The sequence below is a fragment of the Enterobacter sp. K510 genome (assembly GCF_055804875.1).
Genome location: NZ_JBNRLQ010000007.1, coordinates 241590 through 297127, shown reverse-complemented (window position 1 = coordinate 297127; position 55538 = coordinate 241590). Strand labels below are relative to the sequence as shown.

General features: G+C 54.8%; 59 protein-coding genes, 1 tRNA gene and 1 pseudogene. 37 read left to right on the top strand and 24 right to left on the bottom strand.

Annotation, left to right across the window (positions count from 1 at the left end; genetic code table 11):
• Positions 1–259 precede the first annotated feature (259 nt).
• Positions 260–439 carry a con-10 family general stress protein gene (locus ACQUTD_RS14640; RefSeq protein WP_072568392.1) on the bottom strand — a complete coding sequence of 60 codons (180 nt, stop codon included), beginning with the start codon at positions 437–439 and terminating at the stop codon, positions 260–262.
• A gap of 257 nt (positions 440–696) precedes the next feature.
• Between ACQUTD_RS14640 and ACQUTD_RS14635 the strand changes: the two genes are divergently transcribed.
• From ACQUTD_RS14635 to ACQUTD_RS14620, 4 genes are all read left to right on the top strand, one after another.
• A complete protein-coding gene (locus ACQUTD_RS14635) occupies positions 697–855 on the top strand; it encodes a hypothetical protein (RefSeq protein WP_158684894.1) in 159 nt (52 codons plus the stop codon).
• A gap of 136 nt (positions 856–991) precedes the next feature.
• Positions 992–1840 (top strand): MBL fold metallo-hydrolase, encoded by an 849-nt coding sequence (locus ACQUTD_RS14630; protein ID WP_473275582.1) that lies wholly within the window; start codon positions 992–994, stop codon positions 1838–1840.
• A 142-nt stretch (positions 1841–1982) separates the two neighbouring features.
• Complete coding sequence (locus ACQUTD_RS14625; protein WP_321987423.1) at positions 1983–2309, top strand: four-helix bundle copper-binding protein; 327 nt, start codon at positions 1983–1985, stop codon at positions 2307–2309.
• A gap of 12 nt (positions 2310–2321) precedes the next feature.
• Positions 2322–2398 (top strand) — tRNA-Arg (locus ACQUTD_RS14620).
• 39 nt (positions 2399–2437) lie between these two features.
• On the opposite strand, the gene ACQUTD_RS14615 is transcribed toward ACQUTD_RS14620, so the two are convergent.
• Entirely contained in the window at positions 2438–3307 is an 870-nt protein-coding gene (locus ACQUTD_RS14615) for a LysR substrate-binding domain-containing protein (protein ID WP_473275585.1), read from the bottom strand.
• Between the two features lie 101 nt (positions 3308–3408).
• Here ACQUTD_RS14615 and ACQUTD_RS14610 point away from each other — a divergent pair, with 101 nt between their 5' ends.
• The 5 genes from ACQUTD_RS14610 to ACQUTD_RS14590 all read left to right on the top strand — a co-directional run bounded on the left by ACQUTD_RS14610 (position 3409) and on the right by ACQUTD_RS14590 (position 8437).
• Positions 3409–4365: a nitronate monooxygenase gene (locus ACQUTD_RS14610; RefSeq protein ID WP_473275587.1), complete on the top strand. Its 957-nt coding sequence runs from the start codon at positions 3409–3411 to the stop codon at positions 4363–4365.
• Between the two features lie 15 nt (positions 4366–4380).
• Entirely contained in the window at positions 4381–5058 is a 678-nt protein-coding gene (locus tag ACQUTD_RS14605; protein ID WP_473275590.1) for a nitroreductase family protein, read from the top strand.
• Between the two features lie 155 nt (positions 5059–5213).
• Entirely contained in the window at positions 5214–5909 is a 696-nt protein-coding gene (locus ACQUTD_RS14600) for a hypothetical protein (protein ID WP_473275594.1), read from the top strand.
• 137 nt (positions 5910–6046) lie between these two features.
• On the top strand, positions 6047–7357 hold the full coding sequence (locus tag ACQUTD_RS14595; protein WP_473275597.1) for a methyl-accepting chemotaxis protein: 1311 nt from the start codon (positions 6047–6049) through the stop codon (positions 7355–7357).
• A gap of 177 nt (positions 7358–7534) precedes the next feature.
• Positions 7535–8437, top strand: a complete 903-nt coding sequence (locus tag ACQUTD_RS14590; RefSeq protein WP_473275601.1) for a pyridoxal-phosphate dependent enzyme — start codon at positions 7535–7537, stop codon at positions 8435–8437.
• A gap of 149 nt (positions 8438–8586) precedes the next feature.
• Here ACQUTD_RS14590 and ACQUTD_RS14585 read toward each other — a convergent pair whose 3' ends face one another.
• The gene (locus ACQUTD_RS14585; RefSeq protein WP_473275604.1) at positions 8587–9672 is read right to left on the bottom strand and encodes a mechanosensitive ion channel domain-containing protein; all 1086 of its coding nucleotides are present in this window, start codon (positions 9670–9672) and stop codon (positions 8587–8589) included.
• An 84-nt stretch (positions 9673–9756) separates the two neighbouring features.
• Positions 9757–10137: a winged helix-turn-helix transcriptional regulator gene (locus tag ACQUTD_RS14580; RefSeq protein WP_318363021.1), complete on the bottom strand. Its 381-nt coding sequence runs from the start codon at positions 10135–10137 to the stop codon at positions 9757–9759.
• Between the two features lie 99 nt (positions 10138–10236).
• Between ACQUTD_RS14580 and ACQUTD_RS14575 the strand changes: the two genes are divergently transcribed.
• Positions 10237–10968, top strand: a complete 732-nt coding sequence (locus ACQUTD_RS14575) for an SDR family NAD(P)-dependent oxidoreductase (protein ID WP_318372862.1) — start codon at positions 10237–10239, stop codon at positions 10966–10968.
• A gap of 120 nt (positions 10969–11088) precedes the next feature.
• Here the strand turns inward: ACQUTD_RS14575 and ACQUTD_RS14570 are convergent, their stop codons facing one another.
• On the bottom strand, positions 11089–11988 hold the full coding sequence (locus ACQUTD_RS14570) for a LysR substrate-binding domain-containing protein (RefSeq protein ID WP_473275609.1): 900 nt from the start codon (positions 11986–11988) through the stop codon (positions 11089–11091).
• 165 nt (positions 11989–12153) lie between these two features.
• On the opposite strand from ACQUTD_RS14570, the gene ACQUTD_RS14565 reads away from it, so the two are divergent.
• From ACQUTD_RS14565 to ACQUTD_RS14555, 3 genes are read left to right on the top strand one after another with little or no spacing between them, the layout of a single operon-like run.
• Positions 12154–12675: a sugar ABC transporter gene (locus ACQUTD_RS14565; protein ID WP_473275611.1), complete on the top strand. Its 522-nt coding sequence runs from the start codon at positions 12154–12156 to the stop codon at positions 12673–12675.
• A 16-nt stretch (positions 12676–12691) separates the two neighbouring features.
• Entirely contained in the window at positions 12692–13018 is a 327-nt protein-coding gene (locus tag ACQUTD_RS14560; protein ID WP_473275613.1) for a hypothetical protein, read from the top strand.
• 13 nt (positions 13019–13031) lie between these two features.
• A complete protein-coding gene (locus tag ACQUTD_RS14555) occupies positions 13032–13865 on the top strand; it encodes an MBL fold metallo-hydrolase (RefSeq protein ID WP_473275615.1) in 834 nt (277 codons plus the stop codon).
• A gap of 123 nt (positions 13866–13988) precedes the next feature.
• On the opposite strand, the gene ACQUTD_RS14550 is transcribed toward ACQUTD_RS14555, so the two are convergent.
• On the bottom strand, positions 13989–14759 hold the full coding sequence (locus tag ACQUTD_RS14550) for an SDR family NAD(P)-dependent oxidoreductase (protein WP_473275619.1): 771 nt from the start codon (positions 14757–14759) through the stop codon (positions 13989–13991).
• A 94-nt stretch (positions 14760–14853) separates the two neighbouring features.
• On the opposite strand from ACQUTD_RS14550, the gene ACQUTD_RS14545 reads away from it, so the two are divergent.
• Positions 14854–15762, top strand: a complete 909-nt coding sequence (locus ACQUTD_RS14545; protein WP_473275621.1) for a cupin domain-containing protein — start codon at positions 14854–14856, stop codon at positions 15760–15762.
• A 29-nt stretch (positions 15763–15791) separates the two neighbouring features.
• On the opposite strand, the gene ACQUTD_RS14540 is transcribed toward ACQUTD_RS14545, so the two are convergent.
• The 3 genes from ACQUTD_RS14540 to ACQUTD_RS14530 all read right to left on the bottom strand — a co-directional run bounded on the left by ACQUTD_RS14540 (position 15792) and on the right by ACQUTD_RS14530 (position 17737).
• On the bottom strand, positions 15792–16274 hold the full coding sequence (locus ACQUTD_RS14540) for a glutathione peroxidase (protein WP_473275624.1): 483 nt from the start codon (positions 16272–16274) through the stop codon (positions 15792–15794).
• 133 nt (positions 16275–16407) lie between these two features.
• Positions 16408–17064: a hypothetical protein gene (locus tag ACQUTD_RS14535; RefSeq protein WP_473275625.1), complete on the bottom strand. Its 657-nt coding sequence runs from the start codon at positions 17062–17064 to the stop codon at positions 16408–16410.
• 211 nt (positions 17065–17275) lie between these two features.
• Complete coding sequence (locus ACQUTD_RS14530; protein WP_473275627.1) at positions 17276–17737, bottom strand: hypothetical protein; 462 nt, start codon at positions 17735–17737, stop codon at positions 17276–17278.
• Between the two features lie 423 nt (positions 17738–18160).
• Between ACQUTD_RS14530 and ACQUTD_RS14525 the strand changes: the two genes are divergently transcribed.
• Entirely contained in the window at positions 18161–18775 is a 615-nt protein-coding gene (locus tag ACQUTD_RS14525) for a TetR family transcriptional regulator (RefSeq protein WP_473275629.1), read from the top strand.
• A gap of 39 nt (positions 18776–18814) precedes the next feature.
• On the opposite strand, the gene ydfG is transcribed toward ACQUTD_RS14525, so the two are convergent.
• Positions 18815–19561, bottom strand: coding sequence for a bifunctional NADP-dependent 3-hydroxy acid dehydrogenase/3-hydroxypropionate dehydrogenase YdfG (ydfG, locus tag ACQUTD_RS14520; RefSeq protein ID WP_473275631.1), 747 nt, complete (start codon positions 19559–19561; stop codon positions 18815–18817).
• Between the two features lie 159 nt (positions 19562–19720).
• Between ydfG and dcp the strand changes: the two genes are divergently transcribed.
• Entirely contained in the window at positions 19721–21766 is a 2046-nt protein-coding gene (gene dcp / locus ACQUTD_RS14515) for a peptidyl-dipeptidase Dcp (protein WP_473275634.1), read from the top strand.
• A gap of 56 nt (positions 21767–21822) precedes the next feature.
• On the opposite strand, the gene ymcF is transcribed toward dcp, so the two are convergent.
• Together ymcF and ftrA are read right to left on the bottom strand one after the other, a co-directional pair.
• Positions 21823–21996, bottom strand: coding sequence for a cold shock small protein YmcF (gene ymcF / locus ACQUTD_RS14510; protein ID WP_473385686.1), 174 nt, complete (start codon positions 21994–21996; stop codon positions 21823–21825).
• 264 nt (positions 21997–22260) lie between these two features.
• Positions 22261–23268 (bottom strand): transcriptional regulator FtrA, encoded by a 1008-nt coding sequence (gene ftrA / locus ACQUTD_RS14505; RefSeq protein WP_473276116.1) that lies wholly within the window; start codon positions 23266–23268, stop codon positions 22261–22263.
• Positions 23269–23335: 67 nt separating this feature from the next.
• Here ftrA and ACQUTD_RS14500 point away from each other — a divergent pair, with 67 nt between their 5' ends.
• The gene (locus ACQUTD_RS14500; protein WP_072568422.1) at positions 23336–23737 is read left to right on the top strand and encodes a rhodanese-like domain-containing protein; all 402 of its coding nucleotides are present in this window, start codon (positions 23336–23338) and stop codon (positions 23735–23737) included.
• Positions 23738–23754: 17 nt separating this feature from the next.
• On the opposite strand, the gene ACQUTD_RS14495 is transcribed toward ACQUTD_RS14500, so the two are convergent.
• On the bottom strand, positions 23755–24504 hold the full coding sequence (locus ACQUTD_RS14495) for an SDR family oxidoreductase (RefSeq protein ID WP_473275638.1): 750 nt from the start codon (positions 24502–24504) through the stop codon (positions 23755–23757).
• Positions 24505–24584: 80 nt separating this feature from the next.
• Between ACQUTD_RS14495 and ACQUTD_RS14490 the strand changes: the two genes are divergently transcribed.
• Both ACQUTD_RS14490 and ACQUTD_RS14485 read left to right on the top strand, forming a co-directional pair.
• Complete coding sequence (locus ACQUTD_RS14490; protein WP_473275640.1) at positions 24585–24944, top strand: winged helix-turn-helix transcriptional regulator; 360 nt, start codon at positions 24585–24587, stop codon at positions 24942–24944.
• A 152-nt stretch (positions 24945–25096) separates the two neighbouring features.
• Positions 25097–26197 carry a 5-methyltetrahydropteroyltriglutamate--homocysteine S-methyltransferase gene (locus ACQUTD_RS14485; RefSeq protein WP_473275642.1) on the top strand — a complete coding sequence of 367 codons (1101 nt, stop codon included), beginning with the start codon at positions 25097–25099 and terminating at the stop codon, positions 26195–26197.
• Between the two features lie 191 nt (positions 26198–26388).
• Here ACQUTD_RS14485 and ydeE read toward each other — a convergent pair whose 3' ends face one another.
• On the bottom strand, positions 26389–27585 hold the full coding sequence (ydeE, locus tag ACQUTD_RS14480; RefSeq protein WP_473275646.1) for an efflux MFS transporter YdeE: 1197 nt from the start codon (positions 27583–27585) through the stop codon (positions 26389–26391).
• A gap of 194 nt (positions 27586–27779) precedes the next feature.
• Between ydeE and eamA the strand changes: the two genes are divergently transcribed.
• The gene (gene eamA, locus ACQUTD_RS14475) at positions 27780–28676 is read left to right on the top strand and encodes an O-acetylserine/cysteine exporter (RefSeq protein ID WP_473276118.1); all 897 of its coding nucleotides are present in this window, start codon (positions 27780–27782) and stop codon (positions 28674–28676) included.
• 33 nt (positions 28677–28709) lie between these two features.
• Here the strand turns inward: eamA and marB are convergent, their stop codons facing one another.
• From marB to marR, 3 genes are read right to left on the bottom strand one after another with little or no spacing between them, the layout of a single operon-like run.
• A complete protein-coding gene (marB, locus tag ACQUTD_RS14470; RefSeq protein ID WP_473275649.1) occupies positions 28710–28925 on the bottom strand; it encodes a multiple antibiotic resistance protein MarB in 216 nt (71 codons plus the stop codon).
• Between the two features lie 32 nt (positions 28926–28957).
• A complete protein-coding gene (marA, locus tag ACQUTD_RS14465) occupies positions 28958–29338 on the bottom strand; it encodes an MDR efflux pump AcrAB transcriptional activator MarA (protein WP_140419632.1) in 381 nt (126 codons plus the stop codon).
• Positions 29339–29355: 17 nt separating this feature from the next.
• Positions 29356–29790, bottom strand: a complete 435-nt coding sequence (gene marR / locus ACQUTD_RS14460) for a multiple antibiotic resistance transcriptional regulator MarR (RefSeq protein WP_072568429.1) — start codon at positions 29788–29790, stop codon at positions 29356–29358.
• Between the two features lie 187 nt (positions 29791–29977).
• On the opposite strand from marR, the gene ACQUTD_RS14455 reads away from it, so the two are divergent.
• On the top strand, positions 29978–30643 hold the full coding sequence (locus tag ACQUTD_RS14455; RefSeq protein WP_072568430.1) for a MarC family NAAT transporter: 666 nt from the start codon (positions 29978–29980) through the stop codon (positions 30641–30643).
• Between the two features lie 37 nt (positions 30644–30680).
• Here the strand turns inward: ACQUTD_RS14455 and ACQUTD_RS14450 are convergent, their stop codons facing one another.
• Positions 30681–31877: a sugar transporter gene (locus ACQUTD_RS14450; protein ID WP_473275653.1), complete on the bottom strand. Its 1197-nt coding sequence runs from the start codon at positions 31875–31877 to the stop codon at positions 30681–30683.
• Between the two features lie 180 nt (positions 31878–32057).
• Here ACQUTD_RS14450 and ACQUTD_RS14445 point away from each other — a divergent pair, with 180 nt between their 5' ends.
• Positions 32058–32855, top strand: a complete 798-nt coding sequence (locus tag ACQUTD_RS14445; protein ID WP_072568432.1) for a PhzF family phenazine biosynthesis protein — start codon at positions 32058–32060, stop codon at positions 32853–32855.
• A gap of 2 nt (positions 32856–32857) precedes the next feature.
• Here the strand turns inward: ACQUTD_RS14445 and ACQUTD_RS14440 are convergent, their stop codons facing one another.
• Complete coding sequence (locus ACQUTD_RS14440; protein ID WP_473275655.1) at positions 32858–33802, bottom strand: L-lactate dehydrogenase; 945 nt, start codon at positions 33800–33802, stop codon at positions 32858–32860.
• 87 nt (positions 33803–33889) lie between these two features.
• The gene (gene ptrR, locus ACQUTD_RS14435; RefSeq protein WP_072568434.1) at positions 33890–34759 is read right to left on the bottom strand and encodes a putrescine utilization regulator PtrR; all 870 of its coding nucleotides are present in this window, start codon (positions 34757–34759) and stop codon (positions 33890–33892) included.
• Between the two features lie 104 nt (positions 34760–34863).
• On the opposite strand from ptrR, the gene sad reads away from it, so the two are divergent.
• From sad to ACQUTD_RS14395, 8 genes are all read left to right on the top strand, one after another.
• A complete protein-coding gene (gene sad / locus ACQUTD_RS14430) occupies positions 34864–36255 on the top strand; it encodes a succinate-semialdehyde dehydrogenase (protein WP_473275657.1) in 1392 nt (463 codons plus the stop codon).
• A gap of 155 nt (positions 36256–36410) precedes the next feature.
• Positions 36411–38000 carry a methyl-accepting chemotaxis protein gene (locus ACQUTD_RS14425; protein WP_473275659.1) on the top strand — a complete coding sequence of 530 codons (1590 nt, stop codon included), beginning with the start codon at positions 36411–36413 and terminating at the stop codon, positions 37998–38000.
• A gap of 60 nt (positions 38001–38060) precedes the next feature.
• Positions 38061–38978 (top strand): glutaminase B, encoded by a 918-nt coding sequence (glsB, locus tag ACQUTD_RS14420; protein WP_318372883.1) that lies wholly within the window; start codon positions 38061–38063, stop codon positions 38976–38978.
• Positions 38979–39105: 127 nt separating this feature from the next.
• Positions 39106–40533 carry a diguanylate cyclase gene (locus ACQUTD_RS14415; protein ID WP_473275662.1) on the top strand — a complete coding sequence of 476 codons (1428 nt, stop codon included), beginning with the start codon at positions 39106–39108 and terminating at the stop codon, positions 40531–40533.
• 133 nt (positions 40534–40666) lie between these two features.
• Positions 40667–41659, top strand: a complete 993-nt coding sequence (locus ACQUTD_RS14410) for a diguanylate cyclase (RefSeq protein ID WP_473276120.1) — start codon at positions 40667–40669, stop codon at positions 41657–41659.
• 53 nt (positions 41660–41712) lie between these two features.
• Positions 41713–42672 (top strand): diguanylate cyclase, encoded by a 960-nt coding sequence (locus tag ACQUTD_RS14405; protein ID WP_473275664.1) that lies wholly within the window; start codon positions 41713–41715, stop codon positions 42670–42672.
• A gap of 95 nt (positions 42673–42767) precedes the next feature.
• Positions 42768–43310, top strand: coding sequence for a GNAT family N-acetyltransferase (locus ACQUTD_RS14400; RefSeq protein ID WP_072568442.1), 543 nt, complete (start codon positions 42768–42770; stop codon positions 43308–43310).
• A 100-nt stretch (positions 43311–43410) separates the two neighbouring features.
• Positions 43411–44862, top strand: coding sequence for a tagaturonate reductase (locus ACQUTD_RS14395; RefSeq protein WP_473275666.1), 1452 nt, complete (start codon positions 43411–43413; stop codon positions 44860–44862).
• Positions 44863–45189: 327 nt separating this feature from the next.
• On the opposite strand, the gene ACQUTD_RS14390 is transcribed toward ACQUTD_RS14395, so the two are convergent.
• Entirely contained in the window at positions 45190–46758 is a 1569-nt protein-coding gene (locus ACQUTD_RS14390) for a methyl-accepting chemotaxis protein (protein WP_473275668.1), read from the bottom strand.
• Positions 46759–46851: 93 nt separating this feature from the next.
• Positions 46852–47010: a hypothetical protein gene (locus ACQUTD_RS14385; RefSeq protein WP_473275670.1), complete on the bottom strand. Its 159-nt coding sequence runs from the start codon at positions 47008–47010 to the stop codon at positions 46852–46854.
• 76 nt (positions 47011–47086) lie between these two features.
• On the opposite strand from ACQUTD_RS14385, the gene ACQUTD_RS14380 reads away from it, so the two are divergent.
• The 4 genes from ACQUTD_RS14380 (at position 47087) to cspE (ending at position 51151) form a co-directional block, all read left to right on the top strand.
• Positions 47087–48646 (top strand): diguanylate cyclase, encoded by a 1560-nt coding sequence (locus tag ACQUTD_RS14380; RefSeq protein ID WP_473275673.1) that lies wholly within the window; start codon positions 47087–47089, stop codon positions 48644–48646.
• 287 nt (positions 48647–48933) lie between these two features.
• Positions 48934–50220 carry a PTS ascorbate transporter subunit IIC gene (locus tag ACQUTD_RS14375; RefSeq protein ID WP_318362989.1) on the top strand — a complete coding sequence of 429 codons (1287 nt, stop codon included), beginning with the start codon at positions 48934–48936 and terminating at the stop codon, positions 50218–50220.
• Between the two features lie 141 nt (positions 50221–50361).
• A complete protein-coding gene (locus ACQUTD_RS14370; protein ID WP_473275675.1) occupies positions 50362–50628 on the top strand; it encodes a VF530 family DNA-binding protein in 267 nt (88 codons plus the stop codon).
• 310 nt (positions 50629–50938) lie between these two features.
• A complete protein-coding gene (gene cspE, locus ACQUTD_RS14365) occupies positions 50939–51151 on the top strand; it encodes a transcription antiterminator/RNA stability regulator CspE (RefSeq protein ID WP_072568448.1) in 213 nt (70 codons plus the stop codon).
• 125 nt (positions 51152–51276) lie between these two features.
• Here the strand turns inward: cspE and ACQUTD_RS14360 are convergent, their stop codons facing one another.
• Positions 51277–53373 carry an outer membrane protein assembly factor BamB family protein gene (locus tag ACQUTD_RS14360; protein ID WP_473275679.1) on the bottom strand — a complete coding sequence of 699 codons (2097 nt, stop codon included), beginning with the start codon at positions 53371–53373 and terminating at the stop codon, positions 51277–51279.
• A gap of 10 nt (positions 53374–53383) precedes the next feature.
• On the bottom strand, positions 53384–53749 hold the full coding sequence (locus ACQUTD_RS14355) for a hypothetical protein (RefSeq protein WP_318362986.1): 366 nt from the start codon (positions 53747–53749) through the stop codon (positions 53384–53386).
• A gap of 247 nt (positions 53750–53996) precedes the next feature.
• Between ACQUTD_RS14355 and ACQUTD_RS14350 the strand changes: the two genes are divergently transcribed.
• The 3 genes and pseudogenes from ACQUTD_RS14350 to ACQUTD_RS14340 all read left to right on the top strand — a co-directional run.
• Entirely contained in the window at positions 53997–54320 is a 324-nt protein-coding gene (locus ACQUTD_RS14350; RefSeq protein ID WP_318375942.1) for a hypothetical protein, read from the top strand.
• A 238-nt stretch (positions 54321–54558) separates the two neighbouring features.
• Positions 54559–54852, top strand: coding sequence for a helix-turn-helix domain-containing protein (locus ACQUTD_RS14345; RefSeq protein ID WP_473275683.1), 294 nt, complete (start codon positions 54559–54561; stop codon positions 54850–54852).
• Positions 54853–54856: 4 nt separating this feature from the next.
• A pseudogene (locus ACQUTD_RS14340) lies at positions 54857–55267 on the top strand (HipA N-terminal domain-containing protein); the annotation flags it as partial.
• Positions 55268–55538 lie beyond the last annotated feature (271 nt).

Genomic DNA, 55538 nt, shown 5'->3' with positions numbered 1-55538 from the left:
GCCATGTACAACGATGCAGTGACCAGGAAAAATCCCTTTAAATATAAAAGCCTTATATTTACTTTGTGTGAGGATATTTCATATAAAATTCAAGGGATCAGGCGAGGTGAGTAGGGAGGAGTAAATAATACATACGCCAAAACGGCAACCCTAATGATTAAATCAGGGTCGCCGCTACTGGCTGTTTCAGGATAATATGTAACTCATTAAAAATGCATTTTCACATTTTTAATTTTTACATTATATCATGTCTGAAACGCTATTCGGATTTTCTTCCGCCGCCATGGCTGTTTTGTCCGCCTTTTTTACCTGCTTCGGAAGCTTTTTGCTGATCGTTTTTGAAATTCCCGCCGCTATGCTGGCCGCCTTTGCGACCTGCTTCTGATGCCTTTTCTTTATCTTCCGCGAAATTACCAGAACCGCCACGATGTTCAGTCATATATATTTCCTCTTTAGATAAAATAATTTGCAGTGGGAAAAAGCACACTGCGCCATGACAACGCTATTAAATGTAGCTCAGCCTCATAAAATAACAAGCGAGAAGTCCGCCAGAAATATCACACTAAGACAATTCCTATAAAGATATATTCTTCCTGGACGATAATTGCAGATGCGGTTTATAGTTACATAAAGAGCTGTAAAACAGGGTGTTATCGTCTGGCTAAAATTACATTACAGTGAATTTACAGGTGACGCATGAATATCTGGTTTATACACGCTGGTGGTAAGGTAAAAGAGCCATTTTGCCCGTTGAGGTTTGGCGGTCGTATTTTTTTATTATTACGAAGCGGCGGTTCGCTATCAAAACCATTGATGTGGCTGGAAAAAGAGAAGAAATTCTTGCGCCGCGTATAAATTATATATTCTATATTTGTTCACAGAATTGTGAGGCTTCCCGTTTCGTTTAGTAGGGTACTGACAGGCATATTTTCACTGCAATTGTACTCCGCTACATCGGAACTAAGCGAAAAGGGATTAAACAGGAAAAAATATGAAAGTTCATCATCTTAACTGTGGGTGCATGTGTCCGGCAGGCGGCGCGTTATTTGACGGTTTTAGTAAAGGTATCTTCGCCCATCTGGTCTGCCACTGTCTGCTTATCGAAACGGAGCGGGACGGGCTGGTACTGGTCGATACCGGGTTCGGGCAAAATGACATTCGCCAGCCAGGTAAAACTTTACCAGGCTTTTTTCGGGTGATGAATAATATTCAGCGACGGGAAACCCTGACGGCGCGTTCGCGCATTGAAGCGCTGGGATTCAGCGCTGCGGATGTCCGGCACATCATTCTTACGCATCTTGATTTCGATCATGCGGGTGGGCTTACCGACTTCCCGGGTGCGCAGATCCATCTGCTGCAAACGGAAATCAATACGGCGCAGCAGCGGCACAGCTGGCTGGCCCGTGAGCGCTATCGTCCCGGGCAATGGGGCGGTATCTCTGGCTGGAACGGGTATCAACCTCAGGGCGAAAAATGGTATGGCTTCGAGGCGGTGATGGCGCTGAAAGGGCTGCCGCCGGAAATTTTACTGGTTCCGCTGCCGGGCCACACGCAGGGGCATGCGGGCATTGCCGTCAGCCAGCCGCAGGGATGGTTGTTGCATGGCGGCGATGCCTGGTTCTATCGCGGCGAAATGGATCTGCAAAGCCCGCACTGTACGCCCGGCCTGCGTTTTTATCAGTGGATGATGGCGATGGATAACCAGACCCGGCATCGTACCCAACAGCAACTGCGGGAAGTATTCAGACGCCATAATCAGGAAATTACTTTCTTCTGCAGCCATGACGCTAAGGAACTACATGCTTTCAGTGAGCATGACGGGATGAATAACCGAGTGTAATATTACACTATAATTCATCAGGGGGCGCCTCGCCCATGTCAGTAATTTTCAGGGTGAAGGATACAGGCGCTAATAAATAATGCATGTACAGGTAATATGTGCAGACTTAATGTTTAAGTATAAAGAAATAAGGAGACGGGATATGAATACTACTCTGCAGGAATGTATAGCTGCATGCTACAAATGTGCCGCTGCCTGTGATTACTGTGCATCTTCGTGCCTTAATGAACCTGATATCGACATGATGAGAAACTGCATTAAAACAGATATTGAGTGTTCCGCGGTTTGTCGGCTTGCGGCCCAACTTATGGGCATGAACAGCGAATATCACAAGCAACAATGCAGGCTCTGTGTGGATATTTGCCGGGCCTGTGCAGAGGAGTGCGCAAGACATGAGCATGAACACTGCAAACATTGCGCAGAAGCCTGCCGCCAGTGCGCAGATGCTTGTCTTAGAATGCTTGCCTGAGCCTGAATTATACCGCCGATAGCTCAGCAGGAAAGAGCAACTGCTTTCTAAGCAGTGAGTCCGGGGTTCAAATCCTCGTCGGCGGACCATTCTCTCTGGATTATATTTTAATAGCTTTAATGTGCCTGCTATTTCATCCTGCTTATCCATTCCACACAAAAATCCAGATAGGCCCGCACAATAGCGGAGGGATGTTTATGGCGGGCATAGACAAGGTGTAACGGCAAAAGGTATTCAGGCAGATCAGGCAGAAGCTGTATCAGATCGCCTTTTTCCAGCCAGGGACGGGCAGAAAAATCCAGCAGCTGTGCGACACCCATACCGCTCAGGGCATAATGAAGTAATCCCTGGGAATTATTTGTGGAAAAGAACGGATCGTATTTCACTTTTTCCGTTCCCGATCCCCATTCAAAAACACCATGGTTGAGGCTCTCCCAGGCCATTACCGGCAGCAGTGCCATTTCCGCCAGCGTCTGTGGCGTGCCATGACGCGCCAGGAATGTCGGGCTTGCCACAAATACGGCTTCCACGCTCATAACAGGTTTAGCGATCACATCCTCTGTATTTATTTCGCCCATGCGCAGCGCCACATCCACGCCATCCTCAAATAAATCCACGACCCGTTCGCTGGAATGACAAAACAGGGTTATATCGGGATAACGCTGTTGGAAGGCGATTAATAAATCCCACCAGAGTGAAAAATTTGGCGGCACAGATAAACGTAATTTGCCCTGTAGGGTATGGGCAGAAGTAACGGCTTTTTGCGCATCCGCCAGCAGTTCGACGCCGGGTCGCGCCTGCTCATAGAATTGCTGTCCTTTATACGTCGGTTTAACGCCATGCCGTGAACGTTCGAGGAGTTGCACATTCAGCGCCTCCTCCAGCTCATTGATTTTTCGGCTAAGGGTGGAGATGGGTACACCCATTTTGTCGCTGGCCGCTGAAAAACTACCGGCATTTACCACCGCGATGAATAATTTCGCTGCGTTGTAATCCACGTTTCTTTCCATATTTGGGTATCAGCTGTCTATTTTTGGTGATTCCATTCCATTTTGCAAGGGGTAAAATTTTAGCTATCTGAATTACTCCGGACCATAAAATGAATAATCGTGTCACTAAAATCTTAAATATTCGTTATCCCCTTATACAGGCCCCGTTATATTTCCTGACCAATGCCGAACTGGTCGCTGCGGTGTCAAATGCGGGCGGCCTGGGTACGCTGGGGCCGCACGCCGGTCAGGAAAGCCTGCCAGGCTCACGCTGGGTGGCGCTGGATCGGATGCGCGAAGAGATCCGTAAAGTCAAAAAACTCACCACAAAACCCTTTGCGGCAACCCTGATCAACGGCCCGGATATGGGCTTCTGGCGGCCTACTGCCGAGATGCTGGCTGAAGAAGGCGTCGAAGTGGTGCTTATCAATGAAGTGCTGGACGCAGAGATCTACGACTTTTTTAAAAGCCGCGGCATCAAAATTCTCTACCGCGCCCTGACGCCGACGATCGCCAATTCGAAAAAAGCCGAAAAACTGGGCGCGGACATCATCATTGCTACCGGCTTTGACGAAGGCGGCACCGTGCCGTCACGGGTGATTGGCACCTTCAGTATCGTGCCGATGATCGTCGACAGCGTGAAAGTGCCGGTTATCGCTGCCGGTGGCATCGGTGACGTGCGCGGTGTGCGTGCCGCCCTGGCGCTGGGGGCGGAAGGGGTATTTGCGGGCAGCCTGTTCTTAACGGCGGTGGAAAACCCCGCGGCGGACAAAGTAAAACGCCTGATTGTCGATTCCACGGCGGAAGATTTGCTGCTGTTCCGCACGCTACCTGCGTATTACCGCACCTTACCTACCGATCTGAGTCCGACGCTGGCAGAACTGGACGCGCAGGGTGCCGATCGTGAAACCCTGTTTAAGGCTATGAACGGCTACCACTCCCTGTGGCAAGCCATGCGCCTCGGTAATTTTGATCAGGGCGTAGTATCCACCGGTACGGGTATTTCGGTCATCAAATCCATTCGTCCGGCCGCAGACATTGTTGCCGATCTCATGCAGGACTTTTAATTAAAGAGGTAAACCATGTCTGATGTAATGCCGTTTCGGGATGTTGTACGCGAGCGCCATTCGGTGCGCCATTTCCGTCCGCAGCCCGTGCCGGAGGCCATCCTGCGGGCAGTGCTGGAGGATGCGCAGCGCGCGCCTTCCAACTGCAACACGCAGCCCTGGCAGACGCATATCGTCTCGGGCGCAAAGCGCGACGCGCTGAGCAAGGCCATCCTCGCGGCGGATGACGCCGGGCAACTGACGCCGGATTTCAGTTTTGATACCGGTGATTTCACCGGTATCTACCGCGAGCGATCAAGAGAGCAGGGCGCGGCCTACTATCAGGCCATCGGTGTGAAGCGCGAGGACTACGATCAACGCCGCCATGCCTCCCGTCGTAATCTGGAATTCTTTGGGGCGCCCCATGTCGCGCTGCTGTTTATGCCGCAGGTGGGCGATAACGTGCGTGTCGCTGGCGATATCGGGATGTATGCCCAGACGCTCTTGCTGTCGCTCACCGCCCACGGTTTAGGCGGTATTCCCCAGACCATGCTGGGCTTTTATGCCGACACTATCCGTGAAACACTCGGCATCGACCCGGCGCTGAAATTACTGTTTGGCTTCTCACTGGGTTACCCGGACCTGGAGCATCCTGCCAACCAGTACCGCATCGAAAAAGCGCCGCTGGGCGAAAGCGTTACGTTTCATCAATAAGTAACAGACTCAGCAGCTCCAGCAGTTGCTGCTGCTGAGTTTCATTAAGCGTGCCCTGCTGCTGGGTCTGGGATTGGCGCGCTGTTTCCGCTGTCGCTGATCGTCACGCTCGATCACGCCACCGCGCCGCCTCGCTGGACAGCGCCTGGGCCATCATGAGCGTCGGCATCGTGCTGGCACGGCTGGCGTTGTTGTATTACGGTTACAATATCACAACCTTAGCCGCGACAGCGGAAGCCAGGAGTACGCCAGTGCGCGTTTTGTTCGCCCTTTTATTGTCATCGTTACTTGCCGGATGCATCACCTCATCACCGCAAAGAGCGCTGTATAAAGCGGAATACCCGCACCGCCAGGATATTCGTCAGCAAAATGTTTACCAGTTTAAAACGACGCCGATTAAGGCCAGCGGCGAGCGTTACTGGGGCGCGGGTGAGTTAACGCAACTTTTCAGGGTCAATGATAAAGACGCTTCCACCGTTCAGCTTCGCTTCAACTATCCGGCAAAATCACTGGAAGCCGTGTCGCTGGATGCAGCAAACAGAACGCTAAGCAAAGAAACCTTTATCTTACTCGATGAGTCTGCACCCAAACCTTCCAGCCCTGAAACGAACTATTTTTATCTGACAAAAGACGGCCAGCTGGTGCATAAAAGCCGCAACTGCACCCCTGATATGAGTGTGGGTTGTCAGTGGTGGAACCACAGGCTTTTTATCACGCGCAACGGAGACATGGCGGTGCATTATGAAAATGGTAGTGCTGTGTTGCTGTTTCTGGTTTTCCCCGGTTACGGCTCACATGACTACCTGGAAATATTCTCAAAGGTTTCGCCCGTCGCCAACGTCACGTCATAGTCAGAAAATAATGCCCCCTCGGCCTGAAGGAGGCTGAGGCGGACATGACTCATAATCTGCAACTATCGCAGCAATACATAACGCTTCCGTCGGGGCTGCCGATAACCGATTACTCCTTACATTACCTGGTAAATCTGATGCGTATCCCTGCTCTTAAACGTTTATTTTCCCTGAACCGTCTGCGTTCAGCCGTTTCTTATCACGCACTTTGCCAGAATAAACCTGTCATTGAATTCAGTCCGCAAGGGGTGATCCATAAAGCGAGTCCGCTTTTTCTCTCCGCGATGGGATACCGGGCCGACGAAATTATTGGTCAACATCATCGGTTATTCTGCCCGCCCTCGCTGGTCAATTCGCCGGAGTACGACCAGTTCTGGCAGCGCCTTGCCAGGGGGGAAAGCTTCAGCGGCAAATATCTGCGTCTGGCAAAGGGGGAACGTCCGGTATGGCTTGAAGCCAGTTATATCCCCGTCACTGACCGGCGCGGCCAGGTGACCCGTGTCATCAAAATCGCGGCCGATATTTCCGCGCGCGTGCAGGCGGCGCTTGAGCAGGAATCTGTCGTCAATGCCATCAGCCGGTCTATGGCTATCATCGCCTTTAGCCCCGAAGGGATGGTGCTGGAAGCCAACGAGAATTTTCTCGCCACCACCGGTTATAAACGCGATGAAGTGATTGGTAAGCATCATCGTCTGTTCTGTTCTCAGAGCCTGTATAAAAGTGATGAATACCGCCAGTTCTGGGAGCGGTTAAATCAGGGGGAATTCTTTTCCGGTCAGTTCCCGCGCCTGAATCGTCGTGGCGAGCCGCTGTGGTTGCGGGCAACGTACAACCCCGTGTTCAACCATGACGGGCAGCTTTATAAAATTGTGAAATTCGCCACTGATGTCACGGCAGATGTTCTGCGCAACCAGCGAGAGCAGGAGGCGGCGGTACATGCATGGGATATGGCGGTGCAGACCCGCGGCAGTGCGCAGGCTGGCGCCGGGGTTATCGAAAACAGTATCCGAATGATTGACCGCATTGCGCAGGGAATGGGCGATGTCTCCAGCGATGTCTCCCGGCTTAACGATCAGTCTGACAGCATTGACGGGATGGTCGAAACCATTCGCAGCTTTGCCATGCAAACAAGGCTGATTGCCCTGAATGCCGCCATTGAAGCGGCGCGGGCAGGTGCATCCGGACGAAGTTTTGCCGTTGTTGCCGCAGAAGTGCGAACGCTTGCGGCGAGCGTCAGCCAGGCGACAGAGGACATTGAGCGGGTCGTCGCCAGCAATAATCAACTGGCCAAAGAGGTGCTCAGCGGCATCGAAAACAACCTGATGAATACCCGGGAAGGGGTGACGCTGATGCGTGAAGCGGGTGAGGTGATCGCCAGTATTCAGAAGAATGCCGCCGGGGTGGAGACGGCGGTGAAGGATGTCGCGCTTTCAGTGAAAGCCGGATAACGCCAGAGCCGCACCGGTGTACGGATACGTAAAACATCAGTTATGCAATTGTAATAACCGCTTTAATTGAGCGTTGTATCCCCGGGCGGGTTCTTTTAACATCGATGATGAAATTTTAACCCCATCCCGCAACGGCTATCCAGTTGTTATGGAAAGATGTTCAAAAGGATCAAGACCATGGAAATAAGTATCCGTACGCCGCTCATCCATTCTTTGCCGTTAAGTCAGCACAGCGGATGTGAGGTCTGGCTGAAAATGGAATCCTCCCAGCCGACCGGTTCTTTTAAGCTCAGAAGCGCAGGGCATATCTGTCAGTATTACGCTCAAAAGGGCGCAAAGGGTTTTATCAGTTCATCGGGCGGGAATGCCGGGATCGCCGTGGCGCACAGCGGGCGCAAACTGGGTTTGCCGGTAACGGTCGTTGTCCCGGAAACCACGTCGGCGCGCGCCAGAGAGCTTATTGAACTGGAGGGCGCGAGGCTCATTGTGCACGGAAAGGTGTGGAGTGAAGCGAACGATCACGCTTTATCGCTGGTAACGGATGACATTTTTTATATCCATCCCTTTGATAATCCGCTGTTGTGGGAAGGCATCAGCACCATTGTGGATGAAGTGGTGAATGACGGATTGCGGCCTGACGCGGTGATCCTGTCCGTCGGCGGCGGCAGTCTGCTGTCCGGCATCGCACAGGGACTGGAAAAACATCACCTGGATCATATCCCGGTGTATGCCGTCGAAACTCACGGCACGGCTTCCCTCAACGCCTCGCTGAATGCCGGTAAGCTTGTGCGTCTTGATAAGGTCAGCGGTATTGCCACTACGCTGGCGGCCAGTCAGGTGTGCGAAAATGCCTTTACCGTGGCGCGTCGCCTGAATGTCACCGGCATGCAGGTTTCCGATGAAGAAGCGGTAAACGCTTGTCGGCAATTGCTGGACGATCATCGCGTGATGACGGAACCGGCGTGCGGCGTTTCATTGTCCCTGCTGTATGATCGCAAAGTTCAGTTTAACCGTGCGGATAAGGTGCTGGTTATCGTCTGCGGCGGGGCGTCGGTGACGCGGGAAAGTATTAACGTCTGAGGATCCTTAATCGAGGTGTCATATTCCGCCAGGTACAGACTTAATGGCAACGGGTTGCCATTAAGCTGTTGTGTAATGTCGGGCGAAGAGAGAGGTGCGGATGCGCCTGGTGCGAGCAGCCCGATCACAGACCAGGCACGTTCCGCCCGCTAAACGAAAGACTCACTTTCAGCGTCAACGGAACGGGTCAGTGTCGCCCTGACCTGCGGCAGGCTCTGCGGATAATTCTGCTGAATAAACTCAATCATTTTTTCCCGCACGTAACAGCGTAAATCAAAGGCCATAGGTGAATTCTGCGCCGTCATCAACAGTCTGATGGTCATGGTTTTTTCAGTGGTGTCGGTGACCTGAAGCACCTGGGTTTCCTGATCCCAGAGTCGGGTTTCACTGAGCACTTTTTCAAAGTGTTCGCGGAGCGGCTGTAGGGGCATGGAGTAATCCACATAAAGAAAAACCGTGCCTAAAATTTGCGCGTTATTACGCGTCCAGTTCTGGAAGGGATTTTCGGTAAAGTAGGTGATCGGTAATACCAGCCGGCGCAAATCCCACAGACGCACCACCACATAGGTCAGGTTGATCTCTTCAATCCAGCCCCACTCTTTTTCCACCACCACCGCGTCATCGATTTTTATGGGTTGCGTAAAGGCTATCTGGATACCGGCAAATAAATTGACCAGCGACTTCTGGAGCGCAAAACCAATGATGATGCCCGCCACCCCGGCACCGGCCAGGATAGTGGTACCGAATTGTCGGACGCCAGGGAAACTCAGTAAAATCAGGGATAAACAAAGCGTGACCAGTATGACAATTGCGACTTTCTTCACATACATGATCTGCGTGCGAATTTTGCGGGCGCGAAGATTGTTCGAAATATTAATGTCATAGCGTATAAAAAGCATATCCTGTGCAACATTAATCAATCTAATCAGCACCGAACAAAATGACATGATAATAAATATGTTGGTTGTCGTTCTGATGAAGTTCAGGGACTCGGGCTGGATATGGACATAATTAATCCCTACACGAATAAACAGCAGGGGAATAAAGAGAAACATCGATCCACGAAGGTGTTTCTCAAGCGACTTGAAGAGTTTTCTGTCATGGTTTTGCCAGAAACGGATAAACTGCAAAAGGATAAATCTCGCGAGAAAACCCACCGCAAGTGACACAGTGACGAGCAATACAGCAGGCACCCATGCCGGAGCGCCAGATAACTCACCAACTAAAAAAGGCATGCTTTCCCCTTATCTTTGCCAACAAATGAGTCACGCTTGTCATGCAGCTGTGTGCTGACAGACGCCCATTAGTATATGAAAAATTCAGCAAATCTCTTCCGTATGCCGGGCATCATATTCCTGCTGAGCCCGTACCACTTCCGGCCCGTGTTTCAGCGCCCAGTCGTACAGCGCACTGAAGGGTTCCTGTAACGTTTTTGCCAGTGGAGTAAGACTGTATTCCACGCTCACCGGCGACGTGGGCAGCACTTTCCGGTGCACCAGTCCATTGCGCTCCAGCCGCTTCAGGGCGTCAGACAACGCCTTATGAGTAATGCCGTCCAGCCGGCGGCGAAGTTCATTAAAGCGTGCAGGCTCACTGCACAGCACGGTAAGAATTAAAATCGACCATTTATTGGTGATGTTCTCCAGCACAGGCCGGGTTTTTCCAACTTCTTTCAGGTTATGACCGTCAATCTGACACATGGCGATATACTCCGCGATACCTGGTATAAACAAAGTGCGTAATTGTTATTAAGTATAAAAATTATATCATCTGTTTTCCACCTCAAAAGGAGTAAGCAGATGCAACAATTAGAGAACAAAGTGGCCCTGATCCTGGGCGGCGCAAAAGGCATTGGTCTTGCCATCAGTCAGCGATTTGCCCGTGAAGGGGCAACCACCTGGTTCACCTCGCGCCGGAGTGAGGAGTTAGACATCGCCGTTACTGGCATAGAAGGCGACGCCAGGCCGCTGCGTGCTGATGTCAGCGAACTTAGCGAACTGACACGGATCGCCGACCTGATAAATGCGGAGTCCGGCCGGATAGATGTGCTGGTCATCAACGCCGGTATGGCGGAACACGCGACCATTGATGACGTCACTCCGGCGCACTTTGATACTATTTTCGGTCTCAATGTGCGTTCCCCGTTATTTGCCCTTCAGGCCGCGCTTCCCCTGCTGAAAGAGGGGGCGAGTGTCGTGTTGATTGGTTCGATTGCCGATGTCATCGGCACCAAAGGCTATGGCGTCTACGGCGCCAGCAAAGCGGCATTACGCTCTTTCGCCCGCACCTGGACAAATGAGCTCGCCGCCAGGGGGATCCGCATCAATGTGGTCGCCCCGGGGCCGGTGGATACGGAAATGATGCAGGCCGCCTCCGAAGAGCTGCGCAATGGAATAATCAGCGCCATTCCGTTATCCAGAATGGCGAGGCCTGACGAAGTGGCCAGCGCGGCATTATTCCTGGCGAGTGATGAAAGCAGTTATATCGCAGGCGCCGAAATTTGTGTGGATGGCGGGCTGACGCAGGTTTGATGAAATCCGGGTCCGGCTGGTTGTAAAATGGTAAACACGTTCCGCTTCTGGTTCGGCGCTGCCACGCAAAATAGGGTGGCAGCGTTGAGCGAGAGGCGGACATAGGGTGATCGTTTTGCATCAGGCACTACTTGTGAGTGGATTAATTTCAGCCAACAGCCAGCTTTCAAAACGCTCCAGCGCCGCCTCATTTATTCCCGTTTCCGTTGTTTTGACTAAACAGAATCTTTTGCTCAGACTATTTGATGCAGGCCATGGAGAAACAAGCATGCCGCTACGCAATTCATTCTCGATATACATCCGCGGAATCAAAGCAACGCCCTGTCGTGCCATCACGGCAGCGATGGCCATTTCATGCAGATCATATCGCACACCGTGAGCCGGATTATCGAGGCGTATTCCGCTTTCGACGGCATAGTGATGCCATGCATCAGGATTCTGTCGACGATGGATCCTCGGCAGTTCATTTAACAGTTGATTGACATTATTTTTTGTTATCAGTGCAGGATGGCATACCGGCAGCAGATTTTCCTGAAACAGAAATTGCATACGCATTCCTGCCCATGCGGAATGTTCAAAATGAATAACCGCGTCAAATCCACTTCCAGGCAAAATAAACGGATCCGTTCTGGCCGCAATATTTAACGTTATATCCGGAGATACAGCGTTGAAACTGTTCAGGCGCGGAATAAGCCAGCGACAGGAAAAGGTGGGCAGGACGGCAATGTCCAGACTCTGACTACCTTCAGGCATTCCCATTATGTACTGCGTATCCCGTTCGAGTCGATCGAGCGTTTCCCGCACGTGATGCGCATAGCGCGTACCGACGGGGTTAAGCTTTACACGACTGCCCATACGGTCAAACAACTTACCATTCAGTAACGCTTCAAGACGTGCAATCTGACGGCTAATCGCCCCTTCCGTCAACGACAACTCTTCTGCAGCACGGGCAAAACTGCCGTGCCTTGCAGCGGCATCAAAAGCCTGCAGGGACGCACTACTGGGTATTTTTCTGCGCATAACATCGTTTCCTTTTTCAGGCCCAGTATTCTGCCTTCATTGACTAAATGTCACTAATCCGTGACGTTTTATCGATTTTACGGGGCTGAACCATCTTGTAGCATGATGAAAAATCATTAAGCAAATGAATCTGCTTACGCCTGTGGCTCATATGGAGATAAACAGATGTTCTATACCGTGGAATGTTCATATAACGATCCTGACAGCGAGGCAGAATGGAATGCCTTTTATAGTCAGCAAAAATTACCCGCGTTGATATCTGTTGCTGGCTTCACGACGTCGCAACGCTTTCGTGCTATCAATTCCGGCTGCCCTGTTTACCTTGCCATTCATACCATTAAAGATGCGGATATTCTCAACAGTGATAATTACCGTTTAAAAGGAGGCGGCAATTTCTCTCGATGGCAGGTCTGTATTACTGACTGGCACCGCAACCTGTACGAAGGAAAGGGCATTATCCCGGCCGTATCTGCCGGTGAAATTCTGCTATTGAGCGCAACGCCATCAGGCGTTTTAGATAAAGAGTTGGGATATCGTGGGCTGGAAATGCATGCGGTAGGGCTGGATAAAACTCCTGAACATCGCGTTGCGTATGTTCTGCCGGTTGGCATTGCCTCGTTATTTACTGAAATCCCAGGCATGTACCTCTATGAACCTTTGACCATGCAATTGCAGGATCCGGAATAAGGGACGCTAAAACATCATGCCCAATCTGACTTTTTATATTGCTGAAAATCAGGCTGACGTGTTGCAACGTGCTGGTGATTTTACGCATAAATGCCGCGCCCTTTGCTGTGACATCCTGCGCGCAGAGCCTCAAAACGTGCATATCATTTTTGTTGCCGTAAAGCCTGGATGCGGACAACCGGTCTATGCCCAGCTCTTTTATCGCCTGACAACATTACGAACCCAGGACGTGATGGAGAACTTTATGGGTGAACTGGACGCTGCCATTCAACAGGCCTCTGGTCTGACGCCCCGTATTCGTTGTTTTGGCTCCCCAGCAGAACAGATATTTGCACGCAACTGATCCCGAGGTAAAAATGAACCAACCCTTTCCGAGCCGTGAGACTGGAGATTTTCAAATTACGGCGCTAAGCGACGGCATTATGTCAGCCAGTCTGGATTTGCTCTCAGGCATAGAAAAAGCGGAGGCAGACCTTATTCAACGCAATGCGGGTATCAATGAGCCCGGCGATATTCATATAAACTGTTACCTAATCCGTGGTCGGGGACGCATCATTTTGGTTGACGCTGGCGCCGGGATGCCTGGCAATATGCAACTCACAGCAAACCTCGCCGCAGCAGGTGTCAGCCCTGACGACATTGATACCGTGTTGCTGACACATTGCCATCCGGATCATATTGGCGGCCTGCTGGATCCTGAAAAAAAGCCGGTTTTTAAACATGCCGAAATTATGCTTCATCCTCTCGAAGCACAGCACTGGCTGGATGATAAGAAACTCGAAATAGCGAATGAGCGCGGGCAACGTAATATCCGGCTGGTCCGCCAGACATTAGGCGCTTATGCCCATAACGTGCATTTTTTTAACGGGGATAAAATTGCAGGAAGTATTCTGCCCGTTTGGCTACCAGGCCATACACCGGGACATACAGGTTTTCGCATCGATACGGATGATAAATGCTTATTAATATGGGGAGACATTGTCCATTATCCGTATATTCAATCAGCACAACCGGCTGTTTCTATTTTATTCGACACTGATCCCATCCAGGCAGAGCAAACAAGGAAGATGATTCTTGAAAAGGCTGTCAGCGAAAAACTGCTCATTGCTGGTATGCATTTAGGTCAGGCAGGGTTTGCACACGTTCTCAGGGAGGGTAATGGATACCGCATTTCCTGTACTGACAAATGAAGGGATGTATATGTTCGGAGGGTTATTGATTCCCTCAATACAACGTTATTATTGTCTGCGGCTCAGAAACTGAGAGAGGAAGACCCTCTCTCTTTTCCCGTATCACGCCTTTGCCCGCCGCAATCACTCGCAAAAAGGGGAACGCTGCTGCGCCGCGGAGAGAAGCTGCATCGCATCTTCACCGGCCGCGGTGTAGAGCGGAGCGTTTTGATTTTCAGCCACGGCATAAATAGCGTTCGCCACATCTTCCGCGTGCGTCACTGGCGCGTGGGGATCGCCCGCCCGCTGGATAAATTCATTCACCAGGCTTCCATAGACCGCATCGTCCCGCCCGCCAGAGTAGGCCCGCGCATTTTCGCCAAACTTCGTTTCCGGCGAGCGCCCCGGTAATACAACGTGAACGCGGATCCCAAAAGGCTTCACTTCGACGGCTAATGACTCGCTCCAGGCATTCAGCGCCGCTTTACTGGCGCGATAAACCCCAATCAGCGGCATCGCTTTGGTGGTCACGGACGAAGACACGTTGATGATCGTCCCTGATTTTTTCTCTCTCATCAACGGCAGAAACGCCTGCGTTAATGCCAGCGTGCCCAGCACATTGATGTTCATTAATTGCTGCGCGGTGGAGAGGGACGTCAGTTCAACGGGAACCGCCGCGCCAAGACCGGCATTATTGACCAGCACGTCAATCGCGCCCGCCTGTTTCACTACCCCGGTAATACTTTCCGCAGAGGTGATGTCCAGTGGCAATATCCGCAGCCGGTCGCTGGCAGGAAAAAGCGTCGTATCCAGCGTTCTCATGGTGGCAATCACGTGCCAGCCTTTGGCTAAAAACAGCTGTGCTGTTGCCAGCCCAAAACCTGAAGAGCATCCGGTAATCAGTGCAGTCGACATGGTAAATCCTCGCTGTTGGTCAGAGAAGCCATGATAGTCGTAGCCATCCGGACAATATATAATCAGAAATCCACTTTTCTTGAGAGAGCGTCCAGTGTCAGATCCGTTAACCGATATTGTTGCTTTACTCAACCCCAGGCCCACCCATACCAAACTCGTCGAGGGGGCAGGGAAGTGGCGTATTGTCCGGGAGTCTGCCGGAGAGGCGTTTTACTGCGCCGTGTTGCAGGGGGAATGCCTGATGAGTATTAACGGTAAAGCGCCGACATTGCTTGTTGCCGGTGATTTCGTGCTGATCCCTGCAACTTATACCTTTGAGAACACCAGTGCGGGAACGTCTCCTCCTGAAGACATTACGCTGCCGACCCTGCTCGGGGACGGGCACGTGAGGATCGGTTCAGCAACCGGGGAGGCGGAATTTCTTATGAATGTCGGGCACTGTGAATTCGATACGCCGGACAAACAGCTTATCGTCGCGTTACTTCCCGGTGAGATCTTGATTAAAGGGCAGCGTCGTTTTGTCACCCTGTTTGAACTCCTGCTGGATGAGAGCCGCACCCGGCGGCCGGGGCGGGACGCGGTAATGACGCATCTTTTGCAACTGATACTGGTTGAGTCGTTGCGTAGCGATCCAGCACTGTCCGGTACCGCAGGTATTCTGAAAGGGTTACAACACGAAAAAATCGCCACCGCGCTGCATCTCATCCATACCAGTCCCGGCGCGGACTGGCAAATCGCGCAGCTGGCCCGGGAGTGCGCGATGTCCCGATCCTCTTTTTTCGCCGTATTCAGCGAGACCGTCGGCATGTCTCCCGGTCAGTACCTGCTGTTCTGGCGAATGTCGTTAGCCAGGAAAGCGCTGATGGGCGGCAAGGATAAAATAGAACAGATTGCCCTGCGCACAGGATACCAGTCTGCCAGCGCCTTCCACGTCGCCTTCACCCGCTACACCGGCCTGCCGCCGGGGGAATTCCGACGCCAGCATGTGGCTAATGCGTCCTGAAGCGCGCTGAACGTGACCCGTTCAAATGCTCACAGCTTAAGTGCGGCGACGATGGCGGCTTCCATTTTCTGCGGCGTGGTGAAGGGGGCGAAACGCTTAAGCGGTTTGCCGTCGCGCCCGATCAGGAATTTAGTAAAGTTCCATTTAATGCGCTTACCCGGCAGGCCGGGCAGTGCGTCTTTCAGGTAGCGAAACAGCGGGTGCGCGGCGGCACCGTTGACTTCCACTTTCTCAAACATCGGGAAGCTCACGCCGTAGTTGATGTGGCAGGTCTGCGCGATGTCGTCGGCCCCGCCTGGCTCCTGTTTACCGAACTGGTTACACGGGAAACCCAGCACCACCAGCCCCTGCGCACCGTACTTTTTGTAGAGCTTTTCAAGGCCAGCGTACTGCGGCGTGAAACCACACTTACTGGCCGTGTTCACCACCAGCACCAGCTTTCCCGCATAGTCGGCCATTGGGATGGGTTCGCCGCGCAGGCTGGTGGCGGTGAGTTGGTAAAAGGTGGTCATGGTGGAAGCCTCGATGGAGAAGATGTTATGGGGTAGTGGGGTTACAGGATCAGTACTTTAGCACGTCGGCTTCTGGCAAAAGCGGGACTGACATGCTGGGCGATATTTGCGATTCGGGGACCGGAATTTACCGTTATTGCTCTAAATTTGTTAATTTTACCTTTAGTACCGTTATTTCTTGATCAATAACAAAAAATCCTTCATTGATAGCATCCCTAAGTTCTGCATCAATGTTTTTTATTCCTTGCGCATAATCTACCATTACAGCGATTTTTGCAGTGTGCAATCTTTCATACATGTTTTTATCTTTATTATTGTCTGCCATATCGAAAAGAATTTTTTCGTAATCTACAACAAGTTGGTTGTTTCCTTTAAAAGATTGTATTAGTGATCGGGCATATGTGTAAATATTAATTATTGAGTCTCTTGCTGCGTCATTCAATTTTGCAATAATCTTCGCGTTTTGCTCATAGAAAGTAAAATTATCATCTCCAACAGGAAATTTGATAAGCAGCATTTCCCCTGGGCTAATGCTATCAATATGATTTTGCATTCTTTTGTTATAGATATTCATTAATGTGAAAATTTCTCCCTTAATGCCTTTTAATACAGATAACTGCAATTCAAGAGAATCCTTTTCAGCCGCAGCACGAGTAATCTTAGCCTCGCGGTCAACGCCTTTAAGAGTAAACCAACCCCCAATTATCGCTCCAATTAAAGCGGTAATAAATGATGATAACCATTGAGGAATGCTATTTAAAAAATCACTTACCCCCATTAAAAAAGCCATTATGATTTATCTCTTTGTTAATATGTGGACATATTGATACTACTATACCTTAAAATTAACCAAAAAATAAAGTCAACTTTTAGGTCTGTTAGGCATATCTATTGGGAGTAAGTGAGCATGCCAATCATTTTAATTCAGCCAAGACACAATGTTTAATGTCTGCTCCTGTCACAAAGCGGACATGATCTCAGCTTAGCAGGGCGCGAAAACGTTACCCTGTCACGTCATCAATAACTCTCACGCCATCCTCTGTGCGGATCCAGCGCGGCGCATTAATTTCCTCCGCCAGATACGCCATCACATCCGCCAGCAGCCAGCGCAGCGGTTCTTCCTGTTGTGGCGGTACGCTGCGGCAAAGTAATACTTGCGCCAGCGCCGCGCAGTATTCGCCGAGGGTATCAGAATCGGAAGCAAACTGAGGTACGTGAGTGGGCAGGCTGTCCACAGTAAAACGGTCCTGCTGTTCCGGCGGGATCGGCTCGTTCAGCTGGGGTTTGAGCAGGGCAAACACGGCGGAAAAGCGTCCGCATAACGCCATTCGCAGCGCCGGATCGAGGCTTTCCGCCTGGGCTTCCGCAAGCTGGTGGCAGTGGTCGGCAAGGTCGGTGAAATCGCTGTCGGCATCAAACGGGATGGTGAGTAACGGGTGAGTCTGGTTGGGGATCGTAGCCATAAGGGCAGCCTCCTGTAACGGGTTTAAAACCCACCACCTGAGGTTCCAATCTCATGGTGATGGACTGAACGGGGTTGGAACTACCGGCGTTACAGGCAACCGGCGCACCTTTCGGTGCCCCCGTCCAGCCCACCATTGAGGTGTAGCTGAGCGCACGACATATAAAAGACGCTGACGCGTCGTATGTCGCCTGTAACATTTCGCAGGGTTCCAATCCCGGCACCTGATTTTGCAGGTGCGGGCGAAAGATACCGTTTTCAGCGGAAAACGGCAAGACGGCGGCGTGATGACAGCGGTGCGAATGAATAAAATGCGTACCGGCTCGCAGGACTGTCAGGACAGGCCCGGTCTGCTGCCGCCTGTGACGCTATTACCATCTGGTCACTCGTTGTTAACCCGGCCCCGCTGGGTTAAGCTTACCGGATGACGAAAAAAGAAAACGACCACGCCACGCGCGGCACGGCGGACCACAGCGTCCGCGATCAGGTGGTGGATGCCGCCACCGAACATTTCAGCCACTATGGTTATGAGAAAACCACGGTGTCCGATCTTGCCCGCGCCATCGGCTTTTCCAAAGCCTACATCTATAAATTCTTCGATTCCAAACAGGCCATCGGGGAAGTGATCTGCCGCAACCGGCTGGCGATGATCATGGAGATCGTCACTGCCGCCATTGCCGACGCGCCCACGGCGTCGGAAAAGTTCCGCCGTCTGTTCCGGGCGTTAACGGAAGCGGGCAGCGATCTCTTTTTCCATGACCGCAAACTTTACGACATCGCCGCCGTCGCCACGCGGGATCAGTGGGCATCCACCCGCGCCTACGAAGAACAGCTGAAGCAGTTGATTCAGGAAGTGTTGCTGGAAGGGCGTAAGTCAGGGGAGTTTGAGCGCAAAACGCCGCTGGATGAAACCGCGCAGGCGATCTATCTGGTGATGAAGCCGTATATCAGCCCGGTGCAGTTACAGTACAACCTGGAAAACGCGCCGACGGCGGCGGTACTGCTGTCATCGCTCATCCTGCGCAGTCTTGCGCCGTAGCGCCGTTAAACAGCCCCGGCCTGCGCCGGGGTCTTCATATCAGCCGCGGTGCACGCTCAGGCCTGCAAAGGTCTGACTTACCGGCATCATTTCCAGGGTGTTGATGTTGACGTGCTTCGGCAGCGTCGCCACCCACCAGACCGCTTCGGTAACGTCTTCCGGCGTCAGGGCGGTGGTGTTCTCGTAGGTTTTTCCGGCTTTGTCGTCGTCGCCTTTAAAACGCACGTTAGAGAATTCGGTGCCGCCCACCAGCCCCGGCTCGATATTGGTGACGCGCACGCCGGTGCCGTGCAGATCGGTACGCAGGTTCAGGCTGAACTGCTGCACAAAGGCTTTGGTCGCGCCGTAGACATTGCCGCCCGCGTACGGCCATCTGCCCGCCGTGGAGCCGATGTTGATCACGTGACCGCGATTGCGCGCCACCATGCCCGGCAGCACGGCGCGGGTCATGTACACCAGGCCTTTGTTATTGGTGTCGATCATGGTTTCCCAGTCCTCGACGCTCGCCTTGTGCGCCGGCTCCATGCCCAGCGCCAGACCGGCGTTATTCACCAGCACGTCGATGTCGCGCCATTCAGCCGGTAAATTCTCCATCGCCTGCTCGATGGCGGCGCGGTTGCGCACGTCCAGTTGCAGCGTCAGCACGTTGTCGCCCAGCTCGTCTTTCAGCGCCTGTAAGCGCTCCTGGCGGCGGCCGGTGGCGATCACTTTATGGCCGTTCTTCACAAAGCGACGTGTAATACCTTCACCAAAACCCGCAGTTGCCCCGGTTACTAAAATAATCATCTCTCTGTTCCTTAACGCTTTTTGTGTTGCCTTAGCATAGTTGCGCAGCGGCCCGGTGGCAACGCATACCGGGCGAGTTAATAGTGTGGCAAATAATCTGTTCCCGTGACGGGGGGATTTGGTACTGTAGAAACCGATCAACGGTTCAGGGGAGTAAACATGTCCGTCACCAATCCACTGTTTGAACAGAGCACGCTGCCGTATCAGGCTCCGCGTTTCGATGCGCTGCAGGACAGCCATTACCGGCCCGCCTTTGATGAGGGGATGCGCCAGAAACGCGCGGAAATAGCCGCTATTGCCGGTCAGAGCGACGCGCCGGACTTTGCCAATACCGTCCTGGCGCTGGAGCAGAGCGGGGAGTTGCTGTCGCGCGTCACCAGCATTTTCTTCGCCATGACCTCGGCGCATACCAACGACGATCTGCAATTGCTGGATGAAGCTTTCTCGGCGGAACTCGCCGGGCTGGCGAATGACATTTACCTTGATGACGCGCTCTTTGCGCGCGTGGACGCGGTGTACAACGCGCGGGACACCGCCGGGCTTGATGATGAATCCCGCCGCCTGCTGGAGGTTACGCATCAGCGCTTTATTCTCGCGGGCGCCAAACTGCCCGCCGCCGATAAGCAGACGCTGAAAGCACTTAACACCGAAGCTGCGCAGCTCACCAGCCGCTTTAATCAGCATCTGCTGGCCGCCGGAAAAGCCGCGGCGCTGGTGGTGGAGAGCGCCGGAGAACTCGACGGTCTGACAGAGGATGAAATCGCCCGGGCGCGGACGGCGGCGGAGGAGAGAGGCCTGCACGACCGCTGGCTGATCCCGCTGCTGAACACCACCCAGCAACCCGCTCTTGCGGCGCTGCGTAACCGCCAGACCCGTGAAAAACTCTTTACCGCAGGCTGGCTGCGTACCCAGCGCGGCGATGAAAACGACACCCGGCAGATCGTGCTGCGTTTAACGCAGATCCGCGCCCGCCAGGCGCAGCTGCTGGGCTTTGAGGATTACGCTTCCTGGAAGATCGCCGATCAGATGGCACAAACCCCGGCTGCCGCGCTGCGCTTTATGCGTGACATTGCACCTGCCGCACGCGCCCGTGCCGAAAAGGAACTGGCGGATATTCAGCAGGCGATCGACGGGCAGCAGGGCGGCTTTACCGCCCGCGCCTGGGACTGGGCCTTTTATGGCGAACAGGTGCGCCAGGCGAAATACGCCATCGATGAAAGCCAGATCAAACCCTACTTCGCGCTGGACAACGTGCTGGTGGACGGCGTGTTCTGGACGGCAAGCCAGCTGTTTGGTCTTACTTTTACCGAGCGGGCTGATATTCCGGTCTATCACCCTGATGTGCGGGTATGGGAAATTTTTGATGAGGACGGTACAGGGCTTGCGCTGTTTTACGGCGATTTCTTCGCCCGCGATTCGAAAAGCGGCGGCGCGTGGATGGGCAACTTTGTGGAGCAGTCGACCTTAAACGGCACCCGCCCGGTGATCTACAACGTCTGTAACTACCAGAAGCCTGCTGCCGGGCAGCCCGCGCTGATCTCGTGGGACGATGTGATCACCCTGTTCCATGAGTTCGGCCATACGCTGCACGGCCTGTTTGCCAGCCAGCGCTACGCCACGCTCTCCGGCACCAACACGCCGCGGGATTTTGTCGAATTCCCGTCGCAGATCAACGAGCACTGGGCCAGCCACCCGGAGGTGTTCGCCCGTTACGCCCGCCATTATCAGACCGGCGAGCCGATGCCGGAGGCGCTGCGCGAAAAAATGTTCAGCGCCACGCTGTTTAATAAAGGCTACGACATGACGGAGCTGTTAAGCGCCGCGCTGCTGGATATGAACTGGCACCGCATCCGCGCGGATGCCGACATCAACGACGTCGATGCTTTTGAAACTCAGGCCATTAAACAGGAAAACCTCGATCTGGACGCGGTGCCGCCGCGTTATCGCAGCAGCTATTTCGCGCATATTTTTGGCGGCGGCTATGCCGCTGGCTATTACGCCTATCTGTGGACGCAGATGCTGGCCGATGACGGCTATCAGTGGTTTGTAGAGCAGGGCGGATTACGCCCGGAAAACGGGCGACGCTTCCGGGCGGCGATCCTGTCGCGGGGGAACAGCAGTGATTTAGCGGCGCTCTATCGTGAATGGCGCGGACATGATCCGCTGCCGGAACCGATGCTCAAAAATCGCGGACTGAGTCAGTAGCGGCTGACGGTAATAAGAAGCCCTTGTTGAATAACAAGGGCATTGTCAGTATTTCATCAGCTCGCCATCTTACGCGCTTTGCGCTTTCGTGGTATGCAGGAGCTTGCGGTTAAACGTGTACCACAAGTTGAACAAATTGCGCCGTGTGGATGGAGTTTTTCCGGGTCGAAGGTCGTGAAAATAAAGCTATTTCCATGACATATTGGGCAAAGAAATTTGAGATTGTAAATAATCCCTCACGCCAGTCAGGTGGAAGACAAACGCTAACATAAATTCCTCATCCTGAAGGATATATCTTCATTTTTGTATAAAAAACAAGCGTGAATTTTTAAACAGATCTTCCTCGTTTACGCTTTGTTGAATCAGGTACTGTTAAGGTCTTATCGATCCGTGACCCGACAGCTAAATGGCGGGGGTGCGCATAAATAAAATAACGATCCTATCCATGCAAGCATTTCCGCCAGCGTAACTGGCGGATTTTTTTTGCCTGTAAATCACCCGGCGCTGCGGGCCAGGATGGTTTTGCGGTAATCGCCGGGGGAAATAGCGAACTGCGCGCGGAAATGATGGCGCAGGGAGGCCGCGCTGCCAAAACCGGTCTGCTGCGCGATCTCGTCAATGCGTAACCTGGAGTTCGCCAGAGACTCCCGGGCGCGCAGCAGCCGTTCGTTGAGGATCCAGCGCGCGGGCGTGGTGCCGGTGGCATCGGCGAAGCGCCGTAAAAAGGTGCGCGGACTCATGCCTGCCTGACGGGCAAGGGCTGCCACGCTGTGATTTTCCGCCAGCGACTGATGCAGAAAATCAAAGATCATCCCCAGGGATTTACTCTCCCGCGCCCGCGCCACCGGACGCACCACCTGCTGGGTTTGCGCCCCGTCGCGGTGCGGCTGCACCACCAGCCTGCGGGCGACGTTGTTGGCAATCTCCGCGCCAAAATCCTCGCGCACCACGTGCAGACATAAATCGATCCCCGCCGCGCTGCCCGCCGAGGTCAGCAGCGAGCCTTCATCATAATAGAGCGCGTCATCCAGCACCTGAATGGCGGGATAACGGCTGCGTAACAGCGGGGTGTAGCGCCAGTGGGTGGTAGCCCTGCGCCCGTTCAGCAAGCCGGTGGCGGCAAGCACAAATACCCCGGAACAGATGGTCATAATGCGGCAGCCGCGCGCACTGGCCGCGCGCAGGGCATCGCACAGTGCTTCCGGCACCGGCGTGTCCGCGCCGCGCCAGCCGGGAATGACGATGGTGTCCGCCTGCGCCAGCAGATCCAGCCCGCCGTCGGCCATGATGCGAATGCCGCCGGTGGCGCGCAGTTCCCCCTCATCCACCGCCGCCACCGCAAAGCGGTACCAGTTATCCCCCAGCTCCGGGCGCGGCAGACCAAAAATTTCCACCGCCACGCCGAATTCAAAGGTGCATAAACCATCGTAGGCGAGGGCGACGACGAACGGACGGGGCGATGCGGGAGGTAATTTTGTCATGATCCTGGCGTTTTCTGGCAGACCGGCAGGCAGTGGCGCGGCGAATTAATGGATACAGTAGTGTTATCACAAACCCGGAGAAAACACGATGAGCTATGTAACCGAATTCCCTGCCGCCACGCCGGAAGAAACCCGCCTGCATTTTCTGCATCGCCTGAGCGTGGAAACCGACTGCGCCGATGTCCATCACGCCATCACCACTGGCGATCAGGATTTTGTGCTGCTGCACGTGGTGGGGAGCGCGGCAACGTTCGCCCGCCGTCATCTGCCCGGCGCGATCCATTTACCTCATGCGCAAATGACCGCCGAACGGATGCAGGCGTGGCCCGACGGCACCCTGTTTGTGGTGTACTGTGCCGGGCCACACTGCAACGGAGCCGATCGCGCCGCGTTAAAACTCGCCACCCTTGGCCTGCCGGTAAAAATCATGATTGGCGGCATTACCGGCTGGGAGGATGAGGGCTATGCCTTTGCGCAGGGGGATGACTGAATCCCTGCGATGAAGGATTAAATCTGCGCCGCGCCGCCGTCCACGAACAGCTCGCTTCCGTTCACGAAGCTGCTGTCGTCCGAGGCGAGGAACAGGGCGGCGGCGGCCACTTCGGACGGTTCCGCCAGACGGCCCAGCGGCGTGGTGGCCTCAACCTCATTAATCATCTGCTGGTTCGCGGCTTCATCCGGCGACAGGTTATGCCAGCCTGGCGTGGAGGTGGAGCCGGGCACCAGCACATTGACGCGGATCTTGCGCGGCGCCAGATCGAGGATCCAGCCGCGGGCGAAGGTGCGCAGCGCGGCTTTGCTGGCGCTGTACACGCTGAATGCCGGAATGCCGGTGGTGGCGCTGGTGGAGCCGGTGAGGATAATCGACCCGCCGTCTTTCAGCAGCGGCAGCGCTTTCTGCACGGTGAACAGCGTACCTTTGACGTTGGTGTCAAAAATACGTTCGTAGTGTTCCTCAGTGATTTCCGCCAGCGGCGCAAAATCCCCGCCGCCTGCGTTAGCAAACAGCACGTCAATTTGTCCCGCCTGTTGGCGAACCTGGTCAAACAGGTTGTCGAGATCGGCCATCTTTGAGATATCACACGGAATACCCACCGCGCCATGCCCAATCTCCGCAACCGCCCTCTCCAGTTCGCTGACCCGACGCCCGGTCAGAAACAGCCGCGCGCCTTCCTGTGCAAAGCGTTTCGCCGAGGCCAGACCGATCCCGCTGTTCGCACCCGTAATAACGACGACTTTACCTGCAAGCTTACCCATGATGTTTCTCCGCAACTGTGTGTGAGAAAGCAGTGTAAGCACAGACTTTCCTGTATACTAGTACCTACCAAAAGGTATGTATGGAGAAAATTATGGAGCCGGTCTGCGGCCTTGATGTGGCCCTGCATTACATTGGCGGCAAGTGGAAACCGCTGTTGCTGTTTTACGTGCAGTACAGCCCGCGTCGTTTCGGGGAATTTAAACGGCTGGTTGAAGGCATCAGCGAGAAAGTGCTGATCCAGCAGCTCAAAGCGATGACGGAAGACGGCATCATCACGCGTCACGATTTCCGCGAGGTACCGCCGCGGGTGGAGTACAGCATTACCGATTTTGGCCGTTCGCTGGCGCAGGCGTTGCAGCCGCTGTGTGAGTGGGGCACCCGTAACCGGGAAAACATGGACGACGGGACGGCGACCCCGGTGTTAACGGAAGAAAGATGAATTTTTTTCAACATGCGTGAGCTTTTCTCATTTGCTATCCCGCCCAGGATATGACATCTTTTTTGGATGTTTAGCCGTCCAGAAGGCTAAAAATTCAAATAATGAACTATCACGCCAGGGTATTACTTTTCACTGGCGGCAAGGAGATAAGCATGCAACAACACGCCCCGTACCGCGCCGATGTCGTCGGCAGTTTTTTACGCCCGGACGCCATTAAACAGGCGCGAATCCAGTTTGCGCGCGGTGAAATCGACGCCGTGCAGCTGCGCGCCGTGGAAGACGACGCTATCCGCCAGGTGGTGGAACAGCAGTGCGCCTGTGGCCTGCATGTGGTGACCGACGGCGAGTTCCGTCGCGCCTGGTGGCATTTCGACTTCTTTGATGGTCTGAACGGCGTGGAGCGTTACGATTCTGAGCAGGGCATTCAGTTCAATGGCGTGCAGACCAAAGCCCACAGCGTGCGCGTGACCGGCAAGCTGAGCTTCGGCGATCACCCCATGCTGGAAGACTTCCGCTATCTGCAAAGCATCAGCGGCAATGCGCAGCCGAAAATGACCATCCCCAGCCCGAGCGTGCTGCACTTCCGCGGCGGGCGTAAAGCCATAGACGCGACGGTATACCCTACGCTGGACCGCTATTTTGACGATCTGGCGACCACCTGGCGCGATGCCATCCGCGCGTTTTATGACGCGGGCTGCCGTTATCTGCAACTGGATGACACCGTCTGGGCGTACCTGTGCTCTGACGAACAGCGTCAGCAGATCCGCGAGCGCGGTGATGACCCGGACGAACTGGCGCAGATTTATGCCCGCGTGCTGAATAAGGCGCTGGAAGGCAAGCCGGAGGATCTGACCATCGGCCTGCATGTCTGCCGCGGGAATTTCCGCTCGACCTGGATTTCGGAGGGCGGCTACGAGCCGGTGGCGGAAGTGCTGTTCGGCACGGTGAATGTCGATGCGTTCTTCCTCGAATACGATAACGACCGCTCCGGCGATTTTGCCCCGCTGCGCCATGTGCGTCCTGGCAAACAGCAGGTGGTGCTGGGGCTGATCACCACCAAGAATGGCGAGCTGGAAAACCCGGAAGGCATTAAGGCGCGCCTGCAGGAAGCGGCGCAGTATGTGGATATCAATCAGATCTGCTTAAGCCCGCAGTGCGGCTTTGCGTCAACCGAAGAGGGCAATTCCCTGACGGAAGCGCAGCAGTGGGACAAAGTCCGCCTTGTCACCGCCATCGCCGATGAAGTGTGGTAAGTGACAGTGTAACGCTAAGTTGCCCGGCGGCGCGATGCTTGCCGGGCCTACAGGGTCGTCACCATGTTCACCCCTGGCCGGGTCAATCGCCCGGCGGCGCGATGCTTGCCGGGCCTACAGGGCAAGCCGGTTAAAACGTAGGCCGGGTAAGGCGAAGCCGCCACCCGGCATTTACCGCCCGTCACCACGCTTTAAACCGCCACCTTTTCCTTCACGTCCTGCCACGGACTTACCCGCATCCCCAGCAGCATCATCAGCCAGGCCAGCACAATCACCACCATCAGGATCACAAACAGCGACCAGCCCGGCAGATTCGTCAGGATCACCCCGGTGGCCAGCGGGTTTAACGCCGCGCCCAGCCAGCCTAACGCCTGCGCTGAGAAGTAGCTGGATTTCATACCCGCAGGCGCGATGTTATCGATCAACAGGTATTCCCCCGGCGCATAGATAATCTCGCCGACGGTAAAGATCGCCGAGGCAATGCCCCAGAACCACAAATTGCTGCCCGCGAGCATAAAGCCCGCCAGCCCCACCACAAAAAACAGCGTCCCGGCGGCCATCAGCGGCTGGATATTGCGGGCGTTAATACTGCGGCCCAGCGCATATTGCAGGCTGACCACCATCGCGGCATTCACCGACAGCACCACCGCCACCACTTTCTCGGCGAAATTGTTATCCGCCACGCTCATCACGTACTGGGAAATACAGGTGGCGAAGGAACCGGCGACAAAAGAAGCCAGAAAACCGGAGAGGGTGAACCACAATAGCGCCTTATCCCGCAGCAGCACCGACGGCGACCAGGCAACGCTCTCTTCGCCGCGCATATTGATGGGAATACGCTGCACAAACAGCTGAATAAACACCAGCGGGAAAGCGGCGCAGGCTGCCGCCAGCCAGAACGGCAGGTTGACGCTCTGCATCACCAGCAGCGTGCCGAGGGGCGGCCCCACGGTCCAGCCAATATTCAGCACCGTATAATTGAGGGAGAAAATCTTCGCTTTCGCTGACGGCGTCAGGGTGTCCGAGAAATAGGCCTTCAGTACAGTGGAGAACACCGAATAGGCGCAGTTGATCAGCGCAAACAGCGCCACCACCACGATCACGTTATTACTGAGCGGGATCGCCGAGAAGCCGATAATGAAACAGGCGATGGCGATCACCATATAGCGCTTTTTGTCGAATTTATCCGCAAGAATGCCAAACCCGAGGCTGAAAAAGACGCCGATGGTGAGGGCAATACTCAGGGCATAACCTACTGCATCCACCGTCATGCCGTACTGACGGCTAAGATAGATCGTCATAAAGGGCAACGTGGCACCGCGACCAATGGTCAGCAGTAACGAGGAGGCGAGTAGTGCGAGGGTGGAACGGGTTTGTGTTGGGATCATATGCTTGCCTGACATCACATTCATTATCGTTATTTGCTATGACTTACAGCAATAACATGCAGATCCGGGCTTGTATAGCTACCGGTTTGTTCTCGAATGCGAAATCTGACCTGCCATAATTTGGGATCTGTCTCTGTACATTCTTTTACGTTAACGTTACTTTTTTACATAAATTTAAAAACATCGGGGCAATGATGACGCGTAAAGATAGTCTGCTGGCGTTGCTGGTCGTGGTGGTGTGGGGACTGAATTTCGTCGTCATCAAACTTGGACTGCACAATATGCCCCCGCTGATGCTGGCGGGATTACGATTCGTGCTGGTGGCCTTTCCGGCGCTGCTGGTGGTGTCACGGCCAAAAATCCCGATGCGTCTGCTGCTCGGCTACGGGCTGACCATCAGCTTCGGGCAGTTTGCCTTTCTGTTCTGCGCCATTAACTTCGGAATGCCCGCCGGGCTGGCGTCGCTGGTGCTGCAGGCGCAGGCGTTCTTTACCATTATTCTCGGCGCCTGCGTGTTCGGCGAGCGCTTACAGGCGAAGCAGGTGATCGGCATTACGCTGGCGGTGTTCGGCGTGCTGGTGCTGGCGCAGGCGAGCCTCAACGGTCAGCATGTGGCGCTGCTTGGCTTTCTGCTGACGCTGGCGGCGGCGCTGAGCTGGGCCTGCGGCAATATTTTCAACAAGATGATCATGCAGCTGCCGGTGCGCCCGTCGGTGATGTCGCTGGTGGTGTGGAGCGCGCTGATCCCCATCGTGCCCTTTATGGTGGCGTCGCTGATTTTCGACGGTCCGGCTGTGATGGTACAAAGCCTGGTGAATATCGATCTCGTCACCGTCTTTTCGCTGCTCTATCTGGCCTTTGTGGCGACCATTATCGGCTACGGCATCTGGGGTACGCTGCTCGGGCGCTATGAAACCTGGCGTGTTGCGCCGCTGTCTTTGCTGGTGCCGGTGTTCGGTATGGGCAGCGCGGCGTTATTGCTGGGTGAAACCCTGACGCTGTTACAGCTGGTCGGGGCGGCGCTGATTATGGCGGGGCTGTATATCAATATCTTTGGCGTGCGTTTCCGTAAAGCGCTGCCGGTCAGATAAAAAAAAGCCCCGCCGGAGCGGGGCAAAGCGAAATTAGCCGTGCCGGTTGTAATAAGGCACGCCTAATTCGTCGGATTTGTCGCTGCCGGTTCCCATATGATTGAAGTCGAAAGGCGACTGGTCGTGGGCCGACGGCATGATCATCGCGTCGCGGTCACTGGATGCGGCAGGATGACGGGACTGCTCCGCATAGCTCTGGGCGCTTACCAGCATCAGAGCGGTGAGGGCGGCGGAGACGATAGTTTTCATGATTTCCTCGATACGTCTAAATCAGGCGTTTCTCAATTACAGTGATTAATAGGTAGCAGATACCGGGTTTCGCCGTGCATACCGGTGGTGCGGTATTTGTGCGGCGGCACGTCAAAGTAGTTCTTGAAAGTGCGCGTCAGCGTCTGCTGTGACTCAAAGCCATAACGCTCGGCCAGATAGAGGATCGGCTCGTTGCTCTGCTTGAGCTTTTGCGCAATTTCAGTCAGTTTGCGGCTGCGGATGTATTGACCTAATGAATGGCCAGTTTCTTTTTTGAACATCCGTTGCAGGTGCCACTTCGAGTAACCTGAACGCTCGGAAACCTTCTCCAGCGACAGCGGGGATTCCAGGTTATCTTCAATCCAGTCCAAAATGCTATGAATAGTGATCGCGTCATTATTGCGTCTGGACATCGTCATACCTCGTTGTTTTACGGCAGTACTTTTTTGAGTAAATACTCAAGAGTTGCCACTTCGTCTGCCGTTAAGTTTTTTGTTAGTTCCTGGTGCAGGTCTTGTCCTAATAACTGATGGCCGCGCTCGCACAGCGCCGCGCCATCGGTGGTCAACCGGATCAGTACGCCGCGCTTATCGTGCGGGTTTGGCGTACGTTCGATCCAGTCTTTGCATACCAGACGATCCAGCATGCGGGTCAGGGCGCCCAGATCGACAGAAAGCACTTTTTTCAGTTCCACCGGCGTAATGCAGCCGGCGCAGCGAATTGAACAAAGCACTTTAAACTGCGTCGCGGTAATATCCAGCGGCGACAGGTAATCGTTAAGCAGGCGATCTTTTTTCTGGTTAACCATATGAATAAGACGGCCAAGTGGGATGATTTCGTTAAACAAGTCACTTGTGTTATTCACGATGGTTGCCCCGGCAAGTAAGTAATCACGGCGGATATTATTGCCGGGGCAAGTATAAGTCAACTGAATGAATCGCCGAATGCCACGAATTGCTAAAACGTTTCACGTCCTGTCACTTTTCTGCTCCTCGCCCCCCTTTACAGATATACTTGACGGGTCTTTACCTCATCACAGGAGTGAAATTTTCATGCTGGATCTTATTCGGGCGATTGGCCTCGGACTGGTGGTTTTACTGCCGCTGGCGAATCCCTTAACCACGGTTGCGCTCTTTCTCGGCCTTGCCGGGAACATGAACAACGCCCAGCGCAACGAACAGGCGCGCATGGCCTCGCTGTATGTCTTTATCATCATGATGGTGGCGTACTACGCCGGGCAGCTGGTGATGAACACCTTTGGTATTTCGATACCCGGTCTGCGAATTGCGGGCGGGCTGATCGTCGCCTTTATCGGCTTCCGTATGCTGTTCCCGCAGCAGAAAGCCCATGAAACGCCGGAGGCGAAAACCAAATCCGAAGAGCTGGAGGACGCGCCGGATACCAATATCGCCTTTGTCCCGCTGGCGATGCCCAGCACCGCCGGGCCGGGGACCATTGCGATGATCATCAGTTCCGCCTCAACTGTGCGCCACTCCAGCGAGTTTCCGGAATGGGTGATCACCGTCGCGCCGCCGCTGATTTTTGCGCTGGTGGGGCTGATTTTGTGGGGCAGCCTGCGCAGTTCCGGGGCGATCATGCGGCTGGTGGGCAAAGGCGGTATCGAAGCGATTTCACGTCTGATGGGCTTTTTGCTGGTCTGTATGGGAGTGCAGTTCATCATTAACGGCGTGCTGGAAATCATCACCACTTATCATTAAAAAACAGCCCCTGACCTGGCGGTGAGGGGCTGGCAATTCAGACGGTCGGCGCGTGCTCTTCCAGCGCCGTCGGCCAGCGGCGGAATATCAGTACCGCCCAGATCAGCGCCGCCAGCGCAGGTATCGCGCCCACATAGCCGATAGCGCTCATCGAGCCGTGCAGGCTCACCTGATTGCCCACCAGCGCGCCCGCGCCAATGCCAATGTTGAAAATCCCCGAGAACAGCGCCATCGCCACGTCGGTGGCATCCGGCGCCAGCGACAGCACCTTCACCTGCATGCCAAGGCCGATGATCATGATCGCCACGCCCCAGAACAGGCTCAGCACCGCCAGATGCATCTCACTGTCTGCCGCCGGCAGCAGCAGCGCCAGACACAGCGTCAGCAGGGCGATCGCACCGCTCACCAGCCCTGAGGCGTGGGCGTTACCCAGCTTGCTGAACAGCACGCTGCCGATGATGCCCGCCCCGCCCAACACCAGCAACAGCAGGGTGGCGAAGCTGGCGCTCGATCCGGCGACCGTCATCACAAACGGCTCGATATAGCTGTAGGCCGTATAGTGCGCTGTCACCACCACCACGGTGAGCAGATAAATCGCCATCAGCGCCGGACGGCGGAACAGCACCGGCAGGCTTTTCAGCGATCCGGAGTGCTCGCTCGGCAGACGCGGCAGCAGTTTGACAAGGCACAGCAGGGTGATGAGCGCCCCGAGGCCGATAATAAAGAAGGTGGTGCGCCAGCCGAAATACTGCCCGACGAGGCGGCCAATCGGCAGGCCGAGCACCATCGCCAGCGCGGTGCCGGTGGCCAGCAGGCTCAGCGCCTGGGCGCGTTTGCCCGCCGGGGCGAGGCGGATCGCCAGCGACGCGGTGATCGACCAGAAAATCGCATGGGCAAAGGCAATGCCGATACGGCTTACCACCAGCACGGTAAAGTTCCATGCGAGGAACGACAGCACATGGCTGGCGATAAACAGCACAAACAGGCCAATCAGCAGCTTACGCCGTTCCACCTGGCTGGTGAGCAGCATAAAGGGCAGCGACAGCAGCGCCACCACCCAGGCGTAGATGGTCAACATAATTCCGACCTGCGCGGTTTCCATACCAAAGCTCTGCGCGATATCAGAGAGCAGCCCCACGGGGACGAACTCCGTGGTGTTAAAAATAAAGGCCGCAATGGCAAGCGTAACCACCCGTAGCCACGCGACCCGGCGTGATACCGTGTTGGTTGTCATAAATTTCTCAGGCGTGAATGCAATAAGGGAAGACGGCGATCTTAAAACGATTAGTGGTGAAAATACAGCCGTTTTGTGATTTAGATCTCATTTTCCTGCCTGCGCTGACCGATAAAAACGGCTGCGCGCTGCGGTGCCTTATGTCATGGTAGCCATCGGGATCCGCAACAGGAGCAGACAATGCAGGAAATTGATTTTTATATGGTTGATGCGTTCAGCGACCGCGCCTTTGGCGGTAACGCGGCGGCGGTATGCGTATTAACGGAATGGCTGCCGGATGAGACGCTGCTGAAGATGGCGAAACAGCATAACCAGTCCGAGACGGCGTTCTTTGTGCGCCATGATGACGGCTATGAGCTGCGCTGGTTCACCACCCAGTATGAGATTGACCTTTGCGGCCACGCGACCCTCGCCGCCGCGCACGTGATCTTTAACCATCTGGGGCATCCTGATACGGAAATTGCTTTCACCACCCGCTTCGTCGGCCCGCTCAGCGTCTCCCACAATGGCGACTGGCTGACGCTGGATTTCCCGGCCTGGCAGACGCAGCCGGTGGAGGACCTCCCGCCATTGCTGTTCAGCGCGCTGGGCATCGACCATGCGGTGGAAGTGCGCGCCGCACGGGATTATCTGGTGGTGCTGCAAAATCAGCAGCAGGTGGAAGCCCTGCAACCGGATATCGCCGCCATGATACCGCTTGGCAAAATGGTCTGCGTCACCGCGCGGGGGGATAACCATGATTTCGTCAGCCGCTTTTTCTGCCCCGGCGAAGCGGTGGCGGAAGATCCGGTCACCGGCTCCGCCCACAGTATGCTGATTCCGTACTGGGGCGAGAAGCTTGGCAGAACGCACCTTGCGGCCCGTCAGGTTTCCGCCCGCGGCGGCGATCTGCGCTGTGAATGGCGCGGCGAGCGGGTGAGCATCGCGGGTCAGGCCACCACTTACCTCACCGGGCGCATTCAGCTGAAACAGCCTTAACCTTACGGCAGGCGGGCGATATTGGCGGTAATGACGCTGGCGGAGTGACGGAACAGCGCCAGCTCATCGTCCGCCAGCTGTAACTCAATGATCTGCTGTACCCCGCTTTGCGCCAGCACGGCGGGCACGCCAATGGCGATATTGCTCATGCCGTACTCGCCGTCCAGAATGCAGGAGATAGCCAGCGCCCGGTGGCTGCCGGTAAAGATATTGCGGCAGATCTCGGCGATGGTGCCGGCAATACCGTATTCGGTGCAGCCTTTGCGGGCGTAAATATCAAATCCCAGACGACGCACCTTCGCCGCCAGCTGGTCGCCATCCAGCGGCTGCCCGGTTTTGCGCTGGTACACCTCGGCAATGGGGGAGCCGTAAACCGAAGAGTGCGACCACACCGGGAACTGGGTGTCGCCGTGCTCGCCGAGGATAAAGGCATCAATACTCTGCGCGCCAATGTCCAGCGCCTCCGCCAGCGTGCGGCGCAGCCGGGTGGTATCCAGCCAGACGCCGGTGCCGATCACCTGATTGCGCGGCAGCCCGGAAAGCTTCCACACCTGCCAGGTAATGATGTCGCAGGGATTGGTGGCGACGAGAAAAATGCCGTTAAAGCCGTTAGCCATCATCTGCGGCACAATGGTCTGCACGATACGCGCCGTGCCGGTCAGCTCATCAAGGCGGGTCTGGCCGGGTTTGAGCGCGCCGCCGGAGACGGTGATCACCGCGATATCCACATCCGCGCAGTCCGTCACCTCACGGGTGGAAAGGGTCATCATGCCCGGCATATAAGCGGCGGCGTCGGCCAGATCCTGCGCATGACCGGCCACGCGCTCATGGTTAACGTCCACCAGAATCAACGCTTCACAAATATTCTGATTAAGCAGGGCGTAGGCCGCAGAGGCGCCCACGTTGCCGGTACCGATAATCATGACCTTTCGGGCTTTGGTATTCATGGATGTTCCGTTTTCAGGAAAAAGATAATTAAAAGTATCGCTCCTGACCGGGTCAGCGCAATGCGCTAACCGGCGTATAGGAAAATCCTATGACGCCGTCCCGCGCTCCGCGAGCAAATCAATAAACGCCTCCAGCGGCCGGGTCTTCGCGCCACGCCGCCACACCAGCCAGGTGGTCAGCCAGCGCCAGTTCTCCGCCAGCGGCCAGGCGCTGATCTGATGATGCCCCGGCATACTTTCCAGCATAGAGCGCGGCATCAGGGCAAGGCCCGCCCCGGCTATCACGCAGGCAAGCATACCGTGGTAGGACTCCATCTCATGGATTTTACCCGGCGTGGCGTGATCCGCCTGAAACCAGCTTTCAAAATGCCGCCGGTAGGAACAGTTGGCGCGAAAGGCGTAGATGCTCATGCCGTTCACTTCAGCGGCGCGGGTGACAGGCGGATGTCCGCCGGGGGCCACCAGCATCATCTCTTCGCGATACACCGGAATGCCTTCCAGCCCCGGATGCATCACCGGGCCATCCACAAAGGCCGCGCTGAGCCGCCCGTCGATCACCCCGTCGATCATGGTGCCGGACGGCCCGGTCGCCAGGTCAAACTGGATCCGCGGATAGCGCTGATTGTATTCCGCCAGGGTGACAGGAATACGCACGGCGGCGGTACTCTCCAGCGCGCCGAGGGAGAACAGCCCCTGCGGTTCGTCACCGGCGACCACGCTGCGCGCCTCATCCACCAGCGCAAGGATCTGCTGGCTGTAGTGCAGAAAACTGTGCCCGGCGGGGGACAGACGCAGCCGCTGGTTTTCGCGGATAAAGAGATCGACCCCCAGATCCGCTTCGAGCTGGCGAATGCGGGTGGTCAGGTTTGACGGGACGCGGTGCACCTGCTGCGCCGCCTGGGTGATGCTGCCGGTACGGGCGACGGCGTTAAACATCTCAAGCTGGGTTAAATCCATGCCATTCTCGATTTGTGAATAGTGTGGTTAATATTATTCAGTTTTCAGAAATAGCAGAGGCAGGCAGGATAGGGCAAGTCTTACATTCATAAAGAGAGAAAATTATGACCCCTTCATCTGTCACTCATGCGCTGTCCGTCAACCCGGCAACCGGAGAAACCCTGGCCGCCCGCCCGTGGGCCACCGCGGAAGAAGTGAATAACGCCGTCGAGCTGGCGGATCGCGGTTATCGCCAGTGGCGCGAGCTGGATGTTGAGCAACGCGCCGGGATGCTGCGCAGGGTGGGCGCTACGCTGCGTCTGCACGGCGAAACTATGGCGCAGCGCATCCGCCAGGAGATGGGCAAGCCCATTGTGCAGGCGCGCGGCGAAGTAAAAAAATCGGCGGATCTCTGCGACTGGTATGCGGAACACGGCCCGGCGATGCTCAGCACGGAGCCGACGCAGGTGGAAAATAATCAGGCGGTGATTGAGTATCGTCCCCTTGGCCCGGTGCTGGCGGTGATGCCGTGGAACTTCCCGGTGTGGCAGGTGCTGCGCGGCGCGGTGCCGATCCTGCTGGCCGGTAACAGCTATTTGCTGAAACATGCGCCTAACGTGCTGGGCTGCGCTGAGCTGCTGGCGGAAATCTTCCGCGAGGCGGGCGTGCCGGAAGGGGTGTTTGCCCAGGTGAATGCCACCAATGAGGGGGTGAGCCAGGCCATTAAGGATCCGCGTATCGCGGCGGTGACGGTCACCGGCAGCGTGCGGGCAGGGGCGGCCATTGGCGCGCAGGCCGGTGCGGCGCTGAAGAAATGCGTGCTGGAGCTGGGCGGTTCCGATCCCTTTATTGTGCTTAACGATGCCGATCTGGATCTGGCGGTAAAAGCCGCCGTCGCCGGACGCTATCAGAATACCGGACAGGTGTGCGCGGCGGCGAAGCGCTTTATCGTCGAGGAAGGGATTGCCGCTGCCTTTACGGAGAAATTCGTTACCGCGGCAGCGGCGCTGAAAATGGGCGCGCCGGATGTGGAAGAAAACTATCTCGGCCCGATGGCGCGTTTCGATCTGCGCGATGAGCTGCATCAGCAGGTGCAGGCCAGCCTGCGTGAAGGGGCGAGCCTGCTGCTCGGCGGTGAGAAACCAGCGGGGGCAGGAAATTACTATCCGGCTACCGTACTGGGTAATGTGACGCCTGCGATGACCGCGTTTCGTCAGGAGTTGTTCGGGCCAGTGGCGGCGATCACCGTGGCGAAGGATGCAGAACATGCGCTGGCGCTGGCTAACGACAGCGATTTCGGGTTATCGGCGACGCTCTTTACCGGTGACGAAGATCGTGCCGCCCGTTTTGCGGCGCGTCTGGAGTGCGGCGGGGTGTTTATCAACGGCTACAGCGCCAGCGATGCCCGCGTGGCCTTCGGTGGGGTGAAGAAAAGCGGCTTTGGCCGCGAGCTGTCCCATTTTGGTCTGCATGAGTTTTGTAATGTGCAGACGGTATGGAAAGATCGCGTCTGGTGAGCTTGCCCGGTGGCGCTACGCTTACCGGGCCTACAGTAGCCCGCCCGTAGGCCCGTGCAAGCAACGCGCCGCCGGGCAATGGCGATGTTAATGTCATGGTACTGTCATTTATCTTTTGTAGACTCGCGCCCATTGTGAGGTTACAGAAGAATATCATGAACTTATTGCAAATTTTCCGCCGTCTGACGCGGCGATTTACTCCACGGCAGTTTGGTTTGCTGGCCGGTATCTTTTGCGTGATCGGCCTGTTTTCCGCCCTCCAGATCTCCTCCTCACTGCTGCTCTCCCGCTCCCTTAACGAAGCGCAGCACAACGAACAGCGCAATCAGCTGGCGCAACATCAGCAGGTCAAACTGGATGAATCACGCATCGCGCTGCTGGCCGCAAGCGATCTGTTAAACCGCGCAGGCGTCTGGTTTATGCAGGATCAGGCCACCGGCTCTGACGGCAGCTGGCACAGTCTGATGGAGGAAGCGCAGCAGGCGCTGGTCACCTCCCACAAGGCCTGGGACGACTGGCTGGCGCTGAACCCGGTAAAAGATGACGGGCTGATCAACAGCTATCAGCAGTTCTTTGGCGCGATCAAAGAGCAGGCGGACGGGCTGACGCGCACGCAGTCCATCGATGCGTTTTTTGCCGTGCCCGCCCAGGCCTTTCAGGCGGATTTCAACGATAACTTTGCCCGCTACCAGCAGGCCAGCCAGCAACGGGCGGAGCAGGGGCGTCAGGCGCTGATGGGCAGTCTCACCGGCCTACAGGATCTCTATCTGCTGGCTCCGGCGCTGCTGCTGGCCATCGCCGTGGCGGTATGGTTCGGCATGTCCCGCTGGGTGATCACACCGCTGCGTGGGCTGATCAAACATATCAATCTGCTGGCTGCGGGAGATCTCTCCACGCCCTTGCCGCAGGTGGCGTATTTTAACCGTGAGGTAGGTCAGCTCGCCGCCAGTATCAGCACCATGCAGCACGGTCTGTTGCAGCTGGTTGTGCAGGTGAACGACGCCACCGCCTCGATGGTGGATCATATTAATCGTCTGGCGGATGGCAACCAGAAGCTGTATCAGCAATCGGCGCGCCAGGCGAAAGAGCTGGATGAGGTGACGGCCCATATCGCGGCGCTGGAATCCCACGTTGAAGGCAATACCGGCTACGCGCAGCTTGCCAGCCAGCGGGCGGATGAGGCGCAACAGGTGGCGGCGGGGGGCGATCGCATGATGGATATGGTGAATGCCTCCATGCGCGCCATTGTCGAACGCTCCGCAGAGATGCGCGGCATTGTGTCGATTATCGACAGCGTGGCGTTTCAGACCAATATTCTGGCGCTTAATGCCGCCATTGAAGCGGCCCATGCCGGAAATCACGGGCGCGGCTTTGCGGTGGTGGCGAAAGAAGTCGGTCTGCTGGCACGTAAGAGCAGTCACTCCACGCAGACCATTCAGCAACTGATCCAGCATTCATTACAGGGCATTGAAGACGGATCCCAGGCGGTCACGCGTCTGGAAGATAATCTGCAACAGGTAACGGGGCTGGTGGGGCATCTGAGTACGCTGCTCAGTGATATTTCCGCCGCCACTCTGAATCAGGGGGAGAATATCCACCAGATGACCCGTCAGCTGCATGGCCTGAATCAGGTGGCGCGGCATACCGGGGAGCTGGTGAGCACGGCGGCGATGGCCTCGCAGCAACTCCATGATGATTCACATCAATTGATGCAGGCGGTGGCGCGTTTTCGTCTGCCCGCCTGACGGTGGCTCTGCTATACTCCCGGCCTCTTATGGCCGGGGTGTAAGGAGCATACTGTGGCGATGATTGATAACGATGTACTGGAAACCATCCTGACGCAGATCAGGCCGCTTATCGGGCGCGGTAAAGTCGCGGATTATATTCCGGCGCTGGCCTCGGTGGAGGGTAATAAGCTGGGTATCGCCATCAGTACGGTGAACGGACAGCACTTCGCGGCAGGTGACGCCCATGAACGCTTTTCCATTCAGTCGATTTCCAAAGTGCTGAGTCTGGTGGTGGCGATGAATCACTATCAGGAAGATGAACTCTGGTCGCGCGTGGGGAAAGATCCCTCCGGTCATCCCTTTAACTCCCTCTTACAGTTAGAAATCGAGCAGGGGATCCCGCGCAATCCCTTTATCAACGCCGGTGCGCTGGTGGTGTGCGATATGCTGCAAAGCCGTCTCAGCGCGCCCCGTCAGCGGATGCTGGAAATCGTGCGTAAGCTCAGCGATGTGCCGGATATTGCCTATGACGCGACCGTCGCCCGCTCGGAGTTCGAACATTCTGCCCGTAACGCCGCCATTGCCTGGCTGATGAAATCCTTTGGCAATTTTCATAATGACGTGACCACGGTGTTGCAAAACTATTTTCACTACTGCGCGCTGCGGATGAACTGTGCCGAACTGGCAAAGACCTTTCTGTTTCTCGCCTGCGAAGGGCGCGCGCCGCATCTTGCGGAGCCGGTGGTGTCGCCCTTACAGGCACGTCAGGTGAATGCGCTGATGGCGACCAGCGGAATGTATCAGAGCGCCGGAGAATTCGCCTGGCGCGTAGGGCTGCCCGCCAAGTCCGGCGTCGGCGGGGGGATTATCGCCGTGGTGCCTCACGAAATGGTGATCGCCGTCTGGAGCCCGGAACTGGACGAGGCGGGGAATTCGCTGGCGGGCATTGCGGCGCTGGAAGTATTGACCAGACATATGGGGCGCTCCGTCTACTGATCGGCAGAGATAAGCCCGGATAATATTAAGCGTCAGAGGATTAAGATGGTAAAGGACATGTTAAGCTCCTGTACCATTTTTTCTGACCTTATGCTCGCCCTGTGCGATTGTCTGGAATACTAATTTAATGCGCCCTGATGTGATGACGCCTTTTCGTTTGTTCCGTGAAGATAAACCGCTGCGTAACGCTGTCTGTATATTCCTGATCACCACGCTGTTTTACGCCATTGGCGCGATGCTGCGGCTGGTGGAAGAGCTGTCGCTGTTCTGGCCGCTGAATGCGGTGATGGCCGGTATTTTTGCCCGTTTCGCCTGGCTTAATCGCCTGCATAATTACGCCATCTGTTATACCGCGATGATGCTCTACGACGGGCTGACCACCGACTGGGGCCCGGCCTCGTTTGTGATTAACTTCTCCAATATGGTGTTTATCCTCACCTTTGCGCTGCTGGTCCAGCGGGACAAACATGTCCCCGTGCAGGCGGAAGCGCTCTCTGTCGCCCTGCGGCTGTTTAATTACTGTCTGCTGGCCTCGGTGCTGTGTGCCTTGTGCGGGACTTTTGGTTCGCTGGGTATTGACACTCAGGCGTTCTGGCCGCTGTTTGCCGACTGGTTCAGCGAGCAGTTCTCCACTGGCGTGATGATCCTGCCCTGTATTCTGGCGATCTCCTGGCCGGGGCTGCGTCTTCCGTTTAAGGTGCAGCACCTGCTGCCGCTGATGGCGCTGGCCCTGAGCATCGTCGCCTCGGTGGTGATTGGCGGGGCGGGCAGCCTGGCGTTTCCGCTGCCGGCGCTGATCTGGTGCGCGGTGCGCTATTCACTGCTGAGCACGGCGCTGCTGACGCTGATCACCGGCGCGGCGGAAATCATACTGGTGGCTAACTCCATCATTAATATTTCCATGTCCGCGAAACTGCATACCTCGCAGATGTTTTCTGCGCGTCTGGGGATCGCCACCATGACCATCTGCCCGATTATGGTATCAGTCAGCGTGAATGCCATTAATGCGTTAATGAAGCAGGTATCTCTGCGCGCCGATTTCGATTTCCTCACCCAGGTCTATTCCCGCTCTGGTCTGTATGAACTCCTGCGTCAACAGGAGAAAATTAACCATGCCCCGCGCCCGATGTCGGTGATGCTGCTGGATATTGATTACTTTAAAACCATTAATGATAACTATGGTCACGAATGCGGGGATAAGATCCTCACTGCCGTGGCGCAGAAAGTGCAACAGGTGGTGGGTAATGCCGGTAACGTGGCGCGGATGGGCGGGGAGGAGTTTGCGGTGATCGCTAGCGTGCCGGATGAGCAGCAGGCGCTGCAACTGGCGGAAACGATCCGTCAGAGTATCGAGCAGCATCGTTTTCGCTGGCGGCAACAGACGCTCTCGCTGACCGTCAGTATCGGGTTGAGTCATGCGGTGAGCGAATTCTGGCAGCGCACCGAAACCTTTAATCGTCTGCTCAATGAAGCCGATGAATATCTCTATCAGTCTAAAAAGGCCGGGCGTAATCGCGTCAGCGTGCAGGGCGGTGCGCAGACTTTATTGATATGACTGTTAAATAACTTGCCAGGTATTTTCGGCGTCAATAATATGGCCGGGTAAACCTGGTGAGACATGCGGCATGAACGGATCGGACAAACTGAATATTAACGCCAGGGTGACTGGTCTGCGATTTGTTCGCCGCATGTATCTGATGCGTATGCTCGGTACGCTACTCTGTTTTTTTCCTGTTCTCTCGGTACTGGTGGAACATCATCAACCGCTGTGGCTGATGGTGCTGCTGGGCGTCAACGCGTTTGTCTGGCCCGGCCTGGCGTTTCTCCGCGCCCGGCGTTCTGCCACGCCGCACAATACCGAACATCAGAATCTGCTGCTGGATGCCGGAGCGGGTGGTTTCTGGATCGCCATGATGGCGCTGAATCCGCTGCCATCGGTGGTGATCGCCACTATTCTGCTGTCGGACAGACTGGCGGCAGGCGGCCTGAAACTGCTGCGTAAAGCCGCCATCGCGCTGGTGGCAACAGGCCTGTTCGCCTGGCTGATAAGTGGTATGCCTTTTGAACCGCAGGTTTCCCAGCGCACCATGTTCGCCACGCTGCCGCTGGTGGCGATTTATATGCTGGCGCTGAGCGTGCTGACCGACGCCATTAGCCGCAAGCTGCGGCTGAAAAGCCGCGAGCTGGAGCGCATCGCCATGATGGATCCGCTGTTGGATATTGCGAACCGTCGCCTGCTGGAAAAACGTATTACGCATGAGCTGGATACCCTCAACCAGCGCTGCCGCAGCTCAATACTGATGTTTATTGATATTGATAACTTCAAAGAGGTGAACGATAGGTTCGGGCATAAAGTCGGCGATACGCTGCTGGTGACGGTCTCAAAAATTCTGCATGCGGCGACGCGGCAAACCGATACCCCGGCGCGGCTGGGGGGCGATGAGTTTGTCATCCTGTTGCCGGATACTACCCTGGACGAAGCCTATATTGTGGCTACACGCATTATGGACGGCGCGTCGGTGATGACCATTGGCGCGGATATTTCATTCCGCACGACGCTGAGTATTGGCATCGCCAGCGCCACCCCGGCGATGGACGACGTCACAGACTGGCTGAAAGCCGCCGACGATGCGCTTTACCGCGCCAAGCGTGAAGGCAAGAACCAGATCTACTGTCACTGACAAACGCGCTGAATGAACTAGACTTTATGCATGTCTGGCGAGAAGAGTGCGTTATGAAACACCCTGAAATCCCCCCAAATGAATCGCAAAGGATGGCCTCGCTGCACGAGTCCGGTTTGCTGGAAACGGCTTCCCGGGAACGCTTCGACAGGCTGACCCGTCTTGCGAAAAGAATGTTTAATGTGCCCATCGCGCTGGTAAGTCTGGTGGGGGCTGATGCGCTGCACTTTATCTCCTGCGACGGCATCCCCGATGGCCGGGTGGAGCGGAAAATCTCCTTTTGCGGTCACGTCATTCTCAGCGATATGCCGATGGTGGTGGCGGATGCCCTTAAGGATCCACGTTTTAGTGAAAACCCGCTGGTCACCGGCGAGCCTTTCATCCGCTTCTACGCCGGTTATCCGCTGCGCGTGCCGGATGGATCCAACGTCGGCTCGTTCTGCATTATCGATCGCCAGCCGCGGGAATTTACCCCTGCGGAACTTGCGGTACTGAAAGATTTCGCCGCCATCGTGGAGGATGAGTTCGCCACCATCAGCGTGGCCACCACCGACGAGCTGACCGGGTTGTATAACCGCCGTGGCTTTGAAAACCTCGCGAAATTCGCCATTACCGCCGCCCGGCGTCGGGCGGAGCCGTTAACCCTGGCGTGGATCGATCTTAACCGCTTCAAATACATCAACGATACCTGGGGCCATGAGGAGGGCGACAATGCCCTGAAGGCAGTGGCAAATCTGTTGCGCGAGAGCTTCCGCGAGGCAGATTTGCTGGTGCGCTTTGGCGGGGATGAATTTGCGGTGCTCTTCTCCGATACCAGCGAAGACGGCGCCTGGGTGGCGATGACGCACCTGGTTGAGCAGGCGGAAGCCTTTAATGCGTTCTCACAAAAGCCCTGGAAACTGTCGTTCTCCTGGGGGCTGAGCGAATACGATCACCAGGCGATGCCGGATATGAAAAGCTGGCTGAAAACGGCGGACGATCGGATGTACGCCATGAAAGAAAAAAACCGTTAGCACGTTGATTGGTAGCCATAAGAAAACGCTATCGCAGCGCCGTTGCGTTAAATATTTGTTATCAGCATAGTGATCATTTTGAAAAGGAAAACATGATGATCACTACTGTCCTCTGCCGCCCGCTCGGGCGCGATGAAATTATCCAGCGAATTGACGAACTCTGTGACGTGCTCGAAGACTGCGTGCGCGGCGGGGCGTCCGTCAGCTTTATGCTGCCCATCACCCGCGACACGGCCATGCACTTCTGGCAGGGCGTGGCGGAAAGTGTGGGCCGCGGCGAGCGCGCCGTGCTGATTGCTGAGAATGCCGACTTTCGCATCATCGGCACGGCACAGATTATCCTCGATCAACCCCCCAATCAGCCACACCGCGCCGATGTCGCCAAACTTTTGGTTCACCAATCTGCACGCCGCCAGGGCGTGGCGCGGCAGTTGATGGATAATCTTGATGATATTGCTAAAAAAAATGGCAAAACCCTGCTGGTTCTCGACACCGCCACCGGCAGCGACGCGGAGTTTTTCTATGCCCGCAGCGGCTGGGAACGCGTGGGGGAAATCCCTGGCTATGCTCAGATGCCGGACGGAACTGTGACGGGGACGACAATTTTTTATAAGAATTTAACATCCAACGCAATTTAACGACTGCAATTGATCAAAACAGGGTTTCATGGTCGTAAAGTCTGGTAAGTTATCACACCAATCTTCCCAGGTTGTATGACTAATCAATAAGGAACCCATTGTGAAAACGATCAATCGTCGCGATTTTCCCGGAGCCCAGTACCCGGAACGTATTATTCAGTTCGGCGAAGGGAATTTCCTGCGCGCATTCGTTGACTGGCAAATCGATCTGCTGAACGAAAATACCGACCTTGACGCCGGTATTGTGATTGTTCGTCCGATCCAGAGTGATTTTCCGCCGTCGCTGAGCACGCAGGATGGGCTGTATACCACCATCATTCGTGGTCTTAATGACGAAGGTGAAGCCGTCAGCGATGCGCGTCTGATCCGTTCCGTGAACCGCGAAATCAGCGTTTACACGCAGTACGATGAGTTCCTGAAGCTGGCGCACAACCCGGACATTCGTTTTGTGTTCTCTAACACCACTGAAGCAGGCATCAGCTACCATGCGGGCGACAAGTTTGAAGATGCCCCTGCGGTCAGCTATCCGGCGAAACTGACCCGCCTGCTGTTCGAACGCTTCAGCCACTTTAACGGCGCGGCGGATAAAGGCTGGGTGATCGTGCCGTGCGAGCTGATTGACTATAACGGCGACGCGCTGCGTGAACTGGTGCTGCGTTATGCGCAGGAGTGGGCGTTACCGGCCGCTTTCGTGCAGTGGCTGGACAGCGCCAATGCCTTCTGTTCCACCCTGGTGGACCGCATCGTGACCGGTTATCCCCGTGATGAAGTGGCCAGCATCGAAGCAGAGCTGGGCTATCACGATGCTTTCCTCGATACCGCCGAGCATTTTTACCTGTTTGTTATTCAGGGGCCGAAATCTCTGGCGTCTGAACTGCGCCTGGATAAATTCCCGCTCAACGTGCTGATTGTGGACGACATCAAACCGTACAAAGAGCGCAAAGTGGCGATCCTTAACGGCGCGCATACCGCCCTGGTGCCGGTGGCTTACCAGGCGGGTATCGACACCGTAGGGGAGGCGATGAACGACAGCCAGATTTGTGCGTTCGTGGAGAAGGCTATTTATGAAGAGATCATTCCGGTGCTGGATCTGCCGCGCGATGAGCTGGAAACCTTTGCCAGCGCCGTTACCGGACGCTTCCGCAATCCCTATATCAGACATCAGCTGCTGTCCATCGCCCTTAACGGCATGACCAAATTCCGCACGCGTATTCTGCCGCAGCTGCTGGCAGGGCAGAAGGCCAGCGGTAAACTCCCGGCGCGCCTGACCTTTGCGCTGGCGGCGCTGATTGCTTTTTATCGCGGCGAGCGTGACGGCGAAACCTATCCGGTCCAGGATGATGCCCACTGGATCGAGCGTTATCAGCAACTGTGGGCACAGCATGGCGATCGCCAGCTGAGCACCAGCGAACTGGTCAAAGCCGTGTTGTCCGTTACCGATCACTGGGAGCAGGATTTGACGCAGGTATCAGGTCTGGTCGAGCAGGTGTCGCTGGATCTGGACGCCATCCTGTTACGTGGTATGCGCGAGGCGGTTAAGCCGCTGTGCTGATAACCGGTTAACAATGACCCGGCTGCGGCCGGGTTTTTACTTCTCACTATGTAGTTACAACATCCATTGTCTCTTTAGTTCAATGAACTGTGGCTTCAGCGACGTAATCGCCTCGCAATGAAACAATTGCGCGACATTTACTTAGCATTTCGGTTGCATTGGTCCTAAGATGAGTCCTGAACAGAGGAGGAACGCGCAATGGAAAGAATCGTTCAGATGATAGTGGTGCTGGTCGCCTGCGTTGCGGTATTCGCCACCGCTTACGACCTCTCTCTTGTTACCGATTTACCCTGATCATGAAAAGGGGGCCTGCGCCCCCTTGATGCGTTAGCTGGCCGGGAGCTGGAAGAAGCGCACCGAATGGCGCAACTGTTCACTTTGCTCAGTCATGGAAAGGGCGGCCACCGCAGCCTGTTCAACCAGCGCGGCATTCTGCTGCGTCACCTGATCCATCTGGTCAATGGCAACGCTGATCTCGCGGATACCCTGGTGTTGCTCATGGGATGCCGAGGAGATTTCCGCCACAATGTTGGTCACTTTGTTCACCGAATTGACGATGTCTTCCATGGCCCGGCTGGCCGTATCCGCATAGCGCGACCCTTCAGTGATTTTCTCTACCGTGCCATCGATCAGCGTTTTGATCTCTTTAGCCGCTTCGGCGCTTTTCTGCGCCAGATTTCGCACCTCACCGGCCACCACCGCAAAGCCTTTGCCTTGTTCTCCGGCCCGCGCAGCTTCCACGGCGGCATTGAGCGCCAGAATATTGGTCTGGAAAGCGATGCCCTCGATCACGGAAATAATATCGACAATTTTTTGTGAACTGTCGGCAATCTGATGCATCCGCTGGAGCATATCCTGGACTTCTTTGCCGCCTTTGACGGCGGTTTGCGAGGTCTGCCGCGCCAGCTCGCTGGCTTTGTAGGCGTTCTCGGCGTTACTTTTCACGTTTTCGGTGATCTGCTGCATGTTCGCAGAGGTCTGTACCAGCGAGGCGGCCTGTTCTTCGGTGCGCTGTGACAGATCGCTGTTGCCCATGGCGATCTCACTGGCGGCATGGGAGATAGACTCGCTGCCGTTGATGATGCCGTGAATAATTTCCGCCAGCTTGCCATTCATAAATTTAATCGTCGCCAGCAGACTGTGCTGATCCTGCTCTTTCAGATTAATTTGAGTGGCCAGCTTACCGGCGGCAATTTGCTGCATAATTTCCACCGCATAACCCGGTTCACCGCCCAGTTGCCGGGCAAGGTTACGGGAAATCCAGGCGGCGATAATGCCGGTGGCTATCAGTGCGAGGATCAATAAACCGCACAGCACAGACAACGCCTGTTTATATCCGTCGGCGGCTTGTTGACTGGCCCGATCGCCAATGGCAATTTCCATATCCACCAGCGTGGCTAAATCTTTCATCAGCTGTGTGCGATATTTCGCCGACACCGCGCCGCTTATTTGGCTGGCCTCCTGCAAACGTTCTGCATTTACCGCCTCAATAACTTTTGCATTCACATCGACAAATTGTGTGAAGTTATTGACCACCTGAGAAAACAGCGCCTGCATTTCCGGCGTCATATGGGACGTCAGACGGGCATAGCGCTGCTGCGCATTGAGAAAAATATCCTGATTTTGCAGCAGCTCAAGGCGGTGCTTTTCCCGCTCGGCGGGCGTTGTGGAGCTGATGTACTGGATCTGCTGTAAGCGCATTTCCGATAACACGCCACGCATTTCAAGGGAAGAACGCACCCCCGGCATGCGATTATCGCGAAAAGCATCAATATTCTCATTACTGACGTTGAGCTGATAAATAGCCACCACGCCCAGTAACAACATCATGGTAATCAGAATTGAAAAGCCGGTTAATAATTTGGTTAAGACCGTTGACTGTGCATATTTTTTCATAGGAGTAACTTAGTGATAAAAGGTAATGCTATTAACGGCATAACCTTAAAAATATTGATTCCGTAAGTTGATCCTCATCACATAACCATCTATTTAATTTCTGGTGTAAATCAGGCGTGTAAATACTTTAATGCGATGTTTTAAATATGTATTTTTGCTGTGATAAATTTGCCCTAAAGCGCCCCGGATACCTGACCAGATTTTGCCGCAGGCAGGGCGGTCATGCTCTGACTGGCGCATAGCGGTGCGCATTATGTCGCCTTATTCTTTTAATGAATCATTGCATTATGTGCTTTACTGAAAGAAAGGACGGGGCGCAGGAGGAACGGTGAACGTCGGTAAATACATCGCGGGTGCGTTGTCGCTCAACTCTTCGCTGGGGCGCAGCATTACCTTGTTTATGAGCGGATTGCTAATCGCAGGCATCGCCACCAGCGCCTGGACGCTGAACCGTTCCTGGGAGCGCGCCATCAAAGAGACGGAGCGCAGCGCAATCAACCTTTCGGTGTCGCAGGCTCGTCAGGCGGAAGATACCTTCGTACAGGCGGAACTGGCGCTGCGTGATATCCGTCGTAACGTGCCGCAGAGCGGGATCAACGGCATGGATCCGGTTAAATTTAACCGCTTTCTGGCCGATATCAAAGAGCGCCTGCCACAGCTGCATGGCCTGTTCGTCTATGACGCCCAGGGTTTTATGCGCGTGACCTCTTTTGGCAAGCTGCCTGCCATTACCAATAATGCCGATCGGGAATATTTTGTTTATCACCGCGCTAACGGACACGGCAGCGTGCACATCGGGCATGTGATCCGCAGCCGTTCGACCGGGGATCTGATTATTCCGGTGTCGCTGCGCATTAATGACGCCTACGGCGGCTTTGCCGGCGTGGCGCTGGCCACCGTGAAACTCGACTATTTCCGTCACTTCTATAATTACTTCGAGCTGGGGCCGCGCGATCTGTTAGCGCTGCTGAGCACCGACGGCACGGCACTTTATGCCAGGCCATTTGATGACAACGTCATTAACCGCAATCTCTCTGTCAGCCCGTTATTCACCCGTGAACTCCCGAAACACGATCGCGGCAACGCCACCTGGCTGTCAGCGCTCGATAAAGTAGAACGGATTTATGGCTACGCGCGCCTGGAACGATTCCCGCTGGTTGTGGCGGCGGGGTATGACAAACCGGCGCTGTGGCAAAGCTGGCTCACGGAAAGCCTACCGGATATCATCCTCAACGCGATGCTGTTGCTGGGCACGGTCATTATGGGGGCGCTGGTTTTCCGCCAGGTGAGACGCAACGTACGCGATCAGGCGGAGCTGACCATGTTGCGGGATGAGCTGACCAGCATCAACCACACCTTACAGACCATGGCGCTGGCAGATGGCCTGACGGGGCTGGCGAACCGTCGCCAGTTTGATCTGTTCCTTGCCCAGGCGCTGAAAACGTCGGTGCATACGCAACGGCCCGTGTCGCTGATCATGATCGATATCGATTTCTTCAAACGCTACAACGATCACTACGGCCACGTGGCGGGCGATAACTGTTTGCGTCAGGTTGGCGAAATACTGATGAAGCTGAATCTGCGGCAGAGTGATTTGATCGCCCGTTACGGCGGCGAAGAATTCGCTATCGTCCTGCCGGAGACCGATCTCCGCGAAGCCTTTATGCTGGCGCAAAATGCGGTGGATGCGGTGCGCTATGCGCATATCAAACACGAACATTCCTCCACCGGGCGCAAAGTAGTGACCATCAGCGCGGGCTGCTTCAGCATGACGGGCACCGGCACTGATGACGATGCGCGGATAATAAAAGAGGGCGCGGATTCCGCGCTGTATGCCGCAAAAATCAAAGGCCGAGATCGTGCTTTTGTGGTGTCGCCAGCGCCATAAGCATTTTCTTACCCCGAAAAAGCATGCCCGACGGCATGCTTTTTTTGGGCGACGTTTTATAGCCCTTCAATAAAACCTCAGTGGGCGTAACAATAGTTTAACCATCCTGCCTAAATATCCCAACAACCAGCACCATCTGTAAATGAAATATTGTTTTAATTTAATATATATATTATTTCAACTGTGACGTGGCTAGCAGATCTGCGACAATCGGCAGTGCTAGTATCCCGGCGGGTTCTTTGCATGGAAACCCAAAAATAATGGTGTAATCAGTCGTACCTACTGGGATGAGAATAATGGATATACTTTTAGGGCTTGTTAAAACGCCCGCCGTTATCATAGCAATCGTCGCCTTTCTGGGATTGTTATTTCAAAAAGCCTCTATTTCCCGTTTAATTACAGGAACCTTTTTATCTTTTATTGGTTTTACGATGATCAAAGTGGGCGGCAGCATCTTAATGAAAGTGCTGACGGCTTTTAGCTCGCTGTTTTCTAATGCCTTTAACATCGTTGGGGTGGTGCCCAGCAACGAAGCCATCATGGCGGCTACCATTGATAAGCTGGGCTCAATCGCTGCGCTTATCCTCTTGTTTTCCATGATTTTAAATATACTGCTGGCCCGTTTTACCCGTTGTAAGTACATTTACCTGTCGCTGCATCTGGTGTTGTTTATGGCATTTGCCATCACAGCGGTGCTGATGCAGTTCGGTTTCAGTCATACCATGATGATTATCATTGCGTCGCTGCTTATCGGCACTTATATGGCGGTATCGCCATTTATCCTGAGCCGCTTTAGTCGTGAAATCATCGGTTCCAATGAATACGCTATTTCTCATGCGGCTATTTCTTCTTATGTTATTGGTTCTTATATGGGGAAATGGTTCGGTAACAAAAATAGCGATACCGAACACTTAAATATCAGTAATAAATTTGATTTTATTCGTGAGCCAAATATTGCAACCTTGTTAACAATGTTGGTGCTGCTGCTTATCTCCTGCATTTTTGCCACCCAGCCGCAGATTAAGGATGCAATGACCGTAGTGTATGGCGCAGGGGCAGGGGATAAGAACGTAGTTATTTTTGTGCTGGAGCAGTCGGCGACATTTGCCTGCGGCCTGTATCTGGCTAAAGCCGGGGTAAATTTATTTACCGCAGAGATCGTCCCGGCCTTTAAAGGTTTTGCCCGTGTATTTGCGCCTGGGGCCGTCCCGGCGGTGGATGTGATGGTGTTATTCACCAAAGCGCCAAACGCCACGCTGATTGGCTTCCTCATCAGCTTTGCGGTTGAGCTGGTCTGTATCTTCCTGTTCCCCTTTATCGGTCTGCCGATTATCGTGCCGGGGATCATGGCGAGTTTTATCACCGGCGGTGCGGCGGCTATCTTTGGTAATGCCACCGGGGGATTCCGTGGCGCGGTGATCGCCAGCAGCATTAACGGATTACTGCTGTGCGTATTACCGGCGCTGACATTACCTATCTTCTCGCAGCTGGGCGCGAAAGGCGTAACCTTTGCGGATCCGGACTTTACGCTGCCGTCATTGATTCTTGATTATCTGCTGCGGTTATTCAGCTAAACCAAATACCGGAGGAGCAGGCTTCTCCGGTTTCCGGCATCCTGTTGCCGTGCTTTAACCCGTGAGTGCCTTGCGCAACAATTGCATTACGCCGCGCCGGACAGTATGGTGAGCAGGATTTTTTCTTTCTTCGGGATCACCATGGCAGAGCATGTTTCCAAAGACCCGCTGCACGGCGTCACACTTGAAGCCTTACTGACCGATCTGGTCGCCCGTTTTGGCTGGGAAGAACTGGCCGCGCGCATCAATATCAACTGTTTTAAAAAAGATCCGAGTATCAAATCAAGCCTGAAATTCTTGCGCCGCACGCCCTGGGCGCGCAAAGAGGTGGAAGATTTGTACGTCAGCACGCTGGGTGAAAAAAGCGTAGCAGCGCCTGGGGAGAATCCCTGGGCTAAATGGAAGTAGGGCAACAATATACCGTCTGCCCTGGCCGTTCCGGTCGGGGCTGATAACAGCTCGGCATGGCGCATTTGTAAATTCCCTTTTCAAATCACTGACAAAAGTAATCTTGCTTATTTATCCTTAACAGTCCACTATGCGTCATCGGTTTGGCATACAGACCTTATGAAAGCAGTTTTAGTAAAGCAGTCCTCATTTCAAGCGTTATCCAAAGATACTCTTCTGCATGAGCCTCCTCCTAAGCGCCCAATAAGTCATCATCTGCAACAGGCCATGTTCGCCACGACGTGTGGCTCAAAAATTAAAGGAAGTATCTATGTCTAATAAAATGACTGGTTTAGTAAAATGGTTTAACTCTGAAAAAGGTTTCGGCTTCATTACCCCGGCCGACGGCAGCAAAGATGTATTCGTACATTTTTCCGCTATTCAGAGTAACGATTATAAGACCCTGGATGAAGGCCAGAAAGTTGAGTTCTCTGTTGAGAATGGCGCTAAAGGCCCGGCAGCGGCTAACGTTACCGCGCTTTAACCGCGAAAATCGCACTGACGCTTACGACAGCGATGACGGTATAAGCCTGAGCAGATAAGTGAACGTGATAAAAAAACCCGCCATGAGCGGGTTTTTATTATTTTAGCGGCAGGATTTATCCGCCGTTATTCAGGCAGCGCATAGACCACGACCTGATCGCCAACCTGATCCTTCAGGATAGTATTCCCGCCTGCCACGAACGCCACATACTGACGGCCTTTATATTCATAGACCGATGGGTTCGCTACCGCAGGGGCTTCCACCTGATCGGACCACAGCTCTTCACCGCTCTCAACCGAGTAGGCGCGAACTTTGGCATCCATCGAGGCGCCGATAAAGACCACGCCGCCAGCGGTGACAGCCGGACCGCCGATAGTCGGTGAGCCCCAGCTTTCCGGCATAAAGAAGCCGTACTGCTGAGACGCGCCAACCGGACGACGCCATTTCACATCACCGGTATGCATATCCAGCGCGACGATTTCGCCGAACGGCGGCTGCCAGCACGGCATACCCAGCCAGTTATTCGCCACCATCAGACGCATACCGTAAGGCGCGCCTTCCTGCGGTGCGAAACCGCTTTCGTTACCGGAACCTTTATCCGCTTTATCGTAATCTTCGCGGCTGTAAAGCTTCACATACTGCACAATGTGCGAGGTGTTGACGATGGCGATCTGTTTTTGCGGATCGAATGCCACGCCGCCCCATTGCACGCCACCAGCGCTGTCCGGATAGGTCAGGGCGCCTTCGCCTTTAGTGGTTGGCGGCGTATACATGCCTTCATAGGTCAGGTTATCCCACAGACGGGAGCACTGGCCCGCGCCCACCATATCCGCCAGTTTCCAGATTTCCGGCTTTTTCGATTGATCGAGCAGCGGGGCGGGTTTGGTCGGGAACGGCTGCGTTGGCGAAAGCACTTCGCCCTGCACCGAACCATCGCCCTGCGGCACCGGACGCTCTTCGATTGGCCAGACATCCTCGCCGGTCAGACGGTTTACCACAAACAGGAAGCCCTGTTTGGTCGCCTGGATCAGCGCCGGGATCTGTTTGCCGTCAACGGTAATATCCATCAGCGTCGGCGCGGAGTTGATATCATAATCCCACACATCATGATGCACCCACTGGCGTGACCAGACCACTTTACCGGTGTTAATGTCCAGCGCCGTGGTGGAAGTGCCGAGCGGGATCGGATCGACGCGGTTACCGCCCCAGTAGTTAGGGGAAGGAGAGGAGACCGGCAGATAGACCAGACCATGGGCTTCATCGGCAGACATGTGCGTCCAGACGTTGGCGGTACCGGTACGTTTGCGGGTTTCTTCCGGGATCGCTTCAAAGGTCCATTCACGCTCGCCGGTCTGCGCATTAAATGAGAACACGCTGCCCGGAGGCGCTTCGGCATAGGCCCAGTCTTTACCGGCCCAGCCAACCAGCAGATGATTACCGACGACCGTTGGCGGTTGCAGTATTGAGAGCGGATATTTGGCGTTTACCGTGTTCCACTGATTAATATCCAGCACGCCTTTATCAGCGAAGCCTTCGCACGGCTTACCGGAATCGGCGTCCAGCGCAAAGAGTTTGCCATCCACCGTACCCATATAGACGATCTTCTGACAGGCCTCTCCGGCGACCGGATTTTTTGCCTGCCAGTAAGAGACTCCACGGTTTTTCAGTACCGGCTGCGTCAGCGCTTTGCGGGAAGATTTGGTGTCATAGTGCCACTTTTCTTTGCCGGTGCCTGGATCCAGGGCAATCAGACGATCAAAGGGTGTGCCGATATAGATCGTTTCGTTGGCGAAAATCGGCGTGGCTGACCAGACGGTGGCAGGCGTATCGCCTTTGCCATCCGACACATCGCCGGTATGGAACTCCCAGACTTTCTTCAGTTTACCGACGTTTTCCGCCGTGATTTGCGTCAGCGGGCTATATTTCTGGGCGTTAAGCTGGCCGTGGAAGCTGTCCCAGGTGGCGGAAGACGGCACCAGAGATGTCGCCGGATTGCCGGCAGATTCAACTTTTTGGCCGTCTGACTGACCGGAAGACGCCTCGTCAGTGGTTTTTGTGGTGCCGGGATCTTGCTGATCCGCTGCGTCCACGTTCACTTTTTCCTGTGTTCCCATCGAGGCTTCAGCGGCTTTGTCCTGCGCCTGAAGGGAGAGGGGCGCGACCAGTAGCGCCAGCGCCGTCATGCTGACTTTCATTAAGGGATAGTGTTTATCGTTATACACGGGCGATTCCTCAGACTTTTACGCGATGGTTGTGATGCACGGGGTTGCGGCTCATCATGATCAAACCAATGAGACCGACTACCATTGCGGCCGTAATGATGTACTGGTGCAGCAGCGCTGCTGCAAAACCAATACCGACCAGCATGATCAGCGTAATAATCACCAGAAAAATGCGCATACCGCGGCGGGATACGGCACGTATAGCAAAGGCCAGTAGCGCCACCACGACACAGTCGATAGCCACGCCCAGTGCGCCGATAGTACCGGTGACGCCGGTAAGCGGCGTCAGCCAGGCGTATAACGCGACGACGAAGCCGATCACGGCAGCCAGCAGCAGCAGCCAGCTGCCGGTGCGCGAGGATTGAGTTTGTAACATCCAGGAAGTCCCCATCAAAAATAAAAAAAGAGTAACAAGGGTGTATCGGTGAATTTTGCAGCTGACATGCGCAGCGGCAAAGTTCACTGAACGTAACTCAGTATAGAAGATGGTTTTTTTTATGGGGCGCTCAAATCTGGGAGTTGCCGGTCAGCGGTTCATCATAAAGGTTTAAGATGCAGGCGTGCCGGAATGTTAACTTTAGCTAAACTTAAATCTCAGCTCTTAACGCAAAGAGGAGAAGGTAATGGCTGATCCAATACTTATTGATACGCTGGAGTTTGGCAATGATGGTGCGACCGCTCAGAAGTATGAGATTTATGGCGATGATGAGCAAAGACCTGCCTATGCGCTGATTTACCGGCAAGATCAAGGCGAGTGGATCAAACTTGATGAAACGCTTGAGTTTGCGGCCCGGGAGGAGCAAAAAGCAGCGTCGTCTACCATGGATTATGGATCCAGTGACGGCCTGCCAGAACTACGCGATCTCCCCGGTGAAGCGAAAGCGCGCTGTAAAACGCACTGGCAGGAAAGCCAGGGATCCGGTGATGGCGCAGCTTCGTCAGCGTAAAGCGTCAACGCCGGTAACTGTGCAGCATGCTGAAATGAACGTCCGCGCCAGGCGGGCGTAATTATGTTAAATGAAGAGCGGCGATATTCCAAAGTCATCTCATTGTCTTACCGCTTCAAAGTCGTATCCCTTCATTAACAGCTTTCAGGCTGTAATATTGATAAAACAGCCTGTAGGGTGTATCTTCGGAATACAGCCTGAGAGTTGTATCAGCTCCCGTTAAAGTGGCCTCCTTATTATGAAAAATGTTTACCCGTTAAAAACGCTTAACCAGCTGCGTCCATTACTCCTTGGTTTTCGCAAAGCGCATGGCCTGACGCAAAAAGAGGTGTCCGAAAGGTTAGGCGTAACGCAGCAGACTTACGCCCGTCTGGAGGCCAATCCTGCCAGCGCCAGCATAGAGCGTCTGTTTAAGGTGTTTTCCGTCCTGGGTGTCGAAATTAGCTTTTCCTCAGCGGCCCTTGACTCAGAGAACAGGCAGGCGGAGGGAAATTCAGATTTAAATTCACCTGCACGGCAGGAGAAATGGTAACGATATGAGCAGGAGAAAGCCGCGTTTAGCACTATGGATGAACGGCATCCACGTCGGATTCTGGGAGAAAAGCAGAGGGGAAGATTTATTGCGCTATCTGCCGGAATGGATTGCTGACGGGCAGGGCAGGCCTTTATCACTGTCCCTTCCTTTTACACCCGGTAATCAAGCCTGGCGCGGGAATATTGTCCGCGACTATTTTGATAATTTATTACCCGACAGTGAAGGAATACGCCGACGCCTGGCGATGCGCTATCAGGCAGAAAGTCTTGAACCTTTTGACCTGCTGACAGAGCTGGGAAAAGACTGCGTGGGCGCGATACAACTTCTGCATGAAGACGAGGAGCCCACAGATTTATATTCCGTAAAATATCGTCCGCTTTCTGCATCAGAAATCGCGACAGCCTTGCGAAACTTCCGCAGACGTATCCGCAGGAACTTGCTGACAGTATTTTTAATGGCATCAGGCAGCAATGCAGGCATCTGGCAGAAAAATAGTTATGCATTCTGAGGACGGGTAACGGAAAGCTCAATGCCACACAATCTGCATAAATGCATCCTGGTGCGCATAATGTATATTATGTTAAATTATATTGGCTATTAACTTACTTGATGAACAAAGACGGTTCGCATAATTAAGGTGGCAAATGTGGTATACCTGCTTGTGATTGACACAAAGGCCCTCC

Excerpts from the sequence above, each read along its gene's own strand:
- ACQUTD_RS14640 (WP_072568392.1), bottom strand. The coding sequence starts at position 439 with ATGACTGAACATCGTGGCGGTTCTGGTAATTTCGCGGAAGATAAAGAA.
- ACQUTD_RS14635 (WP_158684894.1), top strand. The coding sequence starts at position 697 with ATGAATATCTGGTTTATACACGCTGGTGGTAAGGTAAAAGAGCCATTT.
- ACQUTD_RS14630 (WP_473275582.1), top strand. The coding sequence starts at position 992 with ATGAAAGTTCATCATCTTAACTGTGGGTGCATGTGTCCGGCAGGCGGC.
- ACQUTD_RS14625 (WP_321987423.1), top strand. The coding sequence starts at position 1,983 with ATGAATACTACTCTGCAGGAATGTATAGCTGCATGCTACAAATGTGCC.
- ACQUTD_RS14610 (WP_473275587.1), top strand. The coding sequence starts at position 3,409 with ATGAATAATCGTGTCACTAAAATCTTAAATATTCGTTATCCCCTTATA.
- ACQUTD_RS14605 (WP_473275590.1), top strand. The coding sequence starts at position 4,381 with ATGTCTGATGTAATGCCGTTTCGGGATGTTGTACGCGAGCGCCATTCG.
- ACQUTD_RS14600 (WP_473275594.1), top strand. The coding sequence starts at position 5,214 with ATGAGCGTCGGCATCGTGCTGGCACGGCTGGCGTTGTTGTATTACGGT.
- ACQUTD_RS14595 (WP_473275597.1), top strand. The coding sequence starts at position 6,047 with ATGCGTATCCCTGCTCTTAAACGTTTATTTTCCCTGAACCGTCTGCGT.
- ACQUTD_RS14590 (WP_473275601.1), top strand. The coding sequence starts at position 7,535 with ATGGAAATAAGTATCCGTACGCCGCTCATCCATTCTTTGCCGTTAAGT.
- ACQUTD_RS14585 (WP_473275604.1), bottom strand. The coding sequence starts at position 9,672 with ATGCCTTTTTTAGTTGGTGAGTTATCTGGCGCTCCGGCATGGGTGCCT.
- ACQUTD_RS14580 (WP_318363021.1), bottom strand. The coding sequence starts at position 10,137 with ATGTGTCAGATTGACGGTCATAACCTGAAAGAAGTTGGAAAAACCCGG.
- ACQUTD_RS14575 (WP_318372862.1), top strand. The coding sequence starts at position 10,237 with ATGCAACAATTAGAGAACAAAGTGGCCCTGATCCTGGGCGGCGCAAAA.
- ACQUTD_RS14570 (WP_473275609.1), bottom strand. The coding sequence starts at position 11,988 with ATGCGCAGAAAAATACCCAGTAGTGCGTCCCTGCAGGCTTTTGATGCC.
- ACQUTD_RS14565 (WP_473275611.1), top strand. The coding sequence starts at position 12,154 with ATGTTCTATACCGTGGAATGTTCATATAACGATCCTGACAGCGAGGCA.
- ACQUTD_RS14560 (WP_473275613.1), top strand. The coding sequence starts at position 12,692 with ATGCCCAATCTGACTTTTTATATTGCTGAAAATCAGGCTGACGTGTTG.
- ACQUTD_RS14555 (WP_473275615.1), top strand. The coding sequence starts at position 13,032 with ATGAACCAACCCTTTCCGAGCCGTGAGACTGGAGATTTTCAAATTACG.
- ACQUTD_RS14550 (WP_473275619.1), bottom strand. The coding sequence starts at position 14,759 with ATGTCGACTGCACTGATTACCGGATGCTCTTCAGGTTTTGGGCTGGCA.
- ACQUTD_RS14540 (WP_473275624.1), bottom strand. The coding sequence starts at position 16,274 with ATGACCACCTTTTACCAACTCACCGCCACCAGCCTGCGCGGCGAACCC.
- ACQUTD_RS14535 (WP_473275625.1), bottom strand. The coding sequence starts at position 17,064 with ATGGCTTTTTTAATGGGGGTAAGTGATTTTTTAAATAGCATTCCTCAA.
- ACQUTD_RS14530 (WP_473275627.1), bottom strand. The coding sequence starts at position 17,737 with ATGGCTACGATCCCCAACCAGACTCACCCGTTACTCACCATCCCGTTT.
- ACQUTD_RS14525 (WP_473275629.1), top strand. The coding sequence starts at position 18,161 with ATGACGAAAAAAGAAAACGACCACGCCACGCGCGGCACGGCGGACCAC.
- ydfG (WP_473275631.1), bottom strand. The coding sequence starts at position 19,561 with ATGATTATTTTAGTAACCGGGGCAACTGCGGGTTTTGGTGAAGGTATT.
- dcp (WP_473275634.1), top strand. The coding sequence starts at position 19,721 with ATGTCCGTCACCAATCCACTGTTTGAACAGAGCACGCTGCCGTATCAG.
- ACQUTD_RS14500 (WP_072568422.1), top strand. The coding sequence starts at position 23,336 with ATGAGCTATGTAACCGAATTCCCTGCCGCCACGCCGGAAGAAACCCGC.
- ACQUTD_RS14495 (WP_473275638.1), bottom strand. The coding sequence starts at position 24,504 with ATGGGTAAGCTTGCAGGTAAAGTCGTCGTTATTACGGGTGCGAACAGC.
- ACQUTD_RS14490 (WP_473275640.1), top strand. The coding sequence starts at position 24,585 with ATGGAGAAAATTATGGAGCCGGTCTGCGGCCTTGATGTGGCCCTGCAT.
- ACQUTD_RS14485 (WP_473275642.1), top strand. The coding sequence starts at position 25,097 with ATGCAACAACACGCCCCGTACCGCGCCGATGTCGTCGGCAGTTTTTTA.
- ydeE (WP_473275646.1), bottom strand. The coding sequence starts at position 27,585 with ATGATCCCAACACAAACCCGTTCCACCCTCGCACTACTCGCCTCCTCG.
- eamA (WP_473276118.1), top strand. The coding sequence starts at position 27,780 with ATGACGCGTAAAGATAGTCTGCTGGCGTTGCTGGTCGTGGTGGTGTGG.
- marB (WP_473275649.1), bottom strand. The coding sequence starts at position 28,925 with ATGAAAACTATCGTCTCCGCCGCCCTCACCGCTCTGATGCTGGTAAGC.
- marA (WP_140419632.1), bottom strand. The coding sequence starts at position 29,338 with ATGTCCAGACGCAATAATGACGCGATCACTATTCATAGCATTTTGGAC.
- ACQUTD_RS14455 (WP_072568430.1), top strand. The coding sequence starts at position 29,978 with ATGCTGGATCTTATTCGGGCGATTGGCCTCGGACTGGTGGTTTTACTG.
- ACQUTD_RS14450 (WP_473275653.1), bottom strand. The coding sequence starts at position 31,877 with ATGACAACCAACACGGTATCACGCCGGGTCGCGTGGCTACGGGTGGTT.
- ACQUTD_RS14445 (WP_072568432.1), top strand. The coding sequence starts at position 32,058 with ATGCAGGAAATTGATTTTTATATGGTTGATGCGTTCAGCGACCGCGCC.
- ACQUTD_RS14440 (WP_473275655.1), bottom strand. The coding sequence starts at position 33,802 with ATGAATACCAAAGCCCGAAAGGTCATGATTATCGGTACCGGCAACGTG.
- ptrR (WP_072568434.1), bottom strand. The coding sequence starts at position 34,759 with ATGGATTTAACCCAGCTTGAGATGTTTAACGCCGTCGCCCGTACCGGC.
- sad (WP_473275657.1), top strand. The coding sequence starts at position 34,864 with ATGACCCCTTCATCTGTCACTCATGCGCTGTCCGTCAACCCGGCAACC.
- ACQUTD_RS14425 (WP_473275659.1), top strand. The coding sequence starts at position 36,411 with ATGAACTTATTGCAAATTTTCCGCCGTCTGACGCGGCGATTTACTCCA.
- glsB (WP_318372883.1), top strand. The coding sequence starts at position 38,061 with ATGATTGATAACGATGTACTGGAAACCATCCTGACGCAGATCAGGCCG.
- ACQUTD_RS14415 (WP_473275662.1), top strand. The coding sequence starts at position 39,106 with ATGCGCCCTGATGTGATGACGCCTTTTCGTTTGTTCCGTGAAGATAAA.
- ACQUTD_RS14410 (WP_473276120.1), top strand. The coding sequence starts at position 40,667 with ATGTATCTGATGCGTATGCTCGGTACGCTACTCTGTTTTTTTCCTGTT.
- ACQUTD_RS14405 (WP_473275664.1), top strand. The coding sequence starts at position 41,713 with ATGAAACACCCTGAAATCCCCCCAAATGAATCGCAAAGGATGGCCTCG.
- ACQUTD_RS14400 (WP_072568442.1), top strand. The coding sequence starts at position 42,768 with ATGATCACTACTGTCCTCTGCCGCCCGCTCGGGCGCGATGAAATTATC.
- ACQUTD_RS14390 (WP_473275668.1), bottom strand. The coding sequence starts at position 46,758 with ATGAAAAAATATGCACAGTCAACGGTCTTAACCAAATTATTAACCGGC.
- ACQUTD_RS14385 (WP_473275670.1), bottom strand. The coding sequence starts at position 47,010 with ATGCGCACCGCTATGCGCCAGTCAGAGCATGACCGCCCTGCCTGCGGC.
- ACQUTD_RS14375 (WP_318362989.1), top strand. The coding sequence starts at position 48,934 with ATGAGAATAATGGATATACTTTTAGGGCTTGTTAAAACGCCCGCCGTT.
- ACQUTD_RS14370 (WP_473275675.1), top strand. The coding sequence starts at position 50,362 with ATGGCAGAGCATGTTTCCAAAGACCCGCTGCACGGCGTCACACTTGAA.
- cspE (WP_072568448.1), top strand. The coding sequence starts at position 50,939 with ATGTCTAATAAAATGACTGGTTTAGTAAAATGGTTTAACTCTGAAAAA.
- ACQUTD_RS14355 (WP_318362986.1), bottom strand. The coding sequence starts at position 53,749 with ATGTTACAAACTCAATCCTCGCGCACCGGCAGCTGGCTGCTGCTGCTG.
- ACQUTD_RS14350 (WP_318375942.1), top strand. The coding sequence starts at position 53,997 with ATGGCTGATCCAATACTTATTGATACGCTGGAGTTTGGCAATGATGGT.
- ACQUTD_RS14345 (WP_473275683.1), top strand. The coding sequence starts at position 54,559 with ATGAAAAATGTTTACCCGTTAAAAACGCTTAACCAGCTGCGTCCATTA.